Below are 56,207 nucleotides of genomic sequence, written 5' to 3' on the forward strand. Positions count from 1 at the left end.
GGGGCTTGCAGCTTGCGGTACATCTGAGGATAACACATCAGGAGAAGGCGGCGAGGAAGAAAGTAAGAAAATCGTCGTGGGTGCTTCAAACGTACCTCACGCTGAAATTTTGGAAGAAGCAAAAGCGTTACTTGAAGAAAAAGGCTATGAAATGGAAATCAAGACTTTCAACGACTATGTTGTTCCAAACCAGGCACTTGACTCTGGAGAACTAGATGCGAACTACTTCCAGCATATCCCTTATCTTGAATCGCAAATGGCTGAAAATGGCTATAAGTTTGAAAATGCAGGCGGCATCCACATCGAACCAATCGGTGTGTATTCCCAGGAGCATACTACACTTGATGATCTGCCAAAGGGAGCGCACATTATTATGAGCAGCTCTGTCGCAGACCATGGTCGTATCCTGACAATGCTTGAAAAAGAAGGATTGATCACCCTTAAAGAAGGTGTAGAAAAAGTAAAAGCTACAATTGATGATATCGCAGAAAACCCTAAAGAGCTGAAGTTCGATACTGAATATGAAGCAGCATTGCTTCCGCAGATCTTCAACAATGGCGAAGGCGACGCAGTATTGATTAACTCTAACTATGCAATTGACGCTGGACTAAATCCACTGAAAGATTCAATTGCGATTGAGGAGAGCGATTCTCCTTATGTGAACGTCATTGCAGTTCGTGAAGGAGATGCTGACAAGCCGGCAATCAAGGCACTTGTTGAAGTCCTTCATTCAAAAGAGATCCAGGATTTCATCCTTGAAAAATATGAAGGTGCTGTCGTACCTGTAAAAGAATAACACTCTAAAGAAAGTAGGCGAGCAGCCTGCTTTTTCTTTTTGTCGCATAACACGCCAGGAAAATTAACATACTAACCGAGAAAATAGCAGATTGGAGTGGAAACAATGGAGCATCATTATGAACCGCGGAATTCAACAGAAGCAGCTCTTCATGAATATAAGCAAGGATTGGGTGTTTTCACAAAAAAAATGCCGGAGCTTGCAAGCCACTATAATGCATTTACCGAAGTATGTTTCCAGGAAGGAACTTTGACGCAAAAAGAAAAGCAATTGATTGCCCTCGGAATTTCATTGTATTCCCAGGATGAATATTGCATCATATACCATTTAAAAGGATGCCTGGATCAGGGAGCGACTGAGGAACAAATTTTAGAAGCAGTTGGGGTTACAGCTGCATTCGGCGGCGGCGCGGCAATGAGCCAGGCCGTGACACTCGTCCAGGAAGCAATGGTCGAACTGAATACATTGAAGCAGTAAAAGCTGTTTCAACAGCAGAACTGGCTGTTGAATAACAGGGAAAGGCTTCATTTGGGAGGATATTGCCAGTATTCTAAGAATGGCAGAGGTGAAGTCTCGTTAAGCCTCCTTATTCCATCACATCCAAAAATTAACGGTTTTAACCGCTTTGATAGTGGTAAATAAAAGGTGTTAAGATTGCACTATCAAAAAAACGCTTTTCACAAAGCGAAAAACCGAAGGGATGATTCACTATTAGTCAGCTAAAACTGAACTACACAAGTGAAATGGAGAAGGCGATGCATGGAGCTCATGGAATTAGTTACGAGGTATACAGCATGAACCATGACGCAAGAATGGAAGTCGAAAGAAAACGTGAAAGAGATTACATCAAAAGCCAACGGATGGTTGCGGACCTGGATCGAAAAGTCCACTCGTAACCGAGGAACTATAATAATAGAAGAAACATTTTGGAACCAGTGTGATTTATGCACTGGTTTCTTTATTATTTGGATAACGTGAAGAAAGTGTAAAAGCATCTGGTGTTTTATAGGCAGTCCTCCAATCCAGCTTCCCGCCGAGCGGTAATTCTGACAGGTTTGGTGTTAGAAGGAGAAAAGCTGTCACAATAAGAGGGAACTTAAGACAGGTTTGATGCCTGAAAAGGAAAAGGTGTCATAAGATGAGGGAACTTAAGACATGTTGGGCGCGATAAGAGGAAGAGCTGTCCGAAGATGAGGGAACTTAAGACAGGTTTGATGTCTGAAAAGGAAAAGGTGTCATAAGATGAGGGAACTTAAGACATGTTGGGCGCGATAAGAGGAAAAGCTGTCCGAAGATGAGGGAACTTAAGACAGGTTTGGTGCCTGAAAAGGAAATGGTGTCGTAAGATGAGGGAACTTAAGACAGGTTTGGTGCGATAAGAGGAAAAGCTGTCACAAGAAGAGGGAACTTAAGACAGGTTTGGTGCCAAAAGAGGAAAAGCTGTCACAAGAAGAGGGAACTTAAGACAGGTTTGGTGCCCAAAGAGGAAAAGCTGTCACAAGAAGAGGGGACTTAAGACAGGTTTGATGCTCAAAGAGGAAAAGCTGTCAGAAGACCGAGGAAGTACAAACAGGTTTGATCCCCACAGAAAAATAGCTGTCCGAACCGAGCGTGACTTCGTCTTCGGAGTACATTTTTTTATAATAGAAGGTAAAAAATAAAATGATGTACAAGCTGTGAGCGGTATATCCGACTTTAAAGGGCTTGGTCTGTTAAAATGGAATTGTGTTATGTCGTCGTATGTCGCGATTCAGTAAGCTGAATCGCGGGGTGAGGGAAGTGGAAAGAAAATAAGGAGATCCACTGAAGATCTAGATGTCCATCAAAGTTTCTGCTGATTTTTGGCTCACTTCGTGAAGCTTGCGCTTCACTGGCTTTTCCGCTGACGCTGAAAAGCTGCCGAGAGTGAATGAAACGCTGCGGGCAAATACATTTGCCCGGTCGTTTCACTCACTCCCGGCATGAGCCAAAAATCATTTGGGGTTTGACAAACATCTACAGGGTTCTTTGTTTTTCTTTCCACTTTTAAGGTGTTGCTAACACTTTTCATTTGTTATAAGATTGTAATGAGAATAAAATGAGAATAGAGCTTTTGACGGCTAAAGTCGGCTTAAAATCTTTTCTATATTGACGGAGGTAATATTATGGCAGGATCTGTATTATCAATTAAGGACCTTCAAGTTGAGATTGAAGGCAAGCAGATATTAAAAGGTGTGAACATTGAGGTTAAGGGTGGGGAAATCCATGCGATCATGGGACCGAATGGTACTGGTAAATCCACTTTGTCTTCTTCTATCATGGGACACCCTAAGTATGAAGTAACGAATGGAACAGTTACGCTTGATGGCGAAGATGTTCTTGAAATGGAAGTTGATGAAAGAGCACGCGCTGGTCTTTTCCTTGCGATGCAATATCCAAGTGAAATCAGCGGCGTAACGAATGCTGACTTCTTGCGTTCTGCTTTAAACAGCCGTCTTGGCGAAGGAAATGAGATTTCTCTTATGAAATTCATCCGCAAGATGGATAAGCAAATGGAATTCCTTGAAATGGATCTTGATATGGCACAGCGTTATCTTAACGAAGGTTTCTCCGGCGGTGAGAAGAAGCGTAACGAAATTCTTCAATTGATGATGCTTGAACCTAAAATCGCAATTCTTGACGAAATCGACTCAGGTCTTGATATCGACGCACTGAAGGTTGTTTCTAAAGGAATCAACGAAATGCGCGGCGAAGATTTCGGCTGCTTGATCATCACTCACTACCAGCGCCTTCTTGACTACATCACTCCTGACTATGTTCACGTTATGATGCAGGGCCGCATTGTGAAGTCTGGCGGACCAGAACTTGCACAGCGCTTAGAAGCAGAAGGATACGACTGGATTAAGAAAGAACTGGGCATCGAAGACGAAACAGTTGGGCAAGAAGCTTAAGCGTTGGGGGGATTTATAATGACTACGGAAACGAAATGGGCTTTTGACCAGGAGTACATTACTTCCTTCTCAAAAGAAATGAACGAACCGGAATGGCTTACAGAGCTTCGCACGCAATCTCTTGCAAAAGCAGAAGATCTTTCAATGCCAAGACCGGATAAGACGAAGATCGATAAATGGAATTTCACACAATTCGAGAAGCTGCTCGTTAAAAGCGATGTATTTTCATCCATCGACGAGCTTCCTGAAGAAGTAAAAGCACTTGTTGGAGAAGAAGCAAAGGATAGCAGCCTGTATGTTCAGCGTAACAACAAGCCTGCATACCTTCAGCTTTCTAAGGAAATGCAGGAGCAGGGTGTTGTTTTTACAGATATCTTCACAGCTGCTCGCGAATACAGTGACCTTTTGAAGAAGTATTTCATGACTGCTGTTAAAACTGATGAACACCGTTTGACTGCACTTCATGCTGCATTCATGAACGGCGGAGCATTCCTTTATGTTCCGAAAAATGTTCAAATCGAAAATCCAATCCAGGCAATCTTCCTGCATGATGATGCAGAAGCAAGCCTTTTCAACCACGTGCTTGTCGTTGCAGAAGACAATAGCTCTGTAACATACGTTGAGAACTACATCTCAACAACTGGCAAAGTGAACGGATTGGTAAACATCGTTACTGAAGCAATTGCTGGCCAAAATGCGAAAATCCAGTATGGTGCTGTTGATACACTTGCTGAAGGTCTGACTACGTATGTAAACCGTCGCGGCCATGCAGGCAGAGATGCTCGAATTGAGTGGGCCCTAGGCATGATGAACGATGGCAACACCATTTCTGAGAACACAACAAATCTTGTTGGTGACGGTTCTTACGGCGACACTAAGACAGTTGTTGTCGGACGCGGAGAACAGACTCAGAATTTCACAACCAGCATCATCCACTTCGGCAAAAATTCAGAAGGCTATATCCTGAAGCACGGTGTTGTCAAGGATAGCGCGACTTCTATTTTTAACGGTATCGGTAAAATCGAGCACGGTGCATCCAAGTCGAATGCAGAACAGGAATCACGCGTTCTTATGCTAAGCGAAAAAGCACGTGGAGACGCTAACCCTATCCTTCTGATCGATGAAGACGATGTAACGGCTGGCCACGCTGCCTCTGTTGGACGCGTTGACCCGCTTCAGCTGTACTATTTGATGAGCCGCGGTATTCCGAAGCATGAGGCAGAGCGTCTTGTCATCCACGGATTCCTTGCACCAGTTGTAAATGAGCTTCCAATCGAAGGAGTTAAAAAGCAATTGGTTGAGGTAATCGAAAGGAAAGTTAAATAATGAACGCCCGCGAAATTCGTGAATTATTTCCGATTTTAAATCAGGAAGTCAATGGCAGCCCGCTAGTCTACCTTGACAGTGCGGCAACATCACAGAAGCCGGTGCAGGTGATCGAAGCGCTGGACAAATATTATCGCGAATACAATTCTAACGTTCACCGCGGTGTCCATACTCTTGGAACAAGAGCTACCGATGGGTACGAAGGATCAAGGGAAAAGGTACGAAAGTTCATTAACGCAAAATCAATTGAAGAAATCATTTTCACTCGTGGTACCACAACTGCGATCAACACGGTAGCTGCAAGCTATGGCCGTGATAATCTTAAGGAGGGCGATGAAATCGTCATCTCCTATATGGAGCATCACAGCAATATCATTCCCTGGCAGCAGGTGGCAAAACAGACGGGTGCAACATTGAAATATATCGACTTGCAGGAAGATGGTACGATATCGCTTGATACTGTCAGAGAAATCGTGACAGAGAACACGAAAATCGTCTCCATTATGCAGGTTTCAAACGTCCTTGGTGTCATGAACCCAATCAAGGAAATTGCCGAGATTGCCCACCAAAATGGTGCGATCATGGTGGTCGATGGAGCCCAAAGTGCACCGCATATGAAAATCGATGTCCAGGAACTTAATTGCGATTTCCTCGCTTTTTCCGGACATAAGATGTGCGGGCCGACGGGTATCGGCGTATTATATGGCAAGAAGGCACTTCTTGAAAAAATGGAGCCGGTTGAGTTCGGCGGCGAAATGATTGATTTCGTGGGTCTTCAGGAGTCAACATGGAAAGAGCTGCCGTGGAAATTCGAAGGCGGAACACCGATCATCGCTGGTGCGATCGGTCTGGGTGCTGCAATAGACTTCCTCAACGAAATCGGACTCGACAATATCGAGAAGCATGAACACGCTCTAGCGGCCTATGCGATGGATAAAATGTCTGAAATCGATGGCATGACCATTTATGGACCGAAGGAAGCCGGCAAGCGCGCTGGTCTTGTAACATTCAATATTGATGATGTACACCCACATGACGTGGCAACTGTATTAGATGCTGAAGGAATCGCCGTCCGCGCGGGCCACCATTGTGCACAGCCTTTAATGAAATGGCTGAAGGCGTCCGCGACAGCACGTGCAAGCTTCTACCTGTACAACACAGAAGAAGATATTGACAAGCTTGTAGCTGGACTTGTCAAAACAAAGGAGTATTTCAGCGATGTCTTTTAATAATTTAGATAACCTTTATCGTCAAGTTATTATGGATCACTATAAGAACCCTCGCAATAAAGGTGTGTTGGAAGAAGGCAGCCTGACAGTCAATATGAACAACCCGACATGCGGCGACCGCATCCAGCTTACGATGAAAGTCGAAGATGGCAAGGTAGCGGACGCAAAATTCGAAGGGGAAGGCTGCTCGATTTCGATGTCGTCTGCTTCCATGATGACGCAGGCGGTAAAAGGAAGACCCATTGAAGAAGCTTTAAAGCTTTCAACGGTTTTTTCTGACATCATGCAGGGAAAAGATTATGAAGAGGATGATCTTGATCTCGGAGATATCGAAGCACTGCAAGGTGTGGCGAAATTCCCGGCCAGGATCAAATGTGCTACTCTTGCATGGAAGGCAATGGAGAAAGGCCTGAAGGAAGAGGAAGACAGCCAATAAGAAATCATCACCTGATGATTTTTTCCGAAAGGGCTGCAGGGGATTGGCCTGCAGCGAACAACTACAAAGCGGGAAACCTTGTTTCCCTGCTTTAAGAATGGAGGAATTCGACGATGGCTAAAAAAATGCCAGAGATCGGTGATTATAAATACGGATTTTCCGATAAAGACGTTTCCATCTTCCGGTCTAAGCGCGGTCTGACGCGTGAAATCGTTGAAGAAATTTCAAAAATGAAGGAAGAGCCCCAGTGGATGCTGGACTTCCGCTTAAAGTCTTTGGAGCACTTCTACAACATGCCAATGCCTCAATGGGGCGGCGACATGGCTTCATTAAACTTTGATGAAATCACATACTATGTAAAGCCTTCTGAGCGCTCTGAAAAATCATGGGATGAAGTTCCAGATGAAATCAAGCAGACGTTTGATAAGCTTGGAATCCCTGAAGCTGAGCAAAAATACCTTGCGGGTGTTTCTGCACAGTACGAATCAGAGGTTGTATACCACAACATGAAGGAAGAGCTTGAAGAGCTAGGAATTGTCTTCAAGGACACAGATTCAGCTCTTAAAGAGAATGAAGATATTTTCCGTGAGCATTTCGGAAAAGTCATCCCTCCAACAGACAACAAGTTTTCAGCGTTAAACTCTGCGGTCTGGTCTGGCGGATCTTTCATCTATGTTCCAAAGGGCATCAAAGTGGATACTCCACTTCAGGCGTACTTCCGCATCAACTCTGAAAACATGGGTCAGTTCGAGCGTACACTGATCATCGTTGACGAAGGTGCGCACGTACACTATGTTGAAGGATGTACTGCTCCTGTTTACACAACGAACTCGCTTCACAGTGCGGTCGTTGAAATCATCATCAAGAAAGACGCATATTGCCGTTATACAACAATCCAGAACTGGGCAAACAACGTCTTCAACCTTGTTACAAAGCGTGCAGTCTGCGAAGCGAACGCGACAATGGAATGGATCGATGGCAACATCGGTTCCAAGCTGACAATGAAATACCCAGCAGTCATCCTTAAGGGTGAAGGCGCACGTGGTATGACATTATCCATCGCAATCGCTGGTAAAGGCCAGCATCAGGATGCAGGTGCGAAAATGATCCACCTTGCGCCAAACACATCATCAACCATCGTATCTAAGTCGATTTCAAAGCAAGGCGGAAAAGTAACATACCGCGGTATCGTCCACTTCGGACGCAAAGCCGACGGCGCCCGTTCTAACATCGAGTGCGATACGCTGATCATGGATAACAAGTCTACTTCAGACACGATTCCATACAATGAAATCCTGAACGACAACATTTCTCTTGAGCACGAAGCGAAGGTCTCCAAAGTATCAGAAGAGCAATTGTTCTACCTGATGAGCCGCGGAGTCTCCGAAGAAGAAGCAACAGAAATGATCGTCATGGGCTTCATCGAGCCATTCACGAAAGAATTGCCAATGGAATACGCAGTCGAAATGAACCGCCTGATCAAGTTCGAGATGGAAGGTTCTATCGGTTAATAAAGATAAATACGGAATCCACCTGCCTCGGCAGGTGGATTTTTTTACTTATTATGGAATTCGTAGACATTCGTGCACATTTCGTAGAGATTAACAATGAAATCGTAGAGAATCAATGTCTATTCGTAGAGATTATATAAAATTCGTAGAGAATATCAATCAAACCATAGAGAATATAATAAAGTAACCCAGACTCCGCGGTGATTATCAGCAATAAACCGGAAATCATCGGTCAAAACGTGCGAAGCACCTGACTCCATCAATGTTTTTCCTTCTCTAGAAGCGGGAAATAAGGTTAGAACATGTCTTAGTTCTTATTCAGCGCTTAATTATGCTATCATGAAGATAAAATGGAGGTGCACAGATGATTATTGTTGGCTTAACGGGCTGGGGGGACCATGATAGTTTATATGAAGGCAAGGTTTCTCCGCGTGATAAACTGAAGGAGTACTCCAGCCACTTTCCGGCAGTCGAGGTCGATGCCTCTTTTTACGCTGTGCAGCCTGTGAAGAATGCCGCGAAATGGGTAGGGGATACACCTGATAATTTTCAATTCATAGTGAAGGCTTACCAGGGAATGACCGGGCATCAGCGCGGTGAGATTCCTTTTACCGATAAAAATGAAATGTTCAATGCGTACAAAGAATCACTGAAGCCTTATCTTGAGGCGAATAAACACGCAATGACGCTGTTCCAGTTTCCGCCGTGGTTCGACCTGCGTAAAGAGAATGTAGACTATTTGCGTTGGTGCCGAGACCAGATGGGGGATATCGACTGTGCGCTCGAGTTCCGCAATCAGTCCTGGTTTGCAGACGAGATGCGCGAGAAAACACTCGATTTTATGAAAAAAGAGAGATGGATCCATAGCATCTGCGATGAGCCGCAGGCAGGGGAAGGCTCGATTCCGACCGTTCTTGAATCTACATCGAAGGATAAAGTGCTTGTTCGCTTTCATGGCCGGAATGTCCATGGCTGGAACAAGAAGGGAAAAGGGCAGGATTGGCGTGAAGTCCGCTATTTGTATCGCTATAACCAGACAGAATTAAAAGAGTGGGCAGAAAACCTGCAAAAGCTCAACGAAAGCACATCCCAAGTTTTCGCCTTGTTCAACAACAATTCCGGCGGGGATGCTGCTGATAATGCGAAACAAATGCTGGATTTAATGGATATCGAATATGAAGGGTTAAACCCGAGGCAGCTTGATTTGTTTTAAACATTTTTCCCCCTCCTGGCAACAATCAGGGGGGCACTTCATTTTAACAAGAGGATGGATGGTTAGATGGAAGAAGTTATTCATATTTACCATACGAATGATTTGCATAGTCATTTGGAGCACTGGCCAAGCATCCATAAGCTTGTGACCGAGCGCCGGCGTTGGCATGAGGAAATGGGTGACGAGGTTCTTGTTTTCGATATTGGCGATCATATGGACCGCTGGCACCCGCTATCTGATGCGACTAGGGGAAAAGCGAACTGCCGACTTTTGAATGAAGCTGGCTACGATGCAGCGACAATAGGGAATAATGAAGGCATCACTCTTCCATTTGAAAACCTGGATTCAATGTATCTTGAAAAAAAGTTCAAAATGCTTGTAGCGAATCTTTATTACCAGGATGGAAACAGACCGGATTGGGCGAAGCCGTATCATGTATACATAAGCAACACCGGGACGAGAATTGGTGTCATTGGCGTCACAGTGAACTTTGGCCGGTTTTATGAACAGCTGGGCTGGAAGCTGAATGACCCGATTGAAGAGTTGAAAAATTGTATCGCTCAATTAAAGGGTCAAACCGACCTCATTATCCTTCTCTCACATCTTGGAATCCATGATGATGAACTGATTGCCGGAATGTTCCCTGAGATTGACGTCATTCTTGGCGGCCATACCCATCATATTTTACATGAGGGCAAGGAAGTTGGATCCAGCTTGCTGGCTGGAGCGGGGAAGTTCGGCTATTATACCGGCCATGTGACCTTGAAGCTTGATGGGGATACAAAAAAAATTTTACATAAGAAAGCTATTCTTTATGATATGAATGAGGCGGATCAGGCTCAAGACGAACAGGAAATGGCTGAAGGATATTTTGTTGAAGGCAAAGAGCTGATGGCAGAAACAGTGGCTGTTTTGCCAGCCGATTTAAAGGCAGATCCTCTTCAGCATTCGAAGCTTTCAAAGATGCTCACTCAGGCATTGCGGGAATGGTGCGAAGCCGATTGTGCGTTCATGAATGCCGGGATGATTCTCAAGGGACTGAAGCAGGGAAAAGTAACGAAATTCGATCTGCTCGAAATCTGCCCGCATCCGATCAATCCTTGTACAATCAGGTTGTCAGGAGCAGAGCTAAAAGAAGTGCTCCTGCAGACCAGGGATGAAAAATGGCCACATCTTCAGATTAAGGGCCTGGGCTTCCGCGGCACCGTCATGGGGGTCATGGAGTACGATGGAATTGAGTTTCTGCAAAAGGGGAATTATCCGCAGATTCTCATCAATGGCAAGCTGATTGAAGCAAAAGAGCACTATACGCTGGCCATCCCTGATATGTTCACCTTTGGCCGCTTTTTCCCGGAAATTCAGCGGGCTGAGGAAAAAAGATATTGGCTGCCCGAGTTTCTTCGCAATTTGCTTGAGTGGAAGCTTGCGTCTCTTTAGGATTGTATAAAAAATGATTGTTGTTTGTATTTAAAATAGACGGAACAATTCCGCTTAAATTTGAGATGACCCTTATTTCTTTAAAAATAAGGGTCGTTTTTCCGCTTATCTTATCCAAATCGTAGTTTTATGTCTTATTTTTTGCAGTTAACCGGAATATCTCCGTTTATTTACGCTTCAAAACCGTACTCTATTAACTTTAGACGGATTTTATCCGCTTATTATTGCTTCATGAGCGTCCTCTATATACAATAGCCGGAAATTCTCCGCTTATGAAATCTCATACCTCTCTCAACAATAGCATCAACAAAAATAATCAGCCATCACACATCAATATTTGAGCAAAATATCACGCTTTCTCCTTCTCTGTCATAGAGTGTTATTGGGATTGAAGGAGGGAGTTGTAATCATGATCGATATGTCACCTATTGAGATAGAAGGCAGGACATTTTTATGCATTTCTGTAAAACTGCCGAAAACAAACCTGTTAGTCGTTACAGGAGACAAGGGTTATATTATGTGCGGCGCTCTCGATGTCGCGCTTCTCAATGAAAAACTAAAAGGCAGGAAGGTGATTGCCGGCAGGGCGGTTGGCGTAAAAACAATCGAAGAATTGCTTGAAGCCCCGCTGGAATCCGTAACATATGAAGCGGAGAACCTTGGCGCCATAAAAGGCATGATTGGCAAAGAAGCATTGCTGCTCATGAATTAACTAAAGACAGCCTGAATGGCTGTCTTTTTATATAAATGTGAATAAATGATGGCAATGGTTAAGAAGAAACGCTGGCATCCGATATAATAACTGAACTGCTTTTTTCCCAACTCAAAAAATGAAAAGGTGTCACCACAGCTATAATTATTGTGATAGAATATAAAGAAAATATTGTCGTTTTATGTAAAATTTTCTTATTTTGTGGCATTGACTCAGCCACCTCAACTAACAGATAAAGTGGGAATTATAATGAGACTCGTAGCCACCACTTCGGTAGAGGAAGGGGCTTTACTCGGAAAAGCCATTTATAATGACAAGGGCCAAGTTCTTTTGAACGTGGGCGCGCGTCTTGAGGGAAAGATCCTTAGACGTCTAGAAGAGTTTGGTATTGACTATATTTATATCAAAGACCCTGACACAGATGATATCATCGTGAAAAATTCCATATCAGATGAATTACGCGTCAATGCGATCATGACAATCGGAGATACGTTCAAGCAAATCCAACTGGATACAAAGGTTTCGCAGACCTTTGTACTTGAAAAATCAGCGAGGACCTTCAAGAAGCTGATCAGTGATTTGCTTGATGAGCTGCAAAGGAGCAAAGAACTGCTGAACTTGCTGTCCGATGTATTCCTGCATGACCATTATATTTTTTCCCATTCCCTGAACGTTACATTGTATGCTTTGGCAATCGGGATTGAAATGAAACTTACGCCAAAGGAGCTTGAGCAGCTTGGGCTGGGTGCGATTTTACATGATGTTGGCAAAATGAACGTGCCTGAGGAAATTTTGTCGAAGCCAGGCAAGTTGACTGCGGAAGAATTCCAGATCATCAAGGCCCATGCCGAGGACGGATTCCAGATGCTAAGGAATATTCCAACTGTCCCGCTGATTGTCGCTCACTGTGCTTATCAGCATCATGAACGGTTGAATGGCGGAGGGTACCCGCGCGGATTGAAGGAAGAGGAAATCCACCTGTTCGGAAAAATACTTGGTGTAGCGGATGTGTTTGATGCCGTCACCTCTAATAGAGTATACCGGCCGGCCATGCTGCCGCATGAAGGCCTGGAAATCCTATATTCAGGCGCAGGGAGTCTTTTTGATCCAAAAGTGGTCGATGCTTTCCGCAGGGCTGTGGCAATCTATCCGGTCGGTCTGACTGTCATCCTGAGTGATGGCCGGAAGGGAGTAGTGGCCGAGCAGAATCCTGGCTTGAGTGAGCGGCCTGTTGTCCGTATCCTTGAGGAAAACGGGCTAAGAGTGGAGCCGTATCACCTCGACCTGAAGTCCAGCTTATCGCTGATGATTGTCAGCTGCGATACGATCATTAAATATGAGTATGCTGCCAATAGTTATTAATTTATAGAGTCCATGTAGTCATACAAAGTTAATTATAGTTTTTAGGCTAGTTCCCCCCTTTAAAGCATACATATAGCTTTAGAGGGGGGATTTATTTTGGCAAAATTCGGCCGGCGGCTGCCTCGGAAAGGGCCCTTGCCTTTCAGGTATGTATTCCTGCTGACATTCGTCTTTTTTTCCTTTTCAACAGCAGCAGGACTCTGGATCATAGATAAAGGGCTAGAGCCCACATTGATGAAATATGCAGAATCCCAGACAAGGAAGATTGCCACCCTGGTGATCAATAAGGCCATCAATAAAAAAATCGCCAGCGGGATGGATATTGATAAGGTGATAGAATTCGTCCCTGTAGATGGCGGAACGACCACTGTAGTGAAGTTCAATACAGAAATCATCAACAGGGTAAAGGCAGAAACAACTAATATTGTGCAAATGAACCTTAAGGAAGCAGAAAGAGGGAATCTCACCTCGCTAGAGATGCTATCAGATGTCGAGCTTGTCACCGATGAAGAAGACAGGGAAGCAGGAATCATCTATTATGTTCCATTGGGCCAGGCAACCAATAATGCACTATTAGGTAATATGGGCCCGAGAGTTCCAGTAAAATTCAATGCAATCGGTGATGTGACAGCGGATGTTGTCTGGGATACTGAAGAACATGGGATCAACAATACATTGATCAATGTATCGGTTAGAGTAAAAGTAAATGTTCAGATTATCATTCCTTTTGCGACCGAAATCGCTACTGTCCAGGAAAACATTCCGATTGGCAGTTTCTACTACCCAGGAAAAGTTCCGCAGTTTTACAATGGTGGAGGAGATACATCACCAGCCATCCAGCTTCCTGGAGAATAAAAACAGTTGTCAAGTTAGCGATATTGTTATATTATAAAACCAATTGAATAATAAACCACATCATTCCGATGGGGTAGAGGCGCAGGATTCAAGAGTAAGCTGTGTGAGGATGACAACGTTGATCACAGCTAAAAGGGAATCTTGCCGAAGCAATAACAAAGTGAGTCACATTTTTTATTGCTGGGGATACTTTGAACAAGAGTATCACTGTCATTATGGAGGTATATCCATAATGGGGAGCTACAGATCGTGATGGAGACACTAGTTGCTTATTAAGGGCAGCGATAGAATGTTCTCTATCGTTGCCCTTTTTTGTATTTTTTTAAAAGAAAGCAACTAAACTCTTTTCATGTAAAAGTTTCCCCCTGTCAAAAACAAGGAGGAGAAAGAAAGAATGGAAAACACAATTTTTTCATTGTTGCCGCCATTAGTGGCAATCCTGATGGTAGTCATCACAAGACGAGTACTATTATCATTGGGGACAGGCATCATCGCAGCGGCTTTTTTGCTAGCTGAATTCAATATCGGAGAAACATTTGCTATTATGTGGGACGCGGCAAAAGGAATCGTTGTCGCAGATGGAGAACTGAACACATATAGTTTGTACATTATCTTATTCTTATTATTATTGGGAACAATCACTGCGTTCATTTCCATTTCTGGCGGAAGCCGAGCATTTGGCGAATGGGCAATGAAGCGTGTGAAAACGAGGGTTGGAGCACAGCTTGTCGGTGCATTTCTAGGAATTATTATCTTCATTGATGACTATTTTAATGCTTTGGCGGTTGGCCAAGTCACTCGTCCGATCACAGACCGACAGAAGGTTTCTCGGGCGAAGCTTGCTTATATTATTGATTCAACTTCAGCACCAATGTGTGTGATTTCTCCGATTTCCAGCTGGGGTGCATACATCATTGCTTTGATCGGTACAATCCTTGCTGCACATGGTGTTAATGAATATAGTGCATTCTCTGGATTCATGCAAATCGTACCTATGAATTTTTACGCACTTGCAGCATTAGCAATGGTCTTTATCGTAGCTCTTCGCAATATCGAAATCGGACCGATGAAAATGCATGAAGAACGTGCAATCACAGAAGGAATTGTCGTTCCTCAGGACAAGCCTGTACCGGGAGAACTGAAGGATGACCTGCCTACAAGCTCGAAAGGGACAGTAGGAGACCTAGTATGGCCGATTATTGCCCTTGTTGCTGGAACAGTTGGCATGATGCTTTGGACAGGCGCTAGCGCTGTTGAAGGTGAAGTGACCATATTCGGGATTTTTGAAAACACTGATGTAACGAAGTCGCTTGTCACCGGAGGTTTGCTAGGCCTTGCTGTAGCGCTGGTTCTGTTCGTAAGACAAGCTGTCGTATTAAAGGGCATCAATGCCAATGTTTTTGGAAAAGGAATTGTTGAAGGTATTAAATCCATGCTTCCTGCGATCTATATCCTGGTCTTTGCATGGGTGATTGTTGATTTGATTGGCAGACTAGAAACTGGTAAATATCTTGCAGGGATTGTCGAAAGCTCTAATATCAATATCTCGTTCCTGCCGTTCCTGCTATTCCTTGTAGCTGGAATCATGGCTTTCTCAACAGGTACTTCATGGGGATCATTCGGCATCCTGCTGCCAATTGCAGGGGATATCGCTGCTGCAGCTGATATCACGATCATGCTCCCAGCATTGGCCGCTGTATTGGCGGGCGCGGTATTTGGTGACCACTGCTCACCAATTTCCGATACAACGATCCTATCATCAACTGGTGCTGGCTCACATCACTTAGATCATGTCATGACCCAGCTGCCATACGCTTTGATTTCGGCAGCGATAGCATCTGTCGGATTCCTGGTCATTGGCTTCACTGGAAGCACGGTGGCTGCACTTGCGGCTGTAGCAATCCTGCTTATTGCTTTTGCTTTCATCTTCGGAAGCAAGACAACCCAGGAAGAAATGTTAAAAGAAAATCTTGCAGAATAATGTTTAAGGCTGTCTGATTCTCAGACAGTCTTTTTCATATTTTCAAGAAAGTGGGAATAGAATCTTGATTAATAGGGTAGTTGGTATAGTTGGGAAAAATTTTTTAGGAATATTTTTATTATGAGGAAAATAATATTTTGACAAGCAATTAAAAACTAGCTATACTATTCCTAGACTAAATAATCTGAAAATATAAAACTTTCTAATTCATCAATATTTTCCAGGTGATTAGAAGGCGAGGGGGATTAAAAATGGAAAATCGTCCACAGTGGGGAACAAGGGCGGGATTTATTCTTGCCGCGGTAGGATCGGCAGTCGGGTTGGGAAATATTTGGCGTTTCCCGGGAGTAGCTTATGAGAATGGCGGGGGAGCATTCTTCTTCCCATACTTATTCGCACTCTTGACAGCAGGTATTCCGATTTTGATTTTGGAATTCACAATTGGCCATAAGTACCGTGGTTCTGCACCATTAAGTTACTTCAAAATGCGTAAAGGTGCTGAGTGGATTGGCTGGTGGCAGCTCGCCGTCTCTTTTGTCATCTCGACTTATTATGCAGTCATCATCGCATGGGCAATGTCTTACGCTTATTTCTCATTAAGCAAGCAATGGGGAGACGATCCGCTGACCTTCCTTGTTGGTGACTATTTAAAGGTAGTTGACGCTGGCCAGGTTGGAAGTATCGTACCTGGTGTATTCCTTCCATTGGTCATTGTTTGGGTCATCACTCTTGGTATCCTGTTCAAGGGAGTCAAGAAAGGGATCGAAGTTGCGAACAAGATTTTTATTCCTGCACTTGTTATTTTATTCTTTGTAATCGTTGTTCGCGCATTAACCCTGGATGGAGCCATTGATGGCGTCAATGCATTCTTCAAGCCAGATTGGAGTCAGATACTGAATGGTAAAGTATGGGTTGCAGCATATGGACAGATTTTCTTCTCGTTATCCATTGCATTTGCAATCATGATTACGTACTCAAGTTATCTTCCTAAGAAGTCTGATATTACAAATAACGCATTCATTACCGCTTTCGCCAACTCTTCTTTTGAATTGCTGGCTGGAATCGGGGTATTCGCAGCATTGGGCTTCATGGCCATGCAGCAGGGACAGCCAATTGACCAAGTAGTAAGCAAAGGTGTAATCCTGGCATTCGCGGTATTCCCGCAAATCATCAATGAGTTGCCGGCGTTCAGTGCCGCGTTCGGAGTATTGTTCTTCGTGAGCTTGACACTGGCTGGACTCTCTTCATTGATCTCAATTGTTGAGACTTATGTTGCCGGCGTACAGGACAAATTCAATGTTTCCCGTACAAAGGCTGTTGCAATCGGCGGCGGTTTGTCTGCCTTGATCTCTATCCTGTTCGCTACACAGGGCGGCTTGAATTTCCTCGATACAGCAGATGCGTTCATCAATAACTATGGTGTCGCTCTGGCAGGTCTGGTAGAAGTAGTCTTCATCGTATGGGTAGCCAAGGAACTGACTAACTTGCAAAACCATGCTGATGCCATCTCGGATATCCGACTTGGAAGCTGGTGGGTGATTTCTTTGAAATATATCACTCCAGTAGTACTGGGAATCATGATGGTCATGAATATCATGACAGATATTAAAACGAGCTATGGTGGATATCCGGTTATGTTCAATGTTTATTACGGATGGTTTGTCGCAATCGGAGCGATCTTAATCGGATTTATTTTCGCAAAAGCTAAGAAGTGGGATGCAGCTCTATATGAAGTTCCACAAGACAAGGGGGTTGCTAAATAATGGATGCTAGCGCAGTAGCAATGATGGTCACTGGTATGGTCATTATTTGGGGAGGACTTGCAGCAAGTGTGTTGTATGCTGTAAAGAAAGCCCGTTCATAAAATGGAAAGGCCAACCGAAATGGTTGGCCTTTTTGAATGCTTATTTTTTCTTCAGATTGGCTCTTTCCTGTCTTGCCCATAATTTTAAGTGAGGATAGGGGTCAAAAGACCATTCGGTATAGCCATTATCTTTGTACATGCCATAATGAAGATGGGGAGGGAATTTTCCGCTTGTCCCCGGAGGTCCGTACCCGGAGCTGCCAACACCGCCAATGACCGTGCCTGGTTCGACGACTTGTCCGACTTTCAGGTCCTTCGCGAAGCCGCTCAGGTGGGCATAATAATGGTAGGTATTATTGATATCACGGATGCCGACACGCCAACCGCCATACTTGTTCCAGCCCTTCATTTCCACAATGCCGTATCCTGTCGCGCGAACAGGCACTCCATAGTTGGCAAAAATATCTGTTCCTTCATGGATCCGTCTGCCGCCCCAGCCGCGGGCGTCACCCCATGTATTGTTATAGCTGTGGTTGCTTCTAAGTGGCATAGGAAAGACATGCGAATCGAGATTTAAGCGGCCGAAATGCTTGTAAATCATCGCTTTTCCAATGATGATCGCAACGGTTTTATCCCGCTTATAGTAATTCCAAAGTCCAATTTTCAAGTTATCATGATCTGTCCCATATGAAAGCAAGTACTGGGCGAAAGCCTGGAGAACATCTTCGTCATCCTTTAGACTTGCTCTTCCATCACCATTCCCATCGAAACCAATTCCGTTGAAGAACTGTATGGAAACGGGATTATCATCTTCAAGATTAGGATTCAGGAGACCAGCCCATTCTTCTGGCTTAAAATAAACACCTGAAATTCCTTCGGCCTTGGGTAAATCCCTTCTTGCCTGGCGGACATTCCGCTCATATTGGTCCACTGCAGCAATATAGTACCAGGGAATCTGGCTGACCGCTTCTACTTTGGTATAGAGTTCCATTCTTTTTTTGTAAACATCCTCCTGGCCCTGCTCAGCTGCGTATGCATGATCACTTATCAGGACAGGGGAAAGTAAAAAAAGAACGATAACTGCTTTAAGGATTTTCACCATAATCCTCCCTTCAGGATGTAGCTCCTATAAATTCCAGCTTCAGCAAAAAACACTGCCTCCGCTTTTCTTCTGTTAGTTTGCGATGATGGGGATTTTTCATAAATATCAAATAATGGTAATCACAAGGAACGCATGGTTATCGTACTTGTCGAGAGTTTTCCATTGTGTTAAAGTGACATCAGAGAAGCTGTATACCGGCCTTGATTTTTACATGGTGTTCTTGATGTAATGCAGCAGGAATGGAGTGAAAATAATGAGCAAAAAAGAGGTACAGAGAAAGCCTGAATGGCTGAAGATAAAGTTAAACACGAACGAAAACTATACTGGCTTAAAAAAGATGATGCGGGAGAAAAACCTACATACTGTATGTGAAGAAGCCAGATGCCCGAACATTCATGAGTGCTGGGCAGTAAGACGAACTGCTACCTTCATGATCCTTGGGGATGTATGTACACGTGCATGCCGCTTTTGTGCTGTAAAAACAGGACTTCCAACTGAGCTTGATCGGCAGGAGCCAGAAAGAGTGGCGGATTCAGTAGAGCTTATGAACCTGAAACATGCCGTCGTGACTGCTGTCGCCCGTGATGACTTGAAAGACGGGGGAGCAGCAATTTTTGCCGAGACGGTAAGAGCAATCCGTAAGAAAAATCCGTTTACTTCAATAGAAGTATTGCCTTCCGACATGGGCGGAGTTGAGGAGAACCTGAAAACACTTATGGATGCACGCCCAGATATCCTGAATCATAACATCGAAACCGTAAAGCGCTTGACGCCTAGAATCCGTGCACGTGCAACGTACGAGCGTTCACTGGAGTTCTTGCGCCGTGCAAAAGAAATGCAGCCGGATATTCCGACGAAATCCAGCATCATGGTTGGCTTAGGCGAGACGAAGGAAGAATTGATTGAGGCGATGGATGACTTGCGTGCTAACAATGTGGACATCCTTACGCTTGGTCAATACTTGCAGCCATCCAAGAAGCATCTTGATGTCCAAAAATACTACCATCCTGATGAATTTGCAGAGCTAAGGGAGATTGCGCTCAAGAAAGGCTTCAGCCATTGCGAAGCAGGTCCTCTTGTTCGTTCATCCTACCATGCCGACGAGCAGGTCAACTCTGCCGCTAAACATCGACAAGAGCTAGCAGAACAGGAAGCCCAGCAGGCATAATGGAAAAGCGGAGGCGACTGCCCAACTCCGACAAGCGTTGGAGGGCCTGACAGTGAAGTCGTTCTTTGACTTCATTGGCAGGACCGAAACGTCTCGAGGAGTTAGGAGCCGCAGCTAGACAAGCGACTCGAGGGGTTAGGCGCTGGAGCTAGACACAATTATTTGTACAAAAGGGCAGCTTTTTGATAATCATAAAAAAGAGTTCAGCATCCATCATGCTGAACTCTTTTCATTATTTTCCTTGATTCATTTGTGTAGATAGATCGTCTTTATCTGTTTCTTCGTTCAGTTCGCCTGTGGCTTCTCCATTTGCGTTTTCCCCAGTGCTCATGGGACGACCCTGAGGAGATTTAAGCATTTGTTTAATAACACCATCAATCAAATCATCGACATCACGGCTATCGGTATCGAGTGAAGCAAAGTTCTCGACTTCGTTGCGCAGGCTAGTGTCATCCGATACGTACACGTGGAACCAGCGTGGAACAACAGACATCGCCATCCGTTTCACTTGATCGGCAGTTTCATTGCGATTTTGAGAATCTGTTGCATATACAATCAGAACTTCTTCATCCGTCACAAGTGTCGACACATCATCCACATTCTGTGCCATCAAGCTGAATTTGCTGATCATGTCGGCGATTTGCTCGCGGTCGATTGCCTGATAGGCACTTTCCATTTCATCTGCACCCATTACGCCTGTTTTTTGGTGGCGCACATAGCCGAAGTCCTCGCTTCTGTCTTTCATTCCTTTGCGTCCATCTTCGTTATACAAATCTGGGCGCTCATCATTTACATTCAGTGTGTTGCCGCTCCGCTGGTAAATGCCAGCCCCGCCATCACGCCCGTTTGGTGAAGCTTGATCGTCACCGGCTCCACATCCGGTCATCGCTACAGTTCCGCAAATACCAAGAGCCAATAATGCTTTTTTCAATTAAAACACCCCCTAATCATTAGAATGGCTTCGAATTTATTTTTTTTGCTTAGTAATTGATGGGGAATAAGTTATAATTAAGAAAAGTGCGAGCGATTTGGCTTGCTTTAAGGAAGCTGAAACTGTTACCGAAAAAGAGGTGGACCTATGATTTGCATCAATAACCTTTGCTACGAGATCGTGGATGAAGGACGAGACGGCTTTAACGAAGAAGCCTTTCGTGCGAGATATAGCGAAATTTTAACGAAGTATGACTATATTGTTGGCGACTGGGGTTACGGACAGCTAAGGCTAAGAGGTTTTTTCGATGATCAAAACCAGAAGTCAACTTTCGATACGAAAATTAGTACCGTCAGCGAGTACTTATATGAGTATTGCAATTTTGGCTGTGCCTATTTTGTCGCCAAGAAGGTAGCGAAGCAAGCTCAGGATAAATAAGACAGAATCTAGAAAATGCTCCAATCATCATGATTGGAGCATTTCTTGTCTTTTATAGATCGCTATACGGCGGCTGCTCACTTTCATCCGGATCATCATGGGTTGGGTGGGCACCCGCTTCTTTCCTTGGTGTTCCCTGATGTAGGGACTTAAACTCATAGTTGAAATTGCTGTAGGAGCGCTGTCCCTCACGCCATGGTGTACTTTTGCCTTCTACCGGTTCATCTTTCCGGAAAGGTGATCCATATGGACCCTCCGGATAGTCTTCAGCCGTAACATAGTTGCGCTGCTTTTCTACATTCGAAAAATCAGAGTACTTTTCACGGTCTTCCTTGCTCATGAAACTCACCTTCTTTTGCTTGTTGTCCTTTTAGTATTTCTTTGAAAAGACAAATCAAACAAACAGTTCGTTCCAGATTTAAAGGATCGGCCGCAGAAATGAGCGAAGTTCCTCTGCATCTTCTTCAGAAAGATTATAGGCATACTCAAGATAACCTTCTTCATCGAGGTCATCCTGGCCAAGAATCGCAAATCGGCTTCCTTGGATATCCATCACAATGCTTTTGCCATAATACCGGCCAGTTTGCATGATGGCCAGGTCAAAGCGCTGGTTCTCACCTACAAAGCTTACATAGCGAGTTTTTGTTTCTTCAACATCATCGTATAAAAAAAATTCTTCGTTCATCTTCATCCTCCTAAGTGCTGTAAAAAGTATGTATTTTCTTTAAACCATCACTAAGTGTGGCTTGTGTTCTAGGTGATGATGGGCTGTGATGTAACGGACGGTCTTGGTCTTTGAACGCATAACAATGGAATGTGTTTCAACAAGGTCTCCGCCGAGGAAGCGCACTCCGTCGAGCAATTCACCGCTTGAAACGCCAGTCGCGGCAAAAATCGCATCGTCTCCGGAAACAAGGTCATCTAACATCAGCAATTGTCTTGGATCTTTTAGCCCCATGGCAATGCATCGCTCTTCTTCCTCAATTGTATGGGGGACTAGTCTCGCCTGCATATCTCCGCCAAGTGCCTTTAGGGCAGCAGCAGAAATGACTCCTTCCGGCGCACCGCCTGTTCCCACAAAAAGATCGACTCCTGTATGAGGAAGGGCAGTCGCAATCGACGCACCTACATCGCCATCGCCGAAAAGCTTCACTCGTGCTCCTTTTTGCCTAACTCGTTCAATCAAATCATCATGGCGTTCACGCTCTTGGATGATGACAGTTAAATCCTGAATTCGCTTATTGTTGGCTTTGGCTACGATTTCAATCGTCTTCTCGATAGGATCATCTAGACTGATTTTCCCAGCAGCACTTTTTCCGACAGCAATCTTTTGCATGTACATGTCTGGTGCATGAAGAAGGGTACCTTTATCCGCGACAGCAATGACGGCCATGGCATTATTGTGCCCTTTGGCGACGATATTTGTCCCTTCCAGCGGGTCCACCGCGATATCGACTTTTGGGCCCATTTTTGTGCCAAGTCGTTCTCCTATATAAAGCATCGGAGCCTCATCCAGTTCCCCTTCACCAATGACAACAATTCCATCCATATTGACTGAATCGAACATCTTGCGCATTGCCGTAGTCGCCGCATCATCCGCTTCATTCTTCTTGCCGCGGCCCATCCACTGAGCAGATGCCAGCGCCGCAGCCTCCGTCACTCTGACGATTTCAAGTGCCAATTCGCGTTCCAAATGTTTCTCCTCCATTTTCGACAGCATTCTCACTCACCATCAATCTTACCAGAAAAACAATCATTTCTGAATTTTTCAGGGGGATTTTTGTCATATTTCAGGGCAAGTTCAAGAGTTCGAACAGATACGGCAGGTAATGAGGAAAAGCTGTCAGAAGTAAGCCTAACTTAAGACAGGTTTGGCGCGAGAAGAGGAAAAGCTGTCAAAAGAAAGCCAAACTTAAGACAGGTTTGGCGCGAGAAGAGAAAAAGCTGTCAAAAGAAAGCACGACTTAAGACAGGTTTAGTGTGAGAAGAGGAAAAGCTGTCAAAAGAAAGCCAAACTTAAGACAGGTTTGGCGCGAGAAAAGAAAAAGCTGTCAAAAGAAAGCCAAACTTAAGACAGGTTTGCCGCGAGAAGAGGAAAAGCTGTCAAAAGAAAGCCAAACTTAAGACAGGTTTGGCGAGAGAAGAGGAAAAGGTGTCAAAAGAAAGTCGAACTTAAGACAGGTTTGGTGCGAGAAGAGGAAAAGGTGTCAAAAGAAAGCCCGACTTAAGACAGATTTGCCGCGAGAAGAGGAAAAGGTGTCAAAAGAAAGCCCAACTTAAGACAGGTTTGCCGTGAAAAGAGGAAAAGCTGTCAAAAGAAAACCCGACTTAAGACACGTTTAGTGTGAAAACAAGAAAAGCTGTCAAAAGAAAGCTCAACTTAAGACAGGTTTGGCGCGAGAAGAGGAAAAGGTGTCAAAAGAAAGCTCAACTTAAGACAGATTTGCCGTGAAAAGAGGATAAGCTGTCAAAAGAAAGTGCAACTTAAGACAGGTTTGCGGTGAAAAGAGGAAAAGCTGTCAAAAGAAAGCCCAACTTAAGACAGGTTTAGCGTGAAAAGAGGAAAAGCTGTCAGAAGAAAACCAAACTTAAGACAGGTTTGGCGTGAAAAGAGAAAAAGCTGTCAAAAGAAAGCCCAACTTAAGACAGGTTTGCCGTGAAAAGAGGAAAAGCTGTCAAAAGAAAACCCGACTTAAGACACGTTTAGTATGAAAAGAAGAAAAGGTGTCAAAAGAAAGCTCAACTTAAGACAGGTTTGGCGCGAGAAGAGAAAAAGGTGTCAAAAGAAAGCCCAACTTAAGACAGGTTTGGCGCGAGAAGAGAAAAAGCTGTCAAAAGAAAGCCAAACTTAAGACAGGTTTGGCATGAAAAGACGAAAAGCTGTCAAAATCAGAATCACCACCACCGTCTTTACTAATCGTCCCAATCCAACTACATACCTTTATCCGCATTTCCACCATAAAAAAGAAGTAAAAATATTTCGAAATAACTATCTAGGAAAAAAGGTCTATTTTAGCTAAATATGGTACAATTAAGAAAAAGTTCTAGCCATCTTCTGAGAGGATTGAAACCTATGGCCCGCCGTGTTACTAGCATATTAGACAACCTGCTTGGTTGGGGGAAAATAATGTTGCCGCATTCATCAATTTGTTATTACCCTCCGCAGTTCATTTTGAGGGATCCTGTCGTATCAGGGGTGAAAAAGGCTTTTACTAGTGGATTTGAAGTTGCTGTGATTGCCTATACGATTAAGAATCACCATGATCTTGCTTCACAGCTTGGTGAGGATAACTGGAAGTTCCATAAGGCTTTGAAACGACATTTCAAAGCGGTGATCGAAAAAGAAATCGACAAAGAGGACATGATTGTCCTGCATGATTACTATAGCGACAGCCTGAGCCTGTTTATGAAGATCGACCATAACAGGTACTGTATTTCTGAAATTGATGCGAAAATGAAGAAGATCCTCAGGGAAGCGGAAAGCAGGATTTTTCATGAGTATCCTACAGTCCAGCCTATCTTTGATACAGGGTTCATTTTTATCGATAAATCGGTTGGTTCCGTGCATGGTGCTGTCTTAAAGGCACATCAGCAGGCCTTTGCGATGGCCGAGAAACGAATCCAAACCGAATTCAATGAAATGGTTTATGAAATGAAGCGGATTATTGCTCAGCAAAATATCAAGCTTTTAGCGCAGCCGATCATAGACGTCAATACAAAGGAAATCCGTGCCTGGGAGATGCTGACAAGAGGTCCTGAGGGAACGGAGCTTGAGAGTCCATTGCAGCTTTTTTCCGTTGCCCGGCAGACTAATATGCTCTATGACCTGGAAATGATTGTGTTAAGAAAAACGTTTGATCAAGTTACATCGACTGGCTGCCTTGATGATATTTTCATCAATTTCACGCCGATTACCCTCGGCAATTCTCGATTCGTCCGGGATCTGAAGAACTTGATGCAAGCTTACGGCAGCATCAAGCCAAATCAGATCACTTTGGAAATCACCGAGAGGGACTCGATTGAGGGAATCGAGAATTTTATCTATAATATAAAGGTGTTAAGAGGAATGGGAATCAAAATAGCGGTTGATGATACTGGAGCAGGCTATGCCAGCCTGAATACCATCAGTGAAATCATGCCGGATGTCATCAAGATCGACCGTTCCGTCATCGAGAACATTGATAAGAATTCTGTGAAGGAGTCCATGCTGAAAGGGCTGTTGCTTGTCGCCAAAGAAGCGGGGTCGACGGTCATTGCGGAAGGAATCGAAAATGAGCATGAAGCATCGGTCCTCTCACGGAATAAGGTAGAATTGGCGCAGGGGTATTTTTATGCCCGTCCGGGATTGTTGAAAACCGTCTAGCATCTTTATGAGGTGATATTGAATGTACTTTGTCGACAGGGATCAAATCGAAGAAACATTGCAGTTTTTGAACAGGCAAATTGACTTTTTTGAAAGCAATGGACCATGGGAATCGCCAATGGAAAAATCGGCCCTCGAGCGTGCGGCGCATACAATGGTTGAAGCCGTACTTGATGTGGGCAACGCGATGATCGATGGCTTCATCATGCGTGACCCAGGAAGCTATGAAGACATCATTGACATTTTGGATGATGAAAAAGTCGTAACTAAAGAAATGAGCGCAGGATTGAAAAAAATCGTCCTGTTCCGAAAGATGCTTGTCCAGCAGTACACAGCAGTGGACCATGCCGGCCTGATTGAAACCTTCAAGGCCGAGCTTCCTCATCTCAAGCTTTTTTCGGTAAAAGTGAGGGAGTACCTTACCAATGAACTAGGACCGGTTTCCGCTTTTAAAAAGTAAATAGGACAGAAGAGACCGTTATCATGGCGGTCTCTTTTCTGTTTATATGTCCTTTGACTGGTGAACAGTGAGCTTTGTCCTTTGCACTCACCTTTACACTTATATAAAATAGGATTATTCGTTTTTTGATGGGTACGATAATATTTAGGAGTGATCACCATGAAAAAGTATAAAGGTTATTTAATTGATTTAGATGGTACAATGTATCGCGGTTCAGAGCGCATCGAAGCCGCTTCTGATTTTATAAAAAGGCTGATTGAGGCTGAAATACCTTATCTATTCGTTACGAATAATTCATCGCGGACACCGGCACAGGTGGCGGAAAAGCTCCGCAGCTTTGATATCCCTACGACGGAGGAGCAGGTTTTTACGACAAGCCAGGCTACAGCCAACTATATTTATGAACAAAAACAGGATGCGACTGTCTATGTGATTGGTGAAGAGGGCATCCAGACAGCGATTCAGGAAAAGGGACTGAAATTTGCAGGGGAAGACGCTGATTTCGTTGTTTCAGGGATCGACCGCGGCATTACATATGAAAAACTGGCAGTTGGCTGTCTTGCAGTAAGGAACGGAGCAACCTTCATTTCGACAAATGGCGATATTGCCATCCCGACTGAACGAGGTTTGCTTCCGGGGAACGGGTCACTGACGTCGGTTATCGCTGTATCGACACAGACAGATCCGATTTTTATCGGGAAGCCGGAATCGGTCATCATGGAGCAGGCATTAAAAGTTCTAGGTACAAAGAAAGAGGAAACCCTTATGGTCGGTGATTATTATGATACCGACATCCTCGCCGGCATGAGGGCAGGGATGGACACACTCCTCGTCCACACAGGAGTTACGACGAAGGAACTTCTCAAAGGCTATCAAGAAATGCCAACCTACACAGTAGATTCGCTGGACGATTGGGAAGTGTAAAAAAAAAAAGGGACTTGAGCCGTGGCAGGCATCAAGTCCCTTTTTTTTTACTAAAGTTTATATTAGTCCTCTACATTTGCCGCTCGGTGGGCAAGTCGGCTTGAGGCTGCAGCCGCAACTGCTCCGACAATATCATCCAGGAAGGTATGGCATTTGCCCGACGCTTCTTTATCATTAAGCCTATCCAGTATTCCAGGTTTTGCTTTATCGATGTATCCATAATTGGTAAAGCCAATCGATCCATATATATTCACGATTGAAAATGCGAGGATTTCATCCACGCCGTACAAACTTTCGTCCGTTTCAATTATTGATTGCAGCGGTTCGCCAAGCTTCTTTTGTTCTGCAAGGATATCCAGCTGGATTCCTGTCAGAATCGCATTCTGCACTTCACGCTTGGAAAGGACTCGTTCTACATTTTCGATACATTCCTCCATCTGCAGGTTCGGGTGGTATTTTTCCTGCAGGAAAAAGACGAGATTGGCGATATCTTCTATTTCTACTCCTCGTTCATGGAGCCATTTTCGGGCTGTTTCCTCTGTCATATGGATGGCACGTTTTTTTTCTAACATCTGCATCACCTTTCTATTTTTGATTGCAGCATACTCATACTCATTATCCTATTTAACCTAAAATATTCCGCTTAATCCGTTTTAGTGAAAGAATTCATACCTTTAAATCATTTCCAGAATAGAGCCTCTTATTCATTGCATTGTTTACACAAGTTTTTTAAAGCAAGACATATATTTGTAAAAGAGCGGCTTGGAAATGAGGTGCGATGATGTTTCAAAAGATGTTAAAAGAAGTATATGGGATTTCTGCAGATTCAGAAGTATCTCTTGGAAGATATCATGGATATAAGCATAATGAAGGGCTTTATTTGATTATTGACGCTAATGGTTCAAAAGAGCAAGAAATAAGTGAGCTGGCAAGGATTGCTGACCATATGCAAAAAGCGGGGGACCAGAATGTCTCGATGCTGCTCGCTGACAAACAAGGAAAGCAAATTTGTGATTGGGAGGGCAGGAAATATTGCGTGCTCGTAAACAGAGCAGTCCCGATGCCAGAAAAAATGAAAACAGGCAGGAAGCTGGCTAAGTTTCATGCAAGAGGCCGGCAAATCCCTTTCAAGGTTGAAAGCTTGAACAGGGTGGGACAATGGAAGCAGCTGTGGGAAAAGCGGCTTGACCAGATGGAGAAGGTATGGAGCGGAAAACTTTACACTGAACCGGAGAACGATTTTGAGAAGATGTTTATGGAATCTTTTCCCTATTACATGGGATTATCTGAAAATGCCATTCAGTATCTTGCTGATACAGAGATCGATGACAAGCCGACAAGGATTGATCATGGCACTGTTTGCTATGAGCGTTTCACCAATAATGTGTGGAGAGGAACCTATTTTGTGAAAAATCCTTTTGAATGGGTTTTTGACCATGCAAGCCGGGATCTTGCTGAATGGGTCAGAGATCGTTATTTTGCCAACATCCAGACGAGCCAGCCGGAAATCAAGCACTTCCTGGCAGAATACCAATCATTGACGATGCTTTCGCCTTTTTCATGGCGGCTGCTTTACGCCAGATTGCTGTTCCCGCTCCATTACTATGAGACAGTTGAAAATTATTATATCACCCAATCAGAGCAAACGAAGCGGCAGCTCGAGGACCGCCTGCGGAAGTACCTGACTCAGAGCAGTGATCATGAGCGGTTCCTAAGCCATTTTTATCATCTCAGTGATGCCCCGGTAAAAGCAGGGAAACTTCCTCCAGTTGATTGGTTATTACGTTAGTCGAAGCTTTTCTCGATAAAGAAAGTGTAGATTGTGATAGAATAAAATTATTCTATGATATTAAACGCTTTCAAAAGGAGACAGACAATGAAACACTATGTGTATATCACCAGGAAATTGCCCGAAGAAACAATTGCCGATCTCACTGAGCTTTTTGATGTGAAAATGTGGGAGCATGAAGATGTCCCTGCCCCAAGGGAAGTTATTTTAAAAGAAGCCGAAAAAGCCAGTGCCTTGATCACGATGCTGTCTGACAAAGTCGATGAGGAAGTATTGTCTGCAGGTGAAAACCTGAAAGTGGTCGCCAATCTGGCAGTTGGCTTTGATAATATTGATTTGGAAGCAGCGACAAAGCGCGGAATCATCGTGACGAACACGCCGGATGTCCTGACAGAGACAACAGCAGACCTTACTTTTGCTTTGTTGATGGCTACAGCTAGACGGATTGTCGAAGCGGCAGAATATATTAAGGCCGGCAAGTGGGGAGGCTGGAGTCCGTACCTGCTTGCCGGGCATGATGTTTACGGTAAGACAATCGGGATTGTCGGAATGGGAAAAATAGGGGAAGCGGTGGCGCGCAGAGCTAAAGGGTTTGGCATGGAAATCCTTTACCATAACCGCTCCCGCAAACCTGAAGCTGAAAAAGAATTAGGCGCTGTTTATAGTGCTTTCGAGGATCTTGTGACAAAAGCTGACTTTGTTGTGTCACTTGCTCCGTTGACGCCAGAAACTAAGAATCTTTTTACAGCCGATGTCTTTACGAAGATGAAAAACAGTGCCATTTTCATTAATGCTGGCCGTGGCCCGGTTGTGGATGAGCAGGCATTATATGAGGCGCTTAAAAATGGGGAAATTGCTGGTGCGGGACTTGATGTCTTTGAAAAAGAACCTATTTCCGCCGAACATCCACTGCTTCAATTGACAAACGTGACGGCGATTCCACACATCGGCAGCGCAAGCACTGAAACAAGGACAACCATGATCAGACTGTGCTGTACAAATGTCAAAGCCGTGCTGACGGGCGACAGTCCAAAAACAATTGTAAATAAAGAAGTGCTCTAATACTTTTAAATCCTTCCTATTCAATGGGAAGGATTTTTTTATAATGAATTTTTGTAATTTTCAATCCTTACAGCCACATATGATTAAGCGTTTACAGAGGTGAAGGACTCCAAAATATTCCTTGTAAAAGCTGTTTTTGGTCTATATAATGTCTACTATACAAAAACAAGTGTTCATTCAGAATAGACACATAGAGAGGGGAAGAGGAAATGCAGGCAATCTCGGTTGGACTTCTAGGTTTGGGAACAGTAGGGTCAGGTGTGGTCAGGATTATAGAAAACCATCAGGATAAACTAATGCACCAGGTTGGGTGCCCAATTAAAGTGAAGAAAATCCTTGTTCAGGATGTTGAAAAAGAAAGGTCGGTAAAAGTGGATCCTTCTCTCCTGACGGTGAATCCAGCCGAAATTATGGAAGACCCGGAGATTGAGGTAGTCATCGAGGTGATGGGAGGTATTGAGGATACTCGTGAACATTTGCTTCAAGCATTAAGAAGCAAAAAGAATATTGTGACGGCAAACAAGGATTTGATGGCTGTCCATGGTTCCGAGCTTTTAACCGTCGCCAATGAAAATGGCTGCGACCTCTTTTTCGAAGCGAGCGTTGCCGGAGGAATTCCAATTTTGCGCAGCCTGGTGGACGGCCTTGCATCTGACAGGATTACAAAGATGATGGGGATTGTGAATGGCACAACAAACTACATTTTAACGAAGATGAGCCAGGAAGGACTGGCATACGATTGCGTGTTAAAGGAAGCGCAGCAGCTAGGATACGCGGAGGCGAACCCGGCATCTGACGTGGAAGGTCTGGATGCGGCGCGGAAAATGGCCATCATGGCCTCGTTAGGTTTTTCGATGAAGATTGATCTGGATGATGTAAAAGCGAAAGGAATCACTTCTGTAACCGAAGAGGACCTGCAATACGGGAAACAGCTGGGCTACACAATGAAACTGCTCGGCATCGCCGTCCGTGAAGGCGATAAAGTCGAGGTGTGTGTTGAGCCGGCATTGCTTCCGTCATCGCACCCGCTTGCATCGGTCAATAATGAATACAATGCGGTGTATGTGTATGGTGAAGCAGTAGGAGAAACAATGTTTTACGGTCCAGGAGCCGGAAGCCTGCCTACCGCAACAGCAGTGGTCTCGGATCTTGTAGGCGTCGTCAAAAATATGCGCCTTGGAGTAAACGGCAGTTCTTTTGTCACTCCACAATTTGAAAAGCAGCTGAAGGATGATGGTGAAGTGAGTTCAAAATACTTCCTGCGCCTTCATGTTCATGACGAAGTAGGTGTATTCTCGGAGATCACCTCTCTTTTCGCAAACCATAATGTCAGCTTCGAAAAAATTGTCCAGACGCCTTTGAAGGAAAAGGAGCTAGCCGAGATTGTGGTCGTCACACATCAAGCTTCCCTGAAGGATTACCAGAATATTTTAATGGAGCTGCGCGACCTCAGGGTTGTGAAGGAAGTCAAAAGCTCGTACAGGGTTGAAGGAAGTGTCAATGTATGAGGTGGCGGGGGCTGTTAAGTGAATATAAGGAATACTTGCCAGTCAATACCGAGACGCCAATGCTTACCCTTCATGAAGGAAATACCCCGCTGATCAGGCTCGACCAGCTGTCAAAAGAGTGGGGAATTGATCTATATGTAAAAGTAGAAGGAGTAAATCCGACCGGATCCTTTAAGGATAGAGGGATGGTCATGGCGGTCGCCAAAGCGAAGGAAGCAGGCAGTGACACGGTCATCTGCGCCTCGACAGGCAATACTTCCGCCTCTGCCGCAGCTTATGCGGCAAGGGCAGGATTGCGGTCGATCATCGTCATTCCTGAGGGGAAAATCGCAATGGGCAAACTCGCACAGGCAGTGATGTATGGCGCAAGCATCGTTTCGATCGAAGGAAACTTTGATGAGGCCCTAAAAATGGTCAGGGCAATCAGCGAAACCGAGCCAGTCACACTAGTGAATTCCGTCAATCCATTCCGCCTTGAAGGACAAAAAACAGCTGCCTTTGAAATTTGTGATCAGCTTGGCGCGGCACCTGATATCCTGGCGATCCCGGTGGGGAATGCCGGAAATATCAGCGCTTATTGGAAAGGCTTCAAAGAATACAATGCCAGTAGACGTACAGGTTTGCCGCGAATGTTCGGTTTTGAGGCAGAGGGAGCGGCCGCGATTGTCAAAGGGCAGCCGATTGAACAGCCGGAGACAATTGCAACGGCCATCCGCATTGGCAACCCGGCAAGCTGGGATCTTGCGGTTGCAGCCCGGGACGAATCGGAAGGGAAGATCGATTTCGTATCAGATGACGAAATTTTACAAGCATACAGCCAGTTAGCTGGATCGGAAGGGATTTTTGCAGAGCCAGGATCCTGTGCATCGCTGGCAGGTGTCCATAAACTTTTACAGAGAGGAGAAATATCTCGAGGAACCAGAATCGTTGCCGTTCTGACTGGTAACGGTTTAAAAGATCCTTCAACTGCCATTGACATCAGCTCCATCTCACCAGTGCTGCTTCCAAATGACGAGAAAATCGTCAGCGACTATATCAGGGGAGTGGTCCGGCAATGAGGGGCATCGAGGAACCACTGGCTGCGGCTGGGGGCAGGAAACCAAGCGGGAATTCACTAACTGCTGGAAGCAGGAGCGCATTAGCTGCTGAAAGTGGAAAACCACTGGCTGCTGAGAGCAGGAACATATTAGCTGCTGAAAGCGGGGAAGCACTAGCTGCTGGGAGCAGGTGTAAATCAGCTACTAAAAAAGGTGAACGACAACCTGCTGCTCGAATACCGAGGGGGCAAGTCCTGTTCGTAAAAGTTCCAGCCAGCTCAGCGAACCTGGGCCCCGGTTTTGACTCACTCGGCGTCGCTTTGAACCTCTACATGGAAGTTCATGCTGAAATAAGCGACAGTTGGAAGGTTGTTCCTCTTTCCGATTCCTTGGCAGGGTTTCCTGTGGATGAGAAAAACTTCATTTGCCAGATTGCAAGCCAAACGGCGGAGTTGTACAAGCGAATAATGCCTTCTCTCCATATTTCTGTAAAAAGCGATATCCCGCTTGCAAGAGGACTGGGTTCCAGTGCAGCAGCGATTGTCGCAGGAGTGGAACTGGCCAATGAATTCTGCGGGCTTGGATTGACCCGGTATGAAAAGCTGGCCATCGCCTCCCGGTTCGAAGGCCATCCTGATAATGCAGGAGCGTGCTTATTTGGCGGCGTCGTAGTTGGCAGCCAAATCGGGGATGAGGTCGACTTAACGGTCCTTGACCAGATACAATTTGATCTAATCCTTGCTGTGCCGAATCAGGAGCTGCTGACGGAAATGTCCCGCGATGTCCTCCCGGCAGTGATGGATTACCAGCGCAGCGTCCAGGCAAGCTCTATTGCTAACCAGCTGCTTGCTGCTTTGATGACAAAGAATTGGGCGCTGGCAGGTAAAATGATGGCGTCAGACTTGTTTCATCAGCCATACAGGAAAAACCTTGTGCCATTTTTCGAAGAGCTGCAGGAAAAAGCGATTCAATCAGGAGCATTCGGTGTTGCTTTGAGCGGAGCAGGACCATCGATCCTTTGTCTGGCAGAACCCGGCAAAGGGGAAGAAGTCGCGGGAAAATTGAGAAAGCACTTAACGGGGATGGAGATTTTCAGTTTGCAGATTGATCGTGATGGGTGCAGGTCATCCGTCATTTAAACGGAAAAAAAGCGGTTTTGCCATTGTCGGCAAAACCGCTTTATTATTGGTTAATTAGAATACCTGTTCAACCTCAACAACCCCAGGTACTTCCTCTAAAAGTGCGCGTTCGATTCCAGCCTTAAGCGTAATTGTGGAGCTCGGGCAGCTTCCGCATGCACCTAGCAGGCGAAGTTTAACAATGCCATCCTCAACATCAACTAGTTCACAGTCTCCACCATCGCGAAGAAGGAATGGACGCAATTTATCTAATACTTCCTGTACTTGCTCAAACATTTGCTGTTCAGTCATGCAAATCGACTCCTTTCATAATACTTATTATAATCTTATCGACCGGAAAAATCTATCCAATTTAATCGAAAAACCTGTGAACACAGTTTTTTCCTTATGCATCTTTTTCATCGTATAGTAAAATAAAAGAAAATAACAGGGGGTAATTGATAATGGAACGCAAAGAGGTAGAAATCGTCGTTTACGGTGCAGAAGTATTATGCCCAAGCTGTGTGAACCTGCCATCATCAAAAGAAACATATGAATGGCTTGAAGCCGCCATCAGCCGCAAATACGCAGACCAGCCATTCCAAATTGTTTATGTTGATATCCATAACCCTCCAGAAGAGGAAGCAAAAAAGGAATTCGCCGAAAAAGTAATCGAAGAAGACATGTTTTATCCCGTCGTCCTGCTCGAAGGCAAGATCGTCGGCGAAGGGAACCCGAAATTGAAAACCATTTATGCAGAATTAGAGAAATACGGCTACGTTTCCGCATAATTTTGGTAAAAGCATTCCGAAATGGGGTGCTTTTTTCTTTTTTTGAGAAGACATTCACGATTTTTTTGAGAGCGAAAAACTTTATATAGCGACTTTTAGGATTATATAGCGAGAATTTGATTTATATAGCGACTTTAAACATTATATAGCGAAAAATTCATTTATATAGCGACTTTTTCATTTATATAGCGAATTGGAAATTCCAAAGGATTTTTACCAATTTTGTGTCATCATTTCAATGAAAAAACCGGGCATCCCAGCCCGGTCCAACATGATCAACCATTATGATATTTATACATCCACAAGATCCCTGACTTCAGCAAGCGTGCGACGCGGCCTGTTATCGGGCGTTCGGCGACAAGGCCAAAGCCGTGCTTTTTGCCGAGTGAACCGATGACGCCTTTCAGCTTGATCGGCGGGAATGACTCCGGCGGTTCTTCCCCTTTCCAGCGTTTTTGCAGCACCTGGACGATCTGTTCTGCCTGTCCTTCCGCAAGCTGCGCACTTGGTGCGTGAGGCAGGCTTGCGCAATCACCGACGATATAAACATTTTCATAGCCTGGCAGATTATGCTGCGGAGTGACTACTGCGCGGCCCATGCCGTCTTGCTCAACGTCCATTTCGCGGACAAGTCGATTAGCCTGAATTCCAGCTGTCCATACAATCGCATCGCAGACAATCGGCTCATCGTGATTGTAGAGGACGTTTTTCTGAACTTCCGTGATATTGGCATTGTTGATGATTTCAACATTGTGATTATCAAACCAATTTTCGACATATGTGCTCAGGCGCTCAGAGAAAGCGGAAAGAATATGGTTTCCACGATCGAAAAGCTTTATTTTCAAGTCTTTGCGGCTTTCCGCCAATTCACTTGCAAGCTCAACACCGCTTAATCCTGCGCCGACGATTGAAACGGTTGAACCTGCTGGCAAATTGTTCAGTGCCTGATAGGTTGCTCGGGACTTTTCAATGGATTGGATGCTGTATGTGAATTGGTCAGCTCCTGGGACATTGTGATATTTATCTTCACAGCCAAGTCCGATAATAAGGTCATCGAACTGAACGGACTCATCACCTTGCAGCTCCACCTTGCGATCCTCAAGATTGATGGCAGTGACTTCAGCATATTTTAACTGAAGGCGTGGGTGCTCAGGAAAGGAAACCCGAATATGCTGGTCTGAAATCGTACCTGCAGCCAGGGCATAGTATTCTGTTTTTAAACAGTGGTATGGAACACGGTCAATCAGTGTGATTAATACATCTTCAGGCAGGTCATTCGGCAGCAATTTATGAAGGACGCGCATGCCGCCATAGCCGCCTCCAAGAATAACGAGATTTTTCATGTGAATTTCCCCTTTTTAACTCATCGAAAGACAGTTAATGAAGTTTCTCCAGCTCGTTCAACAAAATCCGCAAACGGATACATTTTTTGAAATTATTCTGCAATATTTTTATGTTCAATAAATCACCATTAAAAGTATAACGAAATTGTGACAAAATAACAACAATTTTATGGATGCCATAAGCCGGGAAAATTGACGATTTGCCTGAAAAAGGGTACGATTAAAAATTAGTAGAGAGGTGAAACAAATGATTAAGCCAATCATTGAATTCTGTATCAGCAATCTTGCCAGCGGTTCTCAGGCTGCAAGGGCAGAGCTTGAGCGTGATCCAGACCTTGATGTCATCGAATACGGTTGCCTTGGTTATTGTGGAAAATGCGCGATGTCGATGTTTGCGCTTGTAAACGGCGACCCGGTAGTGGGAGACACCCCTGAAGAACTAGTAGAAAATGTTTATAAATACCTGGATGAAAATCCAATGTTTTAATAGATAAAAGGCTGGCATGGAATTTTCCATCGCCAGCCTTTTTCATGAATTTCTACAATGAGGTAAACTTAGGTTCCTCCAACCGTTTGCTCTTCCCGCATCTCCTGCCAGCGTTCCTTGGCGAGCTCAACTATTTGCGGTTCGACAGATTGTCTTTGCTTTTCGATGACTCTTGAGAAAAATCGCACGGCATCTTGTGTTTGTCCGACTCTTCTGGAGAGTTCGCCAATCAGGTACATGAGGCGCAGTTCGGATACTTGTGTCCCTTTATAGTCGCCGGTGCTGTATGACTCCGTATACTCCTTAAGGGCAAGTTTTAAAAAGCGCAGTTCCTGATCGTGGTTTTCGGTTGAGCGATAGAGCCAGGCAATCCGGATGTATAGGCCGGCTGTTACTATATGCTTTTCTTTTTTTAGCATCGAACTATAGGCTGCAAGCTTGAAGGTGTTGACTGCCTCCTGGATTGTCCGCTCTTCACCATAGTTATGAGGGGCCCATTGGCTGCAGATTTTTTCCTGAATGACTTGTTTAGCTCCTGGCGGGAAATAACTGCTGAAGTCGTCGGTGAAGGAATAGCCACAGTCAGGGCAGACATTGATATAGTAAAAATTCGGATTTTCATAACCATCGACATACAGAGGGGCAAAGTCAGTATCAAAGCGGAGCACTTTCACAAAACGGGAGCGGACCTTCTTGGTCGTGAAGGAATTTTCGCACATTGAGCATGTGTACTTTTTGTCATAGAGAGGTACTAGTTGAGTCATCATCGCCACCTGCCAATTCTCCTAGGATTTTAAAAAGAGGTTTGGGTATATTATACCAATTTAATTGGCTGGTGAGTGGGAAAATATGAAGAGAATTCTTTTTCGGCTCGATTGGTTGAGGAATGGAAAAATGCTGTATATACTATAAGAAAGGCGTAAGTGCCTTGTTCAGCCCCGACAAGCGCTGGAGGGCCGACGGTGAAGTCGTTCTTTGACTTCATTGGACGGACCGAAGCGACTCGAGGGGCTAGGCGCTGAAGCCAGACAAAGAAAGGGATCAAGGAGGTTTTAAAATGGATAACATTGTGATCTTAACAGAAGAAGCTGCATTGCAGGTTAAAGATATGATGAAGCAAAATGAGACAGAGGATGCGTATCTTCGCGTTTCTGTAAAAGGCGGCGGCTGCAGCGGCCTTTCTTACGGAATGGGTTTCGCTCATGAAGTGGAAGATGGCGACACTCAGTTGGAGCAGCATGGCATCAAAATCCTTGTGGATAAGGAAAGTGCGCCAGTCCTGAATGGGACGAAAATCAGCTATAAGCAATCGATGATGGGTGGCGGCTTCACAATCGACAACCCGAACGCAATCGCCTCATGCGGCTGCGGTTCAAGTTTTAAAACGGCAACGAATGCTGGAACACCTGAAGATTGCTAAACAAAAAGCAAGGTCCGCGGACCTTGCTTTTTTAATATAAAGAGAAAAATAAAAATGTCACACTTAGATCAGTGTCCAGCTCCAGCGCCTTGTCCCTCGAGTCGCTTCGGTCCGCCCAATGAAGTCAAAGAACGACTTCACTGGTCGGCCCTCCAGCGCTTGTCGGGACTGACCAAGTCGCTTCCGCTTTTCTTATTTAAACATTGAAGAACTGTGAAGCGGCTGTGTCTTCGCTTTTGGATCCATGTAGGATTTTGCATTGTTGACAGCTGTCGGAGCTTCACCGAATCCTGTTGCGATCAGCTTGACTTTGCCTTCGTATGTGCAAATATCGCCTGCCGCATAAACGCCTGGGATATTCGTTTCCATTTTCGAGTTGACGACGATGGAATTCTTTTCGATTTCAAGGCCCCATTCCTTGATTGGTCCAAGAGATGAAACGAAACCGAAGTTGCAGATCACTGCGTCAACATCAACGGCTACAGAATCTTCGCCATTTGCGTCCTTAAGAACGATTTGGCTGATTGCATTGCCGTCGCCGATCAGTTCTGTTGGCACATAAGGTGTCTTGATATCAACCTTTGAGTTTTGCAGGTTTTCGACACTGTGCTCATGGGCGCGGAACTTGTCGCGACGGTGGACAATCGTTACTTGTTCAGCGATTGGCTCAAGCATCAATGCCCAGTCAACAGCAGAATCGCCTCCGCCTAATACCGCAACTTTTTGGCCAGCGAATTGGTTTAAGTCGTCGATAAAATAGTGCAGATTTTTGCCTTCGTATTGGGCAGCGCTTTCAAGTTCCAGCCTGCGAGGCTGGAACGCACCGTTTCCTGCTGTGATGATGACTGTTTTTGTATAGTGAACTTCTTTATCAGTAGTAAGCTTAATTGATCCGTCTTCCAGTTTTTCCAGCTTTTCAACGGATTGCTCAAGAGCAGTAGCTGGCTCGAATTTCGCCATTTGCTCTTTCAGGTTGTTGATCAGCTCCTGGGCACGAACCTTTGGAAAACCGGCAACATCATATATGTACTTTTCAGGATAAAGTGCTGATAATTGCCCGCCTAATTGCGGCAAACTTTCAATAATCTTAACAGATGCTTGTCTCATTCCGCCGTAGAAAGCAGTGAACAGACCAGCAGGCCCCCCGCCGATAATCGTGATGTCATAAACTTTTTGATCTTCTTTCACTCCATATCCCCCTCACATGTAGTAAAATTGCTCCAATTTTTATAATACCATAAAACGTAAAAATAAACTCCTAATCATAATTGGAGATACCTTGTGGAACAATATATTTCATAGAAAAATACCTATATATGACTGAAAAATAGTGAAATCCGCCTATTTTCTGAATATTTCCAAGTTAACTCAATCGCTTGAAAATGCGACGCAAAAAGAATAAGATGGATGGTAGGCAATAATGTTAAGATTTTGTGACATTTTTAGGACATTTTTTTGAACATTTTAGTGAATAATATCACAAACTTATCCGGAAATGATGGCGGCAGATAGAGATGAGCCATTCGCCAAAAATATTTTAAAAAGGTGGAAGTGATCACTTTGAGAAAGCCAAAGATCGTAATCTTAGGAGCAGGATACGGGGGATTAATGACAGCTACCCGTTTACAAAAAGCTGTTGGAGTAAACGAGGCTGACATTGTCCTTATCAACAAAAATGATTACCACTACGAAACTACATGGCTGCATGAAGCATCAGCAGGAACTTTGCACCATGACAAAGTCCGTTATGATGTACGTGATGTAATTGATCGCCATAAGGTTGAGTTCGTCCAGGGTTCTGTTGAAGAAATCAAGCTGGAGGAAAAACGAGTCATTCTTGATAGTGGCGACGTTGTATATGATTACCTAGTCATCGCACTTGGTGCTGAACCTGAAACTTTTGGTATTAAAGGCTTGAAGGAGTATGCTTTCTCTATCGTCAATGTCAACTCAGCCAGACAAATCCGTGAGCATATCGAGTATCAATTTGCAACTTACAATACTGAAGCAGAAAAGAAAGATGAGCGCCTGACAATCGTCGTTGGCGGTGCAGGCTTCACAGGAATCGAATTCCTTGGTGAGCTGACAAACCGAGTTCCTGAGCTTTGCCGTGAATATGATGTCGATTATCATAAGGTAAAAATCGTATGTGTGGAAGCTGCACCAATGGTTCTGCCTGGATTCGATCCAGAGCTTGTGAACTATGCGGTTGCTACGCTTGAGAAAAAAGGTGTGGAATTCCGCATCGGTACGGCAATCAAAGAAGCGACTCCAGAAGGCATCATTGTTGCCAAAGGCGAAGAAGAAGTGGAAGAAATCAAAGCTGGCACAGTGGTATGGGCTGCTGGTGTCCGCGGAAACTCTGTCATCGAAAAATCAGGCATTGAAGCAATGCGCGGCCGCGTGAAAATCCAGCCTGACCTTCGCTTGCCGGGATCTGAAGATGTATTCATCGTCGGTGACTGCTCATTGATCATCAATGAAGAAATTAACCGTCCATATCCTCCGACTGCACAAATCGCGATGCAGCAGGGTGAAGTTTGTGCAAGGAATCTTGCAGCGCTAGTTCGCGGCAAATCTGAGCTTGAGACTTTCACTCCAGATATCAAGGGAACAGTATGTTCTCTTGGTGAAGATGACGCAATCGGTGTGGCATTCGGCAAGAAAATGGTTGGTACAAAAGCTTCCTTCATGAAAAAAATGATCGACAACCGTGCGCTATACATGATCGGCGGTCCTTCTATGGTCCTTAAAAAAGGTAAATTCAATATTCTATAAATGAAACAAGGAAACAGGCTCTCTGAGAGGGTCTGTTTTTTTTATTCCCAGCGGACGATAAGGTACAATAATAGTAAAACGATCAATTGGATGGGGTAATGAATGGGGAAACGTGAAAATGTCTGGCTTGGTGTGGCTGGTGTTGTGATTTCGGAAGATGGTAGCTGGCTTGTTGTCAAAAAGCGGTATGGGGGTTTGAAAGGCAGCTGGTCGCTGCCTGCTGGATTTGTAGATGAAGGGGAAACGGCCGATCAGGCAGTACTCAGGGAAGTTTTTGAAGAAACTGGTGTGGAATGTACGGTTGCCGGACTTCTTGGATTGCGGACTGGAGTGATACGGGAATCCATCAGTGATAATATGCTTGTGTTTCTGCTGTCCCCATTGACAGGTCAAAAGGTCAAGGTCGAAGAAAGTGAGCTGTATGATGCCAGGTTCATGCTGCCTGAAGAACTGGAAGCAGATCCTGCTACTTCGCTGCTTCTGCACTATCTTATAAGTAAACCAATTGGCCAAGTTGTGGCCGGAAAGGCTGGTCTGGATCCAGGAGAGCAATTTCATTATAGTGCATATCAATTATTTTTATAATTTTCTGAAATTTAAAGAGAGTGACAGATATTTAAAGAAAAAATAGGATGTATCCGTTTTCAATATGGTTTTTTGGTCAAATTTGAACCTTTTCAAAATTAGAGATTCTCTGATATATTATCAGAAAATTCAATAATAAAAGGAGAGGTTCATAAATGAAAATGCACACTCATGATTCAAAGGAATGTCCATACTGCTCTGGTAAAGGCTATTTCCAACTGTTGCTTGGCGGTTCAGAAACATGCACATGCTGCAGCGGGTCAGGTAAGTCAAAAAAATAAGGCAATCATCTTTGACCTTCGCACAATGCGGGGTTTTTCTTTTTGGCCAAAATGATTAGACTTACACCATTTCATTGACTCGAAAACGGACAAACAGTAAACTAGAAATGATGTTTAATGGGGGGATATAGACATGATGACGGTTGTCACACTGATCATTTCGATGTTATTGTTTTTTGTCCTGTTCTTTGGGATTGGATTTTTATTGAATATGCTGCTGCGGATGTCATGGATCATGGCGATCATTTATCCATTAATTGCGATTTTCATTATTGATAAATATCCGTTCATCGACTATTTCAGAAATAGCGGTGAAGCCTTCAGTGATCTTGGTCAGCGCCTTACACATTTGGCAATGGCAGATCTACTGATTCTAAGCAGCGGGATGGCAGGTGCGATTTTGGCCGGAATCGTCATCAGGTTGTTGCGAAAAAAAGGATATCAAATGTTCTAATACAAGAAACCTTCAATTATTTGGAGGTTTTTTTCATGCATAAAATTCCCCTCATTTTTGGACACTATAACTAAATAGCAGTAATATTTTACTTTTAATGGAAGTGTAAATAGGACTTTTAGCACTTTTTTGCTCCTTTTGGAATATTTCTTGTTTCGTTGGGAAATTAATAGTTTTGGGAGGAGTGAAAAATTATATGAATATTTTAAAAATATGGGCTAGACGCTCAGCAATGGCAGTTTTGTTTTTTGCTGCTATAACTTCTACGCTTCATTCGATTTCGGGAGTTGAAGCTTCCACTGTTTCTACATACGTTTTTGATCATGCGGGAACACAACAAGAGGAAAGTTCAGGTACAGAACATAAAAAGAAATCTATGGGACTTGCTTTTAAATTTTTGAAAAAAATCACCGATTTCTCTACAAAAATTTCTTCAAGCGAAAAGGTAGCCGGGACGCAGCCCACGCTTGAGGAATCATTGAACTGGTCGCAATATCCGACTAAAAAAATCATTGCTACAGGTTATACAGCAGGGGTTGAATCCACCGGCAAAAATCCTGATCATCCAGGCTATGGAATTACTTATTCCGGTGTGAAAGTAAAGCGTGATCTGTATTCGACTGTCGCAGCTGATTTGAACGTATTCCCGATTGGGACAATCCTGTTCATCCCGGGATACGGATTCGGTGTGGTTGCCGATAAAGGCGGGGCGATCAAAGGGAATAAAGTTGACCTTTATTATGATACTGTAAAAGATGTATACGAGCAGTGGGGCAAAAAGACATTGGATGTCTATGTCATTGAAATGGGCAACGGCAAACTGACAGAAGAAGATTTAAAAGCGCTTAACGAAAATGAATCGATGCAGGTCTTCCGCCAGCAATACACAGGCGGCAAAAAATCATAAAAATTTAGGCACTTTCCATATTCAAACACAGGCGGCAAAAAATCATAAAAATTTAGGCACTTTCCATATTCAAGGAAAGTGCCTTTTTAGTTTAACTATGGATAAGATGATGCAGTTTTTCCAGGCCATCAAGAAGTCGTGGGGAGGGACGGCAATAGAGTTCTTCTTCGAGAATCAGGATCCGGTCATTTCTGACAGCTTCGAGTTCTTCCCATCCGGGCCTGTTGATGATCAGCTCTTTCTTGACCTTTTGCTTTCTGACGCCGACCCATGCGACGCATATGTAATCCGGTTTTCGCGATTTGACATCATCCCAGTCCGTCTGCACGCTTGCAAGCTCAACGTCCTTGAACAAATTTTCAGCACCGGCAGCCTCGGACACTTCTGTCAGCCAATTAATGCGGCCTGGAGTGAAAACGGGCTTGGGCCACCATTCCCAGTAAAGCTTCGGTTTCCGGGAAGCGCTGGCCCCTTTTTGCTTGATGTTCTCCAGTCTGTTCCTGAACTGTTCAGCTGCTTCCTGGCCTCTTTCAGGCATGTTAAGGGCATTGGCAGTTATGATCAAATCATTTTCGATGTCCGTCAGCGATTGTGGATTCAAAATGATATACGGAATATTCCGTTCTTCCAGGCCTTCTACGTTCTTCTCCATGCCTGGAACGCTTAATGACGCAAGAACAAGATCTGGCTGTAATTCCTCAACGAGGTCAAGATTAATTGAAAGGTCTGGTCCGAGCTGAGGCAGTGACTTTACACTTTCAGGCCAGTCTGAAAAATCATCGACACCGACAAGGAGATGCGTCAGCCCGAGAAATTCCATGACTTCAGTATTGCTGGGACATAAAGATATGACTTTCATAAGATTCACCTGCTTTTCATCTGATACCTTTAAATGCATTAAAGAAAATAGTGAAGAAGTAATGTCAATAATACACCTGTCAACCCGCCGAAAAATACTTCGATTGGCTTGTGGCCAAGCAATTCTTTCAATTCTTTCTGTTTCTCTTTTTCAGGCTTAGCCTGCCAGCCTTTAGCCTCCTGGGCGAACCGGCCGAAATCGGCCACAAGCTGGTTCAGGACGATGGCCTGCTCACCCGCCTGCCTGCGAACACCTGATGCATCAAACATCGTGATAATCGCAAAAACAGCGGCAACAGCAAAAACGGCTGAATCCAGTCCGGTTTGAAGCGCCACGCCTGTTGCCAGCGCTGTAACCGCAGCAGAGTGTGAACTTGGCATTCCGCCCGTACTTGTCAAAAGCGACCAATCGATTTTTCTCGTAGCGATATATTGAATCGGGACCTTTACGAACTGCGCGAAAAAAATAGCAGCGAGTGAAGCCCATAATGGGAAATTCGTTAATAATTCCATGACTGTTCCCCCTATATCTAAAAAAGTACCTTCTTAAGTAATACCCAACTTCAATTATAACATTACAGCAAATTTTCAAGGTTTGATAAAATAGTTTTAAAACTTCAGGATTGAGGTGAAGGAGTTGACTGACTACCCTGTTGAGTATTACGAGTTTTTTATTAAATTCAACGAAGGGGACTATTATACCTGCCACGACTTGCTTGAAGATATGTGGATGACCGACAAAGGCAATCTGTTTTTAAAAGGCCTGCTGCAAATGAGCGTCGCGATTTACCACTACAGTTATGGAAATGTGAAGGGAGCTCGTTTGATGATGCAGGCAGCCCATGACTATTTGCAATCGTACCGTCCGGTTTACTGGGGACTTGATTTGGAGAAGGTCTATCCTTTCATCGAAGAGTGCCTGGGTACATTCCCTGCTGGACTCGATCGGGTTCCGTATGAGGATGTGGCGATGCTGCCAGAGCTTCCAGTTTTATATTTATATCTGGATGATTAATATTACAGCAAGATTAGGAAGTCGAAATATTACAAGAGTTTCGATATAATGAACTTATCAATTTGTAGGGGTGAATGATTTGTTTAAAGTACAGAATCAATTTAATTTTTCAAACAGCCATGACTGTCTAGTCATTGGTTTGTTCAACAAGCCGTCAGGTCTCGAAGGCACCTTGGGAGAAGCCGACGAGCTTTTTGGCGGGCAGTTGACGGAACTGGTAAAAAGCGGTGATATTTCAACCAAAAGAAAAGCGATTTCAAAAATACATACTTTCGGTAAAATTGGCGCAAAAAAAGTTTATTTTGTCGGTCTTGGACATGAGAAGGAATTTAATTTCGAATCATTAAGGGACGCATTTGGCGCTTTGTTTAAAAGTGCAAAACAAGAAAAATGGACGGAAGCTGCTGTACTTTTAGATACTTTTACAAGTGAGAAGGTTGAGCTTAATGATGCGGCGCATGCATTAGGGGAAGCGTTCCCGATGGCCACGTATGAGTTCGAAGGATACAAGCAAAAGTCAAACGAACCTGAAAAGCGGATCGAAAGCCTGACGCTTTACAGTGCAGACGAAGAGGGAGAAGTGGAAGCGGCAGTTGAGGTTGGCTATGTTTTTGGTAAAGGAACCAATTCCGCACGTACACTCGTGAACACTCCTGGAAACCTTTTGACTGCGACTGACATGGCTGAATATGCCATGAAATTAGCAGAGAAATATGAATTTGAAGCAGAAATTCTCGAAAAAGAAGAAATGGAAAAGCTAGGCATGGGCGCACTGCTTGCTGTCAACCAGGGATCTGCGCAGCCGCCGAAAATGATTGTCCTGAAGTATCAGGGAAAAGAAGAGTGGAAGGATGTAATCGGCCTTGTCGGCAAGGGAATCACGTTCGATACTGGCGGTTACTCGATCAAAACGAAGGCTGGCATCGTCGGCATGAAGTCCGATATGGGCGGTGCAGCAGCCGTACTTGGCGCAATGGAAATCATCGGCGAAATCAAGCCGGAGCAAAATGTTGTGGCCGTGATTCCATCTACAGACAATATGATCTCGGGTACAGCATTCAAGCCGGATGATGTGATTACTTCCATGAGCGGAAAAACAATTGAAGTGTTGAACACAGATGCGGAAGGCCGCCTAGTCCTTGCAGACGCAATGACATATGCGAAGCATCATGGTGCGGACTACCTGGTGGATATTGCAACTCTGACAGGCGGTGTCATTACGGCGTTAGGACTGCATACATCCGGAGCTTTAACGAACAATGAAGCATTTTTTGAACAAGTGCTTGAGGCTTCATATGAATCAGGTGAGCCAATCTGGCGCCTGCCATTGTTCCAGCGTGACATAGAACGTGTCCGCGGCAGTAAAATCGCTGATCTGAATAATTCTCCAGGCGCAGAAGGCCATGCCATCATGGGTGGAGCATTTGTTGGTGAATTTGCAGAAGGCACTCCATGGGTGCACTTGGATATTGCCGGAACAGCGACTACAAGCAAAGCATATGACCTGGGACCAGCAGGCGCAACCGGCGTCATGGCCCGCACCCTGGCATTGCTTGTCGAAAGATTCGAGACATCGTCTGATCAAGAATAGTAGATGGAAACCCCGAAGCTGCATATTAAGGCTTCGGGGTTTTTAATTTTTCTCTCCGAAACCCCTCCTGCCTATAAATATTCAACAACTTCCAAATATTAATACAAACAAACCCATTGACATAAAAAACAAATCTATGATAATTTAATACTTGTCATTTTAATTCTCTACCAATTTACCAAACTAAAGCAAAAAATAGACATCATCATCGAGAGGAGAACTCATTATGAATGCAGTTGTTATTGCTGTCCTGGCCATGCTGATCCTGAGCCTGCTTCGCGTCAATGTTGTACTGGCTTTGATTGCTGGAGCCCTGATTGGCGGGCTGACAGGCGGCTTAAGTATAGAAAAGACGATTGAAGTTTTCACTGGAGGACTTGGAGGAAGTGCGGAAGTTGCTCTTAGTTACGCACTTCTTGGAGGGTTTGCAGTGGCGATTTCCAAGACGGGCTTGCCTAATCTGATTGTTGACTGGATGGTCGGCATGATTGGCAAGAACGGAGAGTCAAAAGCCAAAACCTATTCTAAAGCGATTATTGTCATCCTGATTTTAATGATGTCGATTTTCTCGCAAAACCTGATTCCAATCCACATCGCGTTTATTCCGATTTTGATTCCGCCGTTGTTGATTATTTTCAACGAGCTGAAAATCGATCGCCGTTTAATTGCGTCTGTCCTGACATTCGGCCTGACAGCGCCATATATTTTGCTTCCAGTAGGGTTCGGCGGTATTTTCCACGACATCCTGGCTACGAACATGGCTGATAGCGGAATGGAAATCGATATGGGCGATATTCCAACAGCGATGCTCCTGCCTGTTGCCGGTCTTGTTGTTGGATTGTTGATTGCGATATTCGTATCTTACCGAAAGCCTAGAATCTATCAGGACCATCAAGTAGTCCAGGTAGAAAAAAGTGAGTACTCCAAAATCGGAATCATTTTCTCAATCATTGCGATTGTCACAGCGCTTGCTGCCCAGCTATACTTTGGGTCGATGATCATCGGTGCGCTTGCAGGTATCATTGTCGTCTATGCAAGCGGTGCGATCAAGTGGCGCGAAGCCGATAATCTTTTAACAGAGGGCATGAAGATGATGGCGTTCATTGGATTCGTCATGCTTGCTGCATTCGGTTTCGCTGATGTCCTGAAGGAAACTGGCCATGTTGAAACGCTAGTAGCGCAGGCTGCTGATGCGATTGGCAATAATAAAGCACTAGGCGCGCTGGCGATGCTGGTTGTCGGATTGCTCGTCACAATGGGAATAGGCTCTTCATTCTCGACGATTCCGATCATCGCTACGATTTTTGTACCGTTAAGCCTTCAGCTTGGCTTCAGCCCGATGGCGACAATTGCGATTGTTGGCACGGCAGCTGCACTTGGAGATGCAGGATCCCCTGCCTCTGACAGTACACTTGGACCGACCGCCGGTTTGAATGCTGATGCACAGCACAACCATATCTGGGACACGGTTGTCCCTACATTCGTTCACTACAATATTCCGCTGATCATTTTCGGCTGGATTGCCGCGATGGTTTTATAGTTAGGAAAATTAAAAGTCGTCTTGCTCATTTGGGCAGGGCGGCTTTGTTTATTTTAAAATGAACTTTCGGTAGGATAATAAATAGGGGTGATCAATCATGTATTTCGGAAAAATACGTAAAAAGGGCCCATCCGACAGAGTCCCGCCGAACCAAAATGTCACGACCTCTTTTCCTGTCCTGCATTATGGCAATGTGCCGCATTATAAGAATATGGAAGAGTGGAACTTGAAGATTTTCGGTCTTGTAGAAAAAGAAGTGATTTTATCATATAAAGAAATGATGGCTTTGCCGCAAACGACCTCCGGCAATGACATCCACTGCGTGACTGGCTGGTCCAAGCTAGATAACGTCTGGGAAGGAGTATCCACTCAGGAGTTAGCAAAGCTGGCCAGACCGACTGCAGGCGCTAAATATGTCATTCTCCATGCTGAGGAAAATTGGACGACGAATCTCCCGATTGAGGATTTTCTCAACGAAACAAGTCTGCTTGCCCATTCCCATAACGGGGAGGAGCTCACTCCGGAACATGGTTATCCATTGAGAGCCGTCATTCCGCATTTGTATTTCTGGAAAAGTGCAAAATGGGTCAGAGGCATTGAGTTTTCATCTGAAAATCGGCCCGGCTTCTGGGAAGAAAATGGCTACCATATGTATGGGAATCCATGGAAGGAACAGCGGATGACCTGGGACTAGCATTTTTTCTAGTTCAATGGACAAACGCCCATTCAATACCCTCAATGTTCGCATATGAAGTAATGTAGGCAAATATATGAGGGAGGTAGCTTTATGCATAGAAGAAGACCATTCTACGGTGGCAGACGTCCATTTGGTTTTGGTTATGGTATCGGAGGTCCGTTCGTTGGAGGAGTATTGGGTGGCCTGTTAGGCAGCGCATTACTATATCCACGTCCATATGGTTACGGATACGGCGGTTTTCCGCCATACGGATATGGATACGGATATGGATATCCGTATTATTAAAGGTAAAGTTATGGCCGCTGTATGGAACAGCGGCTTTTTTAGGTGCTCATTCCCATCGCAGCTGGGTGATGATATGGCAGCATTCCTTGTCACCTACATAATCCACATAGTTCATCGTGAGTCCGTCAGGATTATAAGTGATTTTAGGTTTTTTCTTGATCCCGGTTGACTGAATCAATCTTTCGACTTCTTTTTGTTGAGATTGCTGTGCAGCAGCCATTAAGTCATTGGAGAAAGAATTGGATGTAGTTATTTTCGTCATCACAAGGTTAGCGTCTTTCATTAAGGCGATGGCTTTTTCAGCTGAAGCTCTGAACAATGTCGCATTCACATCCGGAAATGGACGAGCTAGACCATTCTCGACTCTCCTGTTTTTATGAAAAAATAAACAATGCATATGCAGCTTCCCCTTCCTAACGGGTAAGTTTTCACCTTTTTCAATGTATGAACATAAGCCGCTAAGTATGAAGACGGGAAAAGCCTAAGCACTTCAAAAGGGAAAAAAGAGGTGAATGGAGGAGGAAAGGAGAATTGTTATACATATTAACTTATAGTGTGAAATAGAATCGGACCAAGGTGGGATGGAGGGAGGAGACCCATGGATCTGGACCTGGTAATCAATGTTATTGAAGATAATGGCTATTTGGGTTTGTTTTTTTGGCTATGGTTCGGGGTTTTCATTATTCCTGTTCCCAATGAGGTTATCTTGATGACTGTAGGCCTCGCTTCGGCTAAAGGAGCATTGAGCCCGACCCTTGCATTTTTGGTTACATACATGGGGATTTCTGCAGCCTTTACCTCAAGCTATTTGCTGGGAAGAATAATCGGAAGAAGGGTGCTTCGCATCTTGGAAAAAAAGAAACGATTCGCGGCTTCTATCGAATCGGCGATGAAATTAATGGAGAAGTACCATGCCTTTTCATTATCGTTAAGCTGCTTTGCTCCAGGAGTCCGCTATTTGCTGCCATTGCTATACGGCTTCAGCCGGCTTCCGTTTAAAACCTTTGCCATTTTTGCCTATAGCGGCGCATTTGTGTGGGTTTCTATCATATTTGTGCTAGGCTATCTATTTGGAGATAAAATGGACATTATCATGAAGTACAACAAAGAAGCCTGGTTGGCAATAATTGCTCTCGCGATGATCACCCTGGTTATCGTCCTTCGCCGTAGGAAAATAAAAAAGGCGATTGTGCCTGAAGAAGTGATCCTGCAGGAAAGGCAGTCAAAATAGCTGCCTTCCTTCAGGAACAGTTTGTGAGTATGATTTGCCTGTTATAATATGTTACGCAGACTGTGCCTTACACATGGGTGCATGTAACAAGATAATCACCTAACTTGCAGCCGAAACTCGATGAGCTAAAACTCGTCCCGGTGTTCAACTAGGTCGATCGCACCCAGAACAATATGGGCCAATCCGAAACCGAAAATGGTGTTGGAAACCATTTTATCGATTTTACGATTCTGTTTCATCGCGTAGCCTGCTGCTGTCACAGCCGTTCCTAAAACCGCAGGGATCATGCCTTCACGAACTCGGTTCATATGGATCACCTCATTTTAATGATGTGTCCTATTGCGAAGGACAATAATAGTCTCCCCTGGTCTTGAACATAAATTGTTTGCCAAATATAAGGAGGTAATGAAATTGGAACTTAATAATACACTGCTTGGCTCACTGGGAATAGAAATAACTCAACTGCAAAAAGGAAAGGTTGTCGCTACAATGCCTGTCGATGACCGGACAAGGCAGCCATTCGGCCTGTTGCATGGAGGAGCATCTGTAGCACTTGCAGAGACCGTCGCCAGCGTCGGAGCATTCGAACTAGTCGATAAGGAAAACGAAGTAGTCGTCGGTCTCGAAATCAACGCCAACCATATCAAGGCAAAAAGAGATGGAGTAGTTACAGCTGTCGGAACCGTCCTCCATCAGGGAAAGACAACCATGGTTTGGGATATAAAAATCACCGATGAAGAAGAAAACCTTGTTTGCATTTCAAGATGCACAATCGCCGTTATCAAACGCAGAAAATAGACCAGCCAACTTAGGCTGGTTTTTGTATTTACGGCGGGAAGCAGTTGACACTGGATTGCCCAGTACCACTTGTGATTGAGACAGGTTCGGCGGGATAAGGGGCAAAGCTGTCAAGAAAAAGCCATTATTGTGACATGTTCGGAAGGAGAAGAGGCAAAGCTGTCAAGAAAAAGCTGTTATTGTGACAGGTTTGGTGTGAGAAGGGTCAAAGTTGTCAAGAAACAACCATTATTGTGACAGGTTCGACGGGAGAAGGGTCAAAGCTGTCAAGAAACAACCGTTATTGTGACAGGTTTGGTGTGAGAAGGGTCAAAGTTGTCAAGAAAAGACCATTATTGTGACAGGTTCGACGGGAGAAGAGGCAAAGCTGTCAAGAAACGCTCGTAATTGTGACAGGTTTGGTGAGAGAAGGATCAAAGCTGTCAAGAAACAACCATTATTGTGACAGGTTCGACGGGAGAAGGGTCAAAGCTGTCAAAAGAAGCCCCAAGTTAAGACAGCTTTTACAGGAAGGTCAACAAAGTTGTCAAAAGAAGCCCCAAGTTAAGACAGCTTTTACAGGAAACCCGGTAAAGCTGTCTGAAGTCCTCCGAAGTCAGACACCTTAAATAGGAAATTCCGAAAAGCTGTCAAGATCAATCCCCATCACATGGCATCCATATCTTCCTCGATTTCAATTACCTTCCTCAGTTTCTCGTTGTGGTAGGAAGCTGGTGTCATCTGCAGTAGTTTGTTACGGAGTGAGCAAAGGCCAGGGAAGTCTATCCGCGCTGCCAAGCCGTATAGTTTCATTTCTTCTTTTACAATCTTCATGCGCTCCTGCCTATGTGTTTCGTATCTGAGGAAAGCCTCATCAATGGTTTCTTCGGTGCTGATCCATTTTGCGAGATAAACAGCATCTTCTGCTGCTTGTGATGCTCCCTGGCCTATATTGGGCATGGATGCGTGTGCTGAATCGCCAAGTAATAGGATATTTCCTGTCTGAAGCGGTGTTAAAGGTTTCAATTCATATAAGTTATCGTAAATGATATGGTCGGGAGAGGTATTTTCCAGAATTTCTTGAATGGGTTCATGATAGTAGAAAAAGTTGAACAGTAAATCGATAGGCGACCAGTCTCTCATGTCGCTGTTTTCAGTATGGGACTTTTTCAATGCATACCAAAACACTTGATTATCTGTTAACGGAGCAATCCCGAATCTTCCCCTTGGCCCCCATGTTTCCGTATAGGCTTGCACCTTCATTGGCGGATCTTCTAAAATGCCTCTCCAGCAGGAAAAACCTGAATACTTCAGGCTGCTGCCAGGAAACAACTTTTTTCTTACCTGTGAGGCTGCACCGTCGCAGCTAATAAGGTAGTTTGATTCTACAAAGCTGCCGTCTTCGAAGAATAACGTCAAGGTCTCATCGTGTGTAAAATCGATCATATGCTTATCCAAGTGGAAGGAACCAGGAAGGAGTGCGTCTGTCAGAATTCTATGAAGTTCAGAGCGGTGGATGAATAAGTAATTTGGAATATGAGATGGTGCGTGGTAGTCGAATTCAGCAATAGTTCTACCAGAATCGGATTTTAGCAAACAGCCGTCAGCATCCAATCCGCTCGCACGCAATTTTGGACCAATTCCCATAATGTAAAAGGCTCTAATGGCATTGCCGGTTAGGATGATGCCAGTATCCGGTTCAAGTATCTTTTTCTCTTTTTCATACACCTCGGCCTGTATTCCTAATCTTTGAAGAGCAATCGCTGTGCTTAACCCGCTGATTCCGCCGCCGACAATTGAGATTCTTGCATCGTTCATAACACATAACCTCCGTTCTGCAAAACAGGAATCCTGATCCTTACCTTAACTATACGTGACTAAAGCCTTGCTTGGTATGGATAAAAATTGAATTTTACATGGACAAAAAAAGCCATCAGGTGGAAATACCTGATGGCCAAACATCATGATTTTTATAATTTTTCTTCAGCTTTCATCTTTTTCCGTGCTTTTGCAAGGTCGTCCTGGACAGTCCGGTCTGACAGCTTTACCCCACTGTTATAGGCAGCCCTCGCAATCAAATGCCCAGCAACAGGGGAAGTGAGAAAAATGAACGCTACCCCAAGCAATAAACGGGAATTGAAATGATGTTCAATCAGCCAGAAGTAAAGAAAGGTGCCCAGCAATACGAGCATGACCCCCATAGTGGCACTTTTCGATGCTGCGTGGTTTCTTGTATAAACGTCTGGAAGCCTGATCAGTCCAAAAGCAGTCACAAGACTAAGAAAGGCTCCTAACAGGATGAACAAGCCTGCAAAAAACTTAACGATCTCCATTTCTGTCATATTCCATGATTACTCCCTTCTCAAGGAATTTTGAAAAGGCAACTGTTCCGATAAATGCCAGGATACCAATCAGCAGGATGATATCCAGAAAAGCACTTGTTTCAAGAACGATTGATACTAAAGCAACCACAGAAACCAGGCTGATGCCGATCGCGTCGAGAGCAACTACACGGTCCGCCACGGTAGGACCTTTGATCACTCGATAAATAAGACCAATCATCGCAAGAGATATGAAGGTAACGGAAATCCACAAAACCGCTTCAAACATTATCGGCTCACCTCCATAATCGCTTTTTCAAAGGTATTTTTGATACTTTGGATCGCTTCATCTGCATCACTGATATCCATCGCGTGAACGTATAATATCCTGTTATCAGGTGAAACGTCGACGACGAGTGTGCCAGGAGTCAAAGTGATCAGGTTTGCGAGCATCGTAATTTCCCAGTCTTCCTTCAATTCTGTCGGGAAAGCGAAGATGCCTGGTTTGATATTAAGCTTTGGCCTAAGGACAGCCTTTAAAACCGCTATATTCGAAAGAATCAGTTCTAAAGTGAAGATATAAATCAAGTTCAATACGGCGCTGACTCTTAATAAATAGAAACGTGAAGTGAAGAAGCGCCGGAAAATATAAATGATGAGCAGGCCGAAGAAATACCCGACGAAAAAGGAAGCCGGGGAGTAGGATGTCTTAAGGAACATCCAGACAAAGGCCAGAATGAAATTCAGCAAGATTTGAAAAGCCATAGCTCATCACTCCTTTAAAACAGCATTGATGTAGATTTCCGGATTGGCAAGCGTTTCTGCGGCTGTTGAAATAACCGGATAAATAGCCTCAGTTCCGAAGCCATATAGCACAGCGAACACAGTTAAAATAGCTGGTGTAACGAGCAGCCATTTTACAGGTGCTTCATCCTCGTTCTTATAAGCTCTTGGCGTTCCCCAGAAGCCTCTGATGAAAATCCTCATGACTGAAAACAGGACAAGTAAACTGGACATTAGGACAACGAATGCGCCAATATAACTTTCCGTTTCAAATCCAGAGCGGACAATCATCAGTTTGCCTGCAAAACCGCTGAGCGGCGGAATTCCGGCAAGTGCGAGTGTGGCTATGAAGAACGTCCAGCCTAGTGCAGGATATCTATTGATCATCCCGCTGATCTTATTCAAGTCACTGGTTCCTGTAATCACCACGATGATTCCTACCAACAGGAACAAGGCCGCTTTGATGTTCATGTCATGAATCAGGTAAAAGACCGAGCCAGTGAGAGATTCAGGTGTCAGCACCGATACACCGTACAGGATGACACCGACTGCCACGATAATGTTATAGATAATGATTTTTTTGATATCAGTGAACGCGAGAGCCCCGATGACACCGGCAATGATTGTCATGATGGCGAGGATCTGCAGCAATTGATGCGTATAGCCGGCATCATGGTAAAAGAATAAGGTGTATGTTCTTGTGATTGAATACACGCCTACCTTGGTTAAAAGTGCTCCGAACAGCGCCATTACAGGTGCAGGCGGCGCATAATACGATCCAGGCAGCCAGAAGTAAAGCGGGAAGATGGCCCCTTTTAACCCGAAAACAATCAGGAACAGGACGGCAATAACCGTTATGATCCCTACGCTACCAACCTCGCTGAGCCTAACGGAAATATGCGCCATATTCAGCGTCCCGACGACTGAATACAAATAGGCGACCGCTATGACGAATAATGCAGATGAAATGACGTTCACGAGTATGTATTTAATCGATTCGCGCAGCTGGATTTTCGTTCCGCCCAGGACTAGCAATACATATGAAGACATGAGCATCACTTCGAAAAATACAAACAAGTTGAAAATATCGCCTGTCGTGAAGGCTCCATTAACACCAACAATCAAAAAGTTGACGACTGGATAATAGAAAAACTTTTCGCGTGCCTCTCCGATGGATTTGAAGGAGTAGATTACTGCTCCAAAAGCGATGATGCTTGTCGTCAAGACAAGCAATGCGGAAAGCATATCTGATACGAGCGTGATTCCATATGGAGCTTCCCAGTTGCTTAGATCCATTGTCTGGATCCCATTCACGTATACATGGTTCGCCAGCATGAAGGCGGCAATAATCGTGATCATTCCGCTTATCGCTGAAATCCAGCGCTGGGCCATGATGTTTTTTGCGAAAAATATAAGTACTACCCCTGTAATCAGAGGAATCAAGATGGGTAAAATGATTAGATTATTCATGTCCTTCCTTTCCTCTCAAGCGATCCATATTATCGGTTCCCAGCTCCTGGTAGGCGCGGTAGGCAACGACCAGGAAGAAGGCTGTCACACCAAAGCTGATGACGATCGCTGTCAGGATCAGTGCCTGTGGCAGCGGATCGGCATAGGATGGTGCATGTTCTCCGAGCAGCGGAGCCGCCCCCCTTTTTAATCCTCCCATTGTCAGCAAGAGAAGATGGGCGCCGTGACTTAACAGCCCTGTCCCGATAATGATCCTGAGCAAGCTTTTTGAAAGCATGAGGTAAGTGGCTGTCATAAATAAAATGCCAATTAGAAAAGCCATTAAGATTTCCATTATTCGCTCTCTCCAATCGTTTGAATAATGGTCATTGTTACACCAATGACGACAAGGAAAACCCCTGTATCAAACAATACCGCTGTATGCAATGATGTTTTACCAAGGAGCGGCAGATATGCGTAAGTGTAAGCATGTGTCAGGAACGGCTTATCGAAAAATAACGCCCCCGCCCCTGTTCCGATTGCAAAAAGCAAGCCGACAGCGACCACTTTTAAGTAATCCACCGGCAAAATCATTTTGACGGTCTTGATATCGAATGCAAGCAGAAGCAGTACGATTGCTCCTGACGTCATCAATCCGCCGATAAATCCACCGCCGGGGTAATAGTGTCCCGCGAAAAACAGGTGGATTGAAAACAGGATGATGACGAACAAGGTGAACTTTGTAACAGTCTGGAGGATGACATCATTTGTTTTCATCCAATTCACTCCCCCTTGTCAGCCGGAGTTTGATCATCGCGAAAATCCCGAGGGCAGCGATGCCAAGTACGGCGATTTCAAACATGGTATCAAAGCCGCGGAAATCAACGAGAATGACGTTGACCATATTTTCACCGCCGGCCTTCTTATACGTATTTTCAACATAATACTCAGAAATGGAGCCAAAGATCTTATTGCTGTGTGCAGATAAGGCAATCATTGTCACAATCGCCCCTACGCCAATCGAAATCAGTGCATTAGTGGCCCTAAAACGGATTCTTTCCTCATTTCTCCTGATCTGCGGCAGGTGATAAAACGCCAGAAGGAAAAGAGAAACAGAAACTG

The 56,207-nt window shown here is 44.5% G+C and carries 63 protein-coding genes and 1 riboswitch (2 of these 64 running past the window's edge); of the genes, 41 read left to right on the forward strand and 22 right to left on the reverse strand.

Annotated features, from left to right (window positions below):
- The 16 genes from AB5I83_RS10270 to AB5I83_RS10345 form a co-directional block, all read left to right on the forward strand.
- On the forward strand, positions 1-796 hold the 3' portion of the coding sequence (locus AB5I83_RS10270) for a MetQ/NlpA family ABC transporter substrate-binding protein (protein ID WP_448975063.1). Its footprint begins 44 nt before the window's first position; the window shows 796 of its 840 coding nt (coding positions 45-840); its start codon lies beyond the left edge, outside the window; its stop codon occupies positions 794-796.
- A gap of 105 nt (positions 797-901) precedes the next feature.
- Entirely contained in the window at positions 902-1,273 is a 372-nt protein-coding gene (locus AB5I83_RS10275; RefSeq protein ID WP_167833587.1) for a carboxymuconolactone decarboxylase family protein, read from the forward strand.
- Between the two features lie 278 nt (positions 1,274-1,551).
- Positions 1,552-1,692, forward strand: a complete 141-nt coding sequence (locus AB5I83_RS10280; protein WP_167833588.1) for a hypothetical protein — start codon at positions 1,552-1,554, stop codon at positions 1,690-1,692.
- Between the two features lie 1,248 nt (positions 1,693-2,940).
- A complete protein-coding gene (gene sufC, locus AB5I83_RS10285; RefSeq protein WP_167833589.1) occupies positions 2,941-3,726 on the forward strand; it encodes a Fe-S cluster assembly ATPase SufC in 786 nt (261 codons plus the stop codon).
- A gap of 18 nt (positions 3,727-3,744) precedes the next feature.
- A complete protein-coding gene (gene sufD / locus AB5I83_RS10290) occupies positions 3,745-5,052 on the forward strand; it encodes a Fe-S cluster assembly protein SufD (RefSeq protein WP_167833590.1) in 1,308 nt (435 codons plus the stop codon).
- Positions 5,052-6,281 (forward strand): cysteine desulfurase, encoded by a 1,230-nt coding sequence (locus AB5I83_RS10295; RefSeq protein WP_448975066.1) that lies wholly within the window; start codon positions 5,052-5,054, stop codon positions 6,279-6,281. Before sufD ends, AB5I83_RS10295 begins: the two co-directional genes overlap by 1 nt.
- Positions 6,271-6,717 carry a Fe-S cluster assembly sulfur transfer protein SufU gene (gene sufU, locus AB5I83_RS10300; RefSeq protein WP_192470132.1) on the forward strand — a complete coding sequence of 149 codons (447 nt, stop codon included), beginning with the start codon at positions 6,271-6,273 and terminating at the stop codon, positions 6,715-6,717. The genes AB5I83_RS10295 and sufU overlap by 11 nt, the downstream gene beginning before the upstream one ends.
- Before the next feature lie 113 nt (positions 6,718-6,830).
- Positions 6,831-8,228 (forward strand): Fe-S cluster assembly protein SufB, encoded by a 1,398-nt coding sequence (gene sufB, locus AB5I83_RS10305; RefSeq protein ID WP_167833593.1) that lies wholly within the window; start codon positions 6,831-6,833, stop codon positions 8,226-8,228.
- A 364-nt stretch (positions 8,229-8,592) separates the two neighbouring features.
- On the forward strand, positions 8,593-9,441 hold the full coding sequence (locus AB5I83_RS10310) for a DUF72 domain-containing protein (RefSeq protein ID WP_448975068.1): 849 nt from the start codon (positions 8,593-8,595) through the stop codon (positions 9,439-9,441).
- Positions 9,442-9,507: 66 nt separating this feature from the next.
- Positions 9,508-10,878: a bifunctional metallophosphatase/5'-nucleotidase gene (locus tag AB5I83_RS10315; RefSeq protein WP_448975070.1), complete on the forward strand. Its 1,371-nt coding sequence runs from the start codon at positions 9,508-9,510 to the stop codon at positions 10,876-10,878.
- Positions 10,879-11,287: 409 nt separating this feature from the next.
- On the forward strand, positions 11,288-11,590 hold the full coding sequence (locus AB5I83_RS10320) for a YunC family protein (protein ID WP_102265174.1): 303 nt from the start codon (positions 11,288-11,290) through the stop codon (positions 11,588-11,590).
- A 249-nt stretch (positions 11,591-11,839) separates the two neighbouring features.
- Positions 11,840-12,952, forward strand: a complete 1,113-nt coding sequence (locus AB5I83_RS10325; RefSeq protein WP_448975073.1) for an HD-GYP domain-containing protein — start codon at positions 11,840-11,842, stop codon at positions 12,950-12,952.
- Between the two features lie 96 nt (positions 12,953-13,048).
- On the forward strand, positions 13,049-13,807 hold the full coding sequence (yunB, locus tag AB5I83_RS10330) for a sporulation protein YunB (protein WP_448975075.1): 759 nt from the start codon (positions 13,049-13,051) through the stop codon (positions 13,805-13,807).
- Between the two features lie 66 nt (positions 13,808-13,873).
- Positions 13,874-14,058: riboswitch (Lysine riboswitch) on the forward strand.
- A gap of 143 nt (positions 14,059-14,201) precedes the next feature.
- Positions 14,202-15,788, forward strand: coding sequence for a Na+/H+ antiporter NhaC family protein (locus AB5I83_RS10335; RefSeq protein WP_448975077.1), 1,587 nt, complete (start codon positions 14,202-14,204; stop codon positions 15,786-15,788).
- 251 nt (positions 15,789-16,039) lie between these two features.
- Complete coding sequence (locus tag AB5I83_RS10340; protein ID WP_448975079.1) at positions 16,040-17,551, forward strand: sodium-dependent transporter; 1,512 nt, start codon at positions 16,040-16,042, stop codon at positions 17,549-17,551.
- Positions 17,551-17,652, forward strand: a complete 102-nt coding sequence (locus AB5I83_RS10345; protein ID WP_167833600.1) for a methionine/alanine import family NSS transporter small subunit — start codon at positions 17,551-17,553, stop codon at positions 17,650-17,652. Before AB5I83_RS10340 ends, AB5I83_RS10345 begins: the two co-directional genes overlap by 1 nt.
- A 40-nt stretch (positions 17,653-17,692) precedes the next feature.
- Here AB5I83_RS10345 and AB5I83_RS10350 read toward each other — a convergent pair whose 3' ends face one another.
- Positions 17,693-18,694: a M23 family metallopeptidase gene (locus tag AB5I83_RS10350; RefSeq protein WP_448975081.1), complete on the reverse strand. Its 1,002-nt coding sequence runs from the start codon at positions 18,692-18,694 to the stop codon at positions 17,693-17,695.
- A gap of 253 nt (positions 18,695-18,947) precedes the next feature.
- Here AB5I83_RS10350 and lipA point away from each other — a divergent pair, with 253 nt between their 5' ends.
- Positions 18,948-19,862, forward strand: coding sequence for a lipoyl synthase (gene lipA / locus AB5I83_RS10355; protein WP_448975083.1), 915 nt, complete (start codon positions 18,948-18,950; stop codon positions 19,860-19,862).
- Positions 19,863-20,094: 232 nt separating this feature from the next.
- Here lipA and AB5I83_RS10360 read toward each other — a convergent pair whose 3' ends face one another.
- Positions 20,095-20,793: a YhcN/YlaJ family sporulation lipoprotein gene (locus tag AB5I83_RS10360; RefSeq protein WP_448975085.1), complete on the reverse strand. Its 699-nt coding sequence runs from the start codon at positions 20,791-20,793 to the stop codon at positions 20,095-20,097.
- Positions 20,794-20,940: 147 nt separating this feature from the next.
- Between AB5I83_RS10360 and AB5I83_RS10365 the strand changes: the two genes are divergently transcribed.
- The gene (locus AB5I83_RS10365; protein WP_226085768.1) at positions 20,941-21,231 is read left to right on the forward strand and encodes a YutD family protein; all 291 of its coding nucleotides are present in this window, start codon (positions 20,941-20,943) and stop codon (positions 21,229-21,231) included.
- Between the two features lie 52 nt (positions 21,232-21,283).
- On the opposite strand, the gene AB5I83_RS10370 is transcribed toward AB5I83_RS10365, so the two are convergent.
- The 3 genes from AB5I83_RS10370 to glpX form a co-directional block, all read right to left on the reverse strand.
- On the reverse strand, positions 21,284-21,571 hold the full coding sequence (locus AB5I83_RS10370; protein WP_167833604.1) for a cytosolic protein: 288 nt from the start codon (positions 21,569-21,571) through the stop codon (positions 21,284-21,286).
- Between the two features lie 78 nt (positions 21,572-21,649).
- Entirely contained in the window at positions 21,650-21,916 is a 267-nt protein-coding gene (locus AB5I83_RS10375; protein ID WP_167833605.1) for a DUF3055 domain-containing protein, read from the reverse strand.
- A gap of 39 nt (positions 21,917-21,955) precedes the next feature.
- A complete protein-coding gene (gene glpX, locus AB5I83_RS10380; protein WP_448975088.1) occupies positions 21,956-22,924 on the reverse strand; it encodes a class II fructose-bisphosphatase in 969 nt (322 codons plus the stop codon).
- Positions 22,925-24,358: 1,434 nt separating this feature from the next.
- Between glpX and AB5I83_RS10385 the strand changes: the two genes are divergently transcribed.
- From AB5I83_RS10385 to AB5I83_RS10395, 3 genes are all read left to right on the forward strand, one after another.
- Positions 24,359-25,594: an EAL domain-containing protein gene (locus AB5I83_RS10385; protein WP_448975090.1), complete on the forward strand. Its 1,236-nt coding sequence runs from the start codon at positions 24,359-24,361 to the stop codon at positions 25,592-25,594.
- Positions 25,595-25,616: 22 nt separating this feature from the next.
- Positions 25,617-26,054 (forward strand): DUF86 domain-containing protein, encoded by a 438-nt coding sequence (locus tag AB5I83_RS10390; RefSeq protein WP_226085765.1) that lies wholly within the window; start codon positions 25,617-25,619, stop codon positions 26,052-26,054.
- 159 nt (positions 26,055-26,213) lie between these two features.
- Complete coding sequence (locus tag AB5I83_RS10395; RefSeq protein WP_448975093.1) at positions 26,214-26,978, forward strand: TIGR01457 family HAD-type hydrolase; 765 nt, start codon at positions 26,214-26,216, stop codon at positions 26,976-26,978.
- A gap of 62 nt (positions 26,979-27,040) precedes the next feature.
- Here AB5I83_RS10395 and AB5I83_RS10400 read toward each other — a convergent pair whose 3' ends face one another.
- Complete coding sequence (locus AB5I83_RS10400) at positions 27,041-27,550, reverse strand: phosphatidylglycerophosphatase A family protein (RefSeq protein ID WP_167833610.1); 510 nt, start codon at positions 27,548-27,550, stop codon at positions 27,041-27,043.
- Between the two features lie 206 nt (positions 27,551-27,756).
- Here AB5I83_RS10400 and yutH point away from each other — a divergent pair, with 206 nt between their 5' ends.
- From yutH to thrB, 5 genes are all read left to right on the forward strand, one after another.
- Complete coding sequence (gene yutH, locus AB5I83_RS10405) at positions 27,757-28,767, forward strand: spore coat putative kinase YutH (RefSeq protein WP_448975095.1); 1,011 nt, start codon at positions 27,757-27,759, stop codon at positions 28,765-28,767.
- 87 nt (positions 28,768-28,854) lie between these two features.
- Complete coding sequence (locus AB5I83_RS10410; RefSeq protein WP_448975097.1) at positions 28,855-29,829, forward strand: 2-hydroxyacid dehydrogenase; 975 nt, start codon at positions 28,855-28,857, stop codon at positions 29,827-29,829.
- Positions 29,830-30,038: 209 nt separating this feature from the next.
- The gene (locus tag AB5I83_RS10415) at positions 30,039-31,337 is read left to right on the forward strand and encodes a homoserine dehydrogenase (RefSeq protein ID WP_448975099.1); all 1,299 of its coding nucleotides are present in this window, start codon (positions 30,039-30,041) and stop codon (positions 31,335-31,337) included.
- Positions 31,334-32,395, forward strand: a complete 1,062-nt coding sequence (gene thrC / locus AB5I83_RS10420; RefSeq protein ID WP_448975101.1) for a threonine synthase — start codon at positions 31,334-31,336, stop codon at positions 32,393-32,395. Before AB5I83_RS10415 ends, thrC begins: the two co-directional genes overlap by 4 nt.
- Complete coding sequence (gene thrB / locus AB5I83_RS10425; protein WP_448975103.1) at positions 32,392-33,513, forward strand: homoserine kinase; 1,122 nt, start codon at positions 32,392-32,394, stop codon at positions 33,511-33,513. The genes thrC and thrB overlap by 4 nt, the downstream gene beginning before the upstream one ends.
- A 54-nt stretch (positions 33,514-33,567) precedes the next feature.
- On the opposite strand, the gene AB5I83_RS10430 is transcribed toward thrB, so the two are convergent.
- Entirely contained in the window at positions 33,568-33,804 is a 237-nt protein-coding gene (locus tag AB5I83_RS10430) for a NifU family protein (RefSeq protein WP_023626615.1), read from the reverse strand.
- A gap of 152 nt (positions 33,805-33,956) precedes the next feature.
- Between AB5I83_RS10430 and AB5I83_RS10435 the strand changes: the two genes are divergently transcribed.
- Entirely contained in the window at positions 33,957-34,283 is a 327-nt protein-coding gene (locus AB5I83_RS10435) for a YuzD family protein (RefSeq protein WP_167833615.1), read from the forward strand.
- Positions 34,284-34,558: 275 nt separating this feature from the next.
- Here AB5I83_RS10435 and AB5I83_RS10440 read toward each other — a convergent pair whose 3' ends face one another.
- Entirely contained in the window at positions 34,559-35,626 is a 1,068-nt protein-coding gene (locus AB5I83_RS10440) for an NAD(P)/FAD-dependent oxidoreductase (protein WP_448975105.1), read from the reverse strand.
- 247 nt (positions 35,627-35,873) lie between these two features.
- Between AB5I83_RS10440 and AB5I83_RS10445 the strand changes: the two genes are divergently transcribed.
- Positions 35,874-36,113, forward strand: a complete 240-nt coding sequence (locus tag AB5I83_RS10445; protein ID WP_079507135.1) for a YuzB family protein — start codon at positions 35,874-35,876, stop codon at positions 36,111-36,113.
- A 68-nt stretch (positions 36,114-36,181) separates the two neighbouring features.
- On the opposite strand, the gene AB5I83_RS10450 is transcribed toward AB5I83_RS10445, so the two are convergent.
- Positions 36,182-36,877 (reverse strand): DUF2225 domain-containing protein, encoded by a 696-nt coding sequence (locus AB5I83_RS10450; protein ID WP_448975280.1) that lies wholly within the window; start codon positions 36,875-36,877, stop codon positions 36,182-36,184.
- 293 nt (positions 36,878-37,170) lie between these two features.
- On the opposite strand from AB5I83_RS10450, the gene AB5I83_RS10455 reads away from it, so the two are divergent.
- Positions 37,171-37,533 (forward strand): HesB/IscA family protein, encoded by a 363-nt coding sequence (locus AB5I83_RS10455; protein ID WP_448975108.1) that lies wholly within the window; start codon positions 37,171-37,173, stop codon positions 37,531-37,533.
- 192 nt (positions 37,534-37,725) lie between these two features.
- On the opposite strand, the gene AB5I83_RS10460 is transcribed toward AB5I83_RS10455, so the two are convergent.
- Positions 37,726-38,721 (reverse strand): NAD(P)/FAD-dependent oxidoreductase, encoded by a 996-nt coding sequence (locus AB5I83_RS10460; protein WP_448975110.1) that lies wholly within the window; start codon positions 38,719-38,721, stop codon positions 37,726-37,728.
- A 372-nt stretch (positions 38,722-39,093) separates the two neighbouring features.
- Between AB5I83_RS10460 and AB5I83_RS10465 the strand changes: the two genes are divergently transcribed.
- From AB5I83_RS10465 to AB5I83_RS10485, 5 genes are all read left to right on the forward strand, one after another.
- Entirely contained in the window at positions 39,094-40,311 is a 1,218-nt protein-coding gene (locus AB5I83_RS10465) for an NAD(P)/FAD-dependent oxidoreductase (RefSeq protein ID WP_448975112.1), read from the forward strand.
- A gap of 102 nt (positions 40,312-40,413) precedes the next feature.
- On the forward strand, positions 40,414-40,896 hold the full coding sequence (locus AB5I83_RS10470) for an NUDIX domain-containing protein (protein WP_448975114.1): 483 nt from the start codon (positions 40,414-40,416) through the stop codon (positions 40,894-40,896).
- A gap of 155 nt (positions 40,897-41,051) precedes the next feature.
- The gene (locus tag AB5I83_RS10475; RefSeq protein ID WP_158651598.1) at positions 41,052-41,177 is read left to right on the forward strand and encodes a YuiA family protein; all 126 of its coding nucleotides are present in this window, start codon (positions 41,052-41,054) and stop codon (positions 41,175-41,177) included.
- 133 nt (positions 41,178-41,310) lie between these two features.
- Positions 41,311-41,631: a YuiB family protein gene (locus AB5I83_RS10480; RefSeq protein ID WP_448975116.1), complete on the forward strand. Its 321-nt coding sequence runs from the start codon at positions 41,311-41,313 to the stop codon at positions 41,629-41,631.
- A gap of 196 nt (positions 41,632-41,827) precedes the next feature.
- On the forward strand, positions 41,828-42,538 hold the full coding sequence (locus tag AB5I83_RS10485) for a 3D domain-containing protein (protein ID WP_319005638.1): 711 nt from the start codon (positions 41,828-41,830) through the stop codon (positions 42,536-42,538).
- Between the two features lie 91 nt (positions 42,539-42,629).
- Here AB5I83_RS10485 and AB5I83_RS10490 read toward each other — a convergent pair whose 3' ends face one another.
- Together AB5I83_RS10490 and AB5I83_RS10495 are read right to left on the reverse strand one after the other, a co-directional pair.
- Positions 42,630-43,397, reverse strand: coding sequence for a cobalamin-binding protein (locus AB5I83_RS10490; RefSeq protein ID WP_448975118.1), 768 nt, complete (start codon positions 43,395-43,397; stop codon positions 42,630-42,632).
- Between the two features lie 38 nt (positions 43,398-43,435).
- Positions 43,436-43,909: a divergent PAP2 family protein gene (locus tag AB5I83_RS10495; protein ID WP_167833625.1), complete on the reverse strand. Its 474-nt coding sequence runs from the start codon at positions 43,907-43,909 to the stop codon at positions 43,436-43,438.
- 124 nt (positions 43,910-44,033) lie between these two features.
- On the opposite strand from AB5I83_RS10495, the gene AB5I83_RS10500 reads away from it, so the two are divergent.
- The 5 genes from AB5I83_RS10500 to AB5I83_RS10520 all read left to right on the forward strand — a co-directional run bounded on the left by AB5I83_RS10500 (position 44,034) and on the right by AB5I83_RS10520 (position 48,524).
- A complete protein-coding gene (locus AB5I83_RS10500; protein ID WP_448975119.1) occupies positions 44,034-44,411 on the forward strand; it encodes a DUF309 domain-containing protein in 378 nt (125 codons plus the stop codon).
- 79 nt (positions 44,412-44,490) lie between these two features.
- A complete protein-coding gene (locus AB5I83_RS10505) occupies positions 44,491-46,002 on the forward strand; it encodes a leucyl aminopeptidase (RefSeq protein WP_448975121.1) in 1,512 nt (503 codons plus the stop codon).
- Between the two features lie 226 nt (positions 46,003-46,228).
- Positions 46,229-47,542 carry a Na+/H+ antiporter family protein gene (locus AB5I83_RS10510; protein ID WP_448975123.1) on the forward strand — a complete coding sequence of 438 codons (1,314 nt, stop codon included), beginning with the start codon at positions 46,229-46,231 and terminating at the stop codon, positions 47,540-47,542.
- Between the two features lie 97 nt (positions 47,543-47,639).
- Entirely contained in the window at positions 47,640-48,236 is a 597-nt protein-coding gene (locus AB5I83_RS10515) for a sulfite oxidase-like oxidoreductase (protein WP_448975125.1), read from the forward strand.
- Between the two features lie 93 nt (positions 48,237-48,329).
- The gene (locus tag AB5I83_RS10520) at positions 48,330-48,524 is read left to right on the forward strand and encodes a hypothetical protein (protein ID WP_167833630.1); all 195 of its coding nucleotides are present in this window, start codon (positions 48,330-48,332) and stop codon (positions 48,522-48,524) included.
- A 46-nt stretch (positions 48,525-48,570) separates the two neighbouring features.
- On the opposite strand, the gene AB5I83_RS10525 is transcribed toward AB5I83_RS10520, so the two are convergent.
- Positions 48,571-48,921, reverse strand: coding sequence for a hypothetical protein (locus tag AB5I83_RS10525; RefSeq protein WP_448975127.1), 351 nt, complete (start codon positions 48,919-48,921; stop codon positions 48,571-48,573).
- Between the two features lie 201 nt (positions 48,922-49,122).
- Between AB5I83_RS10525 and AB5I83_RS10530 the strand changes: the two genes are divergently transcribed.
- Entirely contained in the window at positions 49,123-49,755 is a 633-nt protein-coding gene (locus AB5I83_RS10530) for a DedA family protein (RefSeq protein WP_448975129.1), read from the forward strand.
- A gap of 125 nt (positions 49,756-49,880) precedes the next feature.
- Here AB5I83_RS10530 and AB5I83_RS10535 read toward each other — a convergent pair whose 3' ends face one another.
- Positions 49,881-50,063 (reverse strand): asparagine synthase, encoded by a 183-nt coding sequence (locus AB5I83_RS10535; RefSeq protein ID WP_448975131.1) that lies wholly within the window; start codon positions 50,061-50,063, stop codon positions 49,881-49,883.
- Positions 50,064-50,166: 103 nt separating this feature from the next.
- Here AB5I83_RS10535 and AB5I83_RS10540 point away from each other — a divergent pair, with 103 nt between their 5' ends.
- Positions 50,167-50,553 carry a PaaI family thioesterase gene (locus AB5I83_RS10540; RefSeq protein WP_319005639.1) on the forward strand — a complete coding sequence of 129 codons (387 nt, stop codon included), beginning with the start codon at positions 50,167-50,169 and terminating at the stop codon, positions 50,551-50,553.
- A gap of 645 nt (positions 50,554-51,198) precedes the next feature.
- Here the strand turns inward: AB5I83_RS10540 and AB5I83_RS10545 are convergent.
- From AB5I83_RS10545 to AB5I83_RS10580, 8 genes are all read right to left on the reverse strand, one after another.
- Positions 51,199-52,350, reverse strand: coding sequence for an FAD-dependent monooxygenase (locus AB5I83_RS10545; protein WP_448975133.1), 1,152 nt, complete (start codon positions 52,348-52,350; stop codon positions 51,199-51,201).
- A gap of 152 nt (positions 52,351-52,502) precedes the next feature.
- Positions 52,503-52,874: a monovalent cation/H(+) antiporter subunit G gene (gene mnhG, locus AB5I83_RS10550; protein WP_448975135.1), complete on the reverse strand. Its 372-nt coding sequence runs from the start codon at positions 52,872-52,874 to the stop codon at positions 52,503-52,505.
- On the reverse strand, positions 52,852-53,142 hold the full coding sequence (locus tag AB5I83_RS10555; protein WP_226643549.1) for a Na(+)/H(+) antiporter subunit F1: 291 nt from the start codon (positions 53,140-53,142) through the stop codon (positions 52,852-52,854). The genes mnhG and AB5I83_RS10555 overlap by 23 nt, the downstream gene beginning before the upstream one ends.
- Entirely contained in the window at positions 53,142-53,618 is a 477-nt protein-coding gene (locus tag AB5I83_RS10560) for a Na+/H+ antiporter subunit E (protein ID WP_448975137.1), read from the reverse strand. The genes AB5I83_RS10555 and AB5I83_RS10560 overlap by 1 nt, the downstream gene beginning before the upstream one ends.
- A 6-nt stretch (positions 53,619-53,624) precedes the next feature.
- Positions 53,625-55,106 carry a Na+/H+ antiporter subunit D gene (locus AB5I83_RS10565; protein ID WP_448975139.1) on the reverse strand — a complete coding sequence of 494 codons (1,482 nt, stop codon included), beginning with the start codon at positions 55,104-55,106 and terminating at the stop codon, positions 53,625-53,627.
- Positions 55,099-55,440: a Na(+)/H(+) antiporter subunit C gene (locus AB5I83_RS10570; RefSeq protein ID WP_102264175.1), complete on the reverse strand. Its 342-nt coding sequence runs from the start codon at positions 55,438-55,440 to the stop codon at positions 55,099-55,101. The genes AB5I83_RS10565 and AB5I83_RS10570 overlap by 8 nt, the downstream gene beginning before the upstream one ends.
- Complete coding sequence (locus AB5I83_RS10575; RefSeq protein ID WP_448975141.1) at positions 55,440-55,862, reverse strand: Na(+)/H(+) antiporter subunit B; 423 nt, start codon at positions 55,860-55,862, stop codon at positions 55,440-55,442. The genes AB5I83_RS10570 and AB5I83_RS10575 overlap by 1 nt, the downstream gene beginning before the upstream one ends.
- On the reverse strand, positions 55,849-56,207 hold the final stretch of the coding sequence (locus AB5I83_RS10580) for a Na+/H+ antiporter subunit A (protein ID WP_448975143.1). 2,059 nt of this gene lie beyond the right edge of the window; the window shows 359 of its 2,418 coding nt (coding positions 2,060-2,418); the start codon falls outside the window, past its right edge; the stop codon is at positions 55,849-55,851. The genes AB5I83_RS10575 and AB5I83_RS10580 overlap by 14 nt, the downstream gene beginning before the upstream one ends.

Source organism: Mesobacillus sp. LC4 (assembly GCF_053543455.1).

Coding starts and splice junctions, on each gene's coding strand:
- AB5I83_RS10275 (WP_167833587.1), top strand. CDS start 902: ATGGAGCATCATTATGAACCGCGGAATTCAACAGAAGCAGCTCTTCAT.
- AB5I83_RS10280 (WP_167833588.1), top strand. CDS start 1,552: ATGCATGGAGCTCATGGAATTAGTTACGAGGTATACAGCATGAACCAT.
- sufC (WP_167833589.1), top strand. CDS start 2,941: ATGGCAGGATCTGTATTATCAATTAAGGACCTTCAAGTTGAGATTGAA.
- sufD (WP_167833590.1), top strand. CDS start 3,745: ATGACTACGGAAACGAAATGGGCTTTTGACCAGGAGTACATTACTTCC.
- AB5I83_RS10295 (WP_448975066.1), top strand. CDS start 5,052: ATGAACGCCCGCGAAATTCGTGAATTATTTCCGATTTTAAATCAGGAA.
- sufU (WP_192470132.1), top strand. CDS start 6,271: ATGTCTTTTAATAATTTAGATAACCTTTATCGTCAAGTTATTATGGAT.
- sufB (WP_167833593.1), top strand. CDS start 6,831: ATGGCTAAAAAAATGCCAGAGATCGGTGATTATAAATACGGATTTTCC.
- AB5I83_RS10310 (WP_448975068.1), top strand. CDS start 8,593: ATGATTATTGTTGGCTTAACGGGCTGGGGGGACCATGATAGTTTATAT.
- AB5I83_RS10315 (WP_448975070.1), top strand. CDS start 9,508: ATGGAAGAAGTTATTCATATTTACCATACGAATGATTTGCATAGTCAT.
- AB5I83_RS10320 (WP_102265174.1), top strand. CDS start 11,288: ATGATCGATATGTCACCTATTGAGATAGAAGGCAGGACATTTTTATGC.
- AB5I83_RS10325 (WP_448975073.1), top strand. CDS start 11,840: ATGAGACTCGTAGCCACCACTTCGGTAGAGGAAGGGGCTTTACTCGGA.
- AB5I83_RS10335 (WP_448975077.1), top strand. CDS start 14,202: ATGGAAAACACAATTTTTTCATTGTTGCCGCCATTAGTGGCAATCCTG.
- AB5I83_RS10340 (WP_448975079.1), top strand. CDS start 16,040: ATGGAAAATCGTCCACAGTGGGGAACAAGGGCGGGATTTATTCTTGCC.
- AB5I83_RS10345 (WP_167833600.1), top strand. CDS start 17,551: ATGGATGCTAGCGCAGTAGCAATGATGGTCACTGGTATGGTCATTATT.
- AB5I83_RS10350 (WP_448975081.1), bottom strand. CDS start 18,694: ATGGTGAAAATCCTTAAAGCAGTTATCGTTCTTTTTTTACTTTCCCCT.
- lipA (WP_448975083.1), top strand. CDS start 18,948: ATGAGCAAAAAAGAGGTACAGAGAAAGCCTGAATGGCTGAAGATAAAG.
- AB5I83_RS10365 (WP_226085768.1), top strand. CDS start 20,941: ATGATTTGCATCAATAACCTTTGCTACGAGATCGTGGATGAAGGACGA.
- AB5I83_RS10370 (WP_167833604.1), bottom strand. CDS start 21,571: ATGAGCAAGGAAGACCGTGAAAAGTACTCTGATTTTTCGAATGTAGAA.
- AB5I83_RS10375 (WP_167833605.1), bottom strand. CDS start 21,916: ATGAACGAAGAATTTTTTTTATACGATGATGTTGAAGAAACAAAAACT.
- AB5I83_RS10385 (WP_448975090.1), top strand. CDS start 24,359: ATGTTGCCGCATTCATCAATTTGTTATTACCCTCCGCAGTTCATTTTG.
- AB5I83_RS10390 (WP_226085765.1), top strand. CDS start 25,617: ATGTACTTTGTCGACAGGGATCAAATCGAAGAAACATTGCAGTTTTTG.
- AB5I83_RS10395 (WP_448975093.1), top strand. CDS start 26,214: ATGAAAAAGTATAAAGGTTATTTAATTGATTTAGATGGTACAATGTAT.
- AB5I83_RS10400 (WP_167833610.1), bottom strand. CDS start 27,550: ATGTTAGAAAAAAAACGTGCCATCCATATGACAGAGGAAACAGCCCGA.
- yutH (WP_448975095.1), top strand. CDS start 27,757: ATGATGTTTCAAAAGATGTTAAAAGAAGTATATGGGATTTCTGCAGAT.
- AB5I83_RS10410 (WP_448975097.1), top strand. CDS start 28,855: ATGAAACACTATGTGTATATCACCAGGAAATTGCCCGAAGAAACAATT.
- AB5I83_RS10415 (WP_448975099.1), top strand. CDS start 30,039: ATGCAGGCAATCTCGGTTGGACTTCTAGGTTTGGGAACAGTAGGGTCA.
- thrC (WP_448975101.1), top strand. CDS start 31,334: ATGAGGTGGCGGGGGCTGTTAAGTGAATATAAGGAATACTTGCCAGTC.
- thrB (WP_448975103.1), top strand. CDS start 32,392: ATGAGGGGCATCGAGGAACCACTGGCTGCGGCTGGGGGCAGGAAACCA.
- AB5I83_RS10430 (WP_023626615.1), bottom strand. CDS start 33,804: ATGACTGAACAGCAAATGTTTGAGCAAGTACAGGAAGTATTAGATAAA.
- AB5I83_RS10435 (WP_167833615.1), top strand. CDS start 33,957: ATGGAACGCAAAGAGGTAGAAATCGTCGTTTACGGTGCAGAAGTATTA.
- AB5I83_RS10440 (WP_448975105.1), bottom strand. CDS start 35,626: ATGAAAAATCTCGTTATTCTTGGAGGCGGCTATGGCGGCATGCGCGTC.
- AB5I83_RS10445 (WP_079507135.1), top strand. CDS start 35,874: ATGATTAAGCCAATCATTGAATTCTGTATCAGCAATCTTGCCAGCGGT.
- AB5I83_RS10450 (WP_448975280.1), bottom strand. CDS start 36,877: ATGACTCAACTAGTACCTCTCTATGACAAAAAGTACACATGCTCAATG.
- AB5I83_RS10455 (WP_448975108.1), top strand. CDS start 37,171: ATGGATAACATTGTGATCTTAACAGAAGAAGCTGCATTGCAGGTTAAA.
- AB5I83_RS10470 (WP_448975114.1), top strand. CDS start 40,414: ATGGGGAAACGTGAAAATGTCTGGCTTGGTGTGGCTGGTGTTGTGATT.
- AB5I83_RS10475 (WP_158651598.1), top strand. CDS start 41,052: ATGAAAATGCACACTCATGATTCAAAGGAATGTCCATACTGCTCTGGT.
- AB5I83_RS10480 (WP_448975116.1), top strand. CDS start 41,311: ATGATGACGGTTGTCACACTGATCATTTCGATGTTATTGTTTTTTGTC.
- AB5I83_RS10485 (WP_319005638.1), top strand. CDS start 41,828: ATGAATATTTTAAAAATATGGGCTAGACGCTCAGCAATGGCAGTTTTG.
- AB5I83_RS10490 (WP_448975118.1), bottom strand. CDS start 43,397: ATGAAAGTCATATCTTTATGTCCCAGCAATACTGAAGTCATGGAATTT.
- AB5I83_RS10495 (WP_167833625.1), bottom strand. CDS start 43,909: ATGGAATTATTAACGAATTTCCCATTATGGGCTTCACTCGCTGCTATT.
- AB5I83_RS10510 (WP_448975123.1), top strand. CDS start 46,229: ATGAATGCAGTTGTTATTGCTGTCCTGGCCATGCTGATCCTGAGCCTG.
- AB5I83_RS10515 (WP_448975125.1), top strand. CDS start 47,640: ATGTATTTCGGAAAAATACGTAAAAAGGGCCCATCCGACAGAGTCCCG.
- AB5I83_RS10520 (WP_167833630.1), top strand. CDS start 48,330: ATGCATAGAAGAAGACCATTCTACGGTGGCAGACGTCCATTTGGTTTT.
- AB5I83_RS10525 (WP_448975127.1), bottom strand. CDS start 48,921: ATGCATTGTTTATTTTTTCATAAAAACAGGAGAGTCGAGAATGGTCTA.
- AB5I83_RS10530 (WP_448975129.1), top strand. CDS start 49,123: ATGGATCTGGACCTGGTAATCAATGTTATTGAAGATAATGGCTATTTG.
- AB5I83_RS10535 (WP_448975131.1), bottom strand. CDS start 50,063: ATGAACCGAGTTCGTGAAGGCATGATCCCTGCGGTTTTAGGAACGGCT.
- AB5I83_RS10545 (WP_448975133.1), bottom strand. CDS start 52,350: ATGAACGATGCAAGAATCTCAATTGTCGGCGGCGGAATCAGCGGGTTA.
- mnhG (WP_448975135.1), bottom strand. CDS start 52,874: ATGACAGAAATGGAGATCGTTAAGTTTTTTGCAGGCTTGTTCATCCTG.
- AB5I83_RS10555 (WP_226643549.1), bottom strand. CDS start 53,142: ATGTTTGAAGCGGTTTTGTGGATTTCCGTTACCTTCATATCTCTTGCG.
- AB5I83_RS10560 (WP_448975137.1), bottom strand. CDS start 53,618: ATGGCTTTTCAAATCTTGCTGAATTTCATTCTGGCCTTTGTCTGGATG.
- AB5I83_RS10565 (WP_448975139.1), bottom strand. CDS start 55,106: ATGAATAATCTAATCATTTTACCCATCTTGATTCCTCTGATTACAGGG.
- AB5I83_RS10570 (WP_102264175.1), bottom strand. CDS start 55,440: ATGGAAATCTTAATGGCTTTTCTAATTGGCATTTTATTTATGACAGCC.
- AB5I83_RS10575 (WP_448975141.1), bottom strand. CDS start 55,862: ATGAAAACAAATGATGTCATCCTCCAGACTGTTACAAAGTTCACCTTG.